The organism is Virgibacillus sp. MSJ-26 (assembly GCF_018918075.1).
Taxonomy (GTDB): Bacteria; Bacillota; Bacilli; order Bacillales; family Amphibacillaceae; genus MSJ-26.
Map to the genome: position 1 here is coordinate 1 of NZ_JAHLPW010000018.1, position 57,671 is coordinate 57,671.

The window sequence follows — 57,671 nt, forward strand, 5'->3', positions numbered from 1 at the left end:
GACTTCATTCGGTATTAGCTCACGTTTCCGCGAGTTATCCCAATCTTACAGGCAGGTTGCCCACGTGATACTCACCCATCCGCCGCTCGTTCCACGGACTAGACACCCCGAAGGGTGACGAGTCCGCTTCCCGCGCTCGACTTGCATGTATTAGGCACGCCGCCAGCGTTCGTCCTGAGCCAAGATCAAACTCTCCAAAAAAGTTTGTTGTCAAATCTTAGCTTGTTCAAAAGGTTACCCTTTTGAGTTTTATAGAAGAAACTTAATTTCTCCTGACATACTGGTTGTTCTGTTCAGTTTTCAAAGAGCAAATCTTCCGTCGCTTGTTTTGGCGACTTTCTTAATATAACATGTTAACAATTCGTTGTCAACATCTTCTTTTAAACTTTTTCAATATTGCGACTGCCTTTTATCAGCTTATATAATATAGCATGATTTAAATTAAATAACAAGTTGTTTCGAAAAAGTTTTTTGTCATCTGTCGTTAAACATTTAATTTAGCGACGATTAATAATCTACCACGGTTTTAAATATATGTCAATTATCTTTTAAAAAACATCCTTACTGCATTTCATTTTGCTCATTATTAGCATTCATTGCTATTCACCTCCCTTAAATATAGTGGCGTTGTTTCAACAAGAATCTCCTATTCATAATGCGTGACTACATTATTAGGAAATATACCTTCATATTTAAAAAGTAAACCGCCTGTTTAATAGAAAGTATTCTAATTCATTTTGGAGTCTTATTTATGCTATACTTACAATGGATATTTTGAGGAGGAAGAGTATGTCTCAATTAGTTTACAAAAGTAAGATCAATAAAATTCGTACCTTTGCACTCGTCCTTATTTTTGCAGGGATTGGATTTATGTATATAGGTCTGTTAGTCAAAAAAATAGAGTGGCTTATGCTGTTATTTTTCTTAATTGGAGTTCTTTCCGTTCTCCTAAGCACCGTCGTCTACTTATGGATTGGAATGTTATCAACTAAAGCCATTCCTATCGTGTGCCCCAATTGTGAAAAACCGACAAAAATGCTTGGACGAGTTGATGCGTGTATGCATTGCAAGCAACCTTTGACACTTGATAAGGATTTAGAAGGAAAAGAATTCGACGAGAAATATAACCAAAGTCGATATCGAAAAAAAGCTTTAGCTGAAGCTAAAAAGAAAAGCAAATAGAATTTGGGCTCTGTTATAAAATTTAACAGAGCCTTTTTAATACCAATGGTCAAATATATATTTCGATCGTTATTTGGGAGGTTAACATGAAACATCAAACATTGAACCCGTCATTACAGTTTAACTTTGCATTTGAAAATAAAATAAAACCAATGGTGTTCCGGGATCCCGTTAAAATTATTACTACTCATACTTTAGATGAAGTGGATAATTGTTTTACTGAAATACAACAATTATCTAATGAAGGCTATTATGTAGCAGGATTTGTTTCTTATGAAGCGGCACCTGCATTTAACCCTCGTTTAAGAGTGAAGGAGAATTCAAATATGCCTTTACTTTGGTTTGGCGTTTTTGAAGAAGCATTTAGACCAGAATCTATTAAGACTACCAATTATCAAACAGGTCAATGGGAATCTAATATTACCATTGATAGTTACATTAACCAGATTTCTAAAATTCACGAGTACCTAGAAGACGGAAAAACAGAACAAGTTAATTATACGTTAAAAATGAAATCTGCTTTTAAAGGTGATTCACTAGCTTTTGCCGAGAATTTAATCAATGCTCAAGCTGCAGATTATACAGCATATATAGATACTGGACGTTACCAAATCGCGTCCGCTTCTCCAGAATTATTTTTTCAATTACAAGGTCGAGTTTTAACCACAAAACCAATGGCCGGAACTGCCCCTCGAGGGAAAACATATAAAGAAGACCTTGCCCAAGCAAAGTGGCTTAAAAATTCAAAAAAGAACCAACAGGAAAATAATATTATTGCAAAAGCAATGAAAGAAGAGATGGAAACGATAGCAAACAAAGGACAAGTCCACATTACTAATCAGCATTCTATTGAAAAATATCCAACGGTTTACCAAATGACAACAACATTAACTTCTGAACTCGCGTCAAACTTAGGATTGTTCGATATCTTTAAAGCTATTTTTCCATGTAGTTCGATTACCGGTCTGCCTAAGAAAGAGACAATGGATGTCATTTTTGAAATAGAACAAGAAGCGCGTGATGTCTATTGCGGAGCTATCGGTTATATCACGCCAAATCAAGAAGCCATTTTCAACGTGCCCATCCGGACAGCTGTTATAGATTCTGAGAAAAACGAAGCTATTTACGGTGTTGGTGGCGGAATTACGAGGGAATCTACTGCTGAAGATGAGTATAAAGAAGTCCTCACAAAAACAGCTATTATACATACAAATAAGACTGATTACAACTTGTTAGAATCCATTCGGTTAGAGGATGGTCAGTACTTTCTTTTAAAGAATCATTTAGAAAGAGTAAAACAATCAGCTAGCTACTTCGACGTGAGTATCAATATCGAAAAAATAAAACAATCACTATATAATTTTGCAACAGAACACCCTCAAGGTACATACAAAGTTCGCTTATTAATTAATCAAAAGGGCGAGTATACTATAGATGAGAAGAAAATTTCAGTGATGGAAAATTCACAGATTGTAAAAGTTGCCATTCAACCAATTGATAAGGAAAATGTATTTCATTACCATAAAACAACATCCCGGGAGATTTATAATAAACATAAACAGGCTAACATATTTGACGTCTTGTTGTGGAATGATAGAAAGGAAATTACTGAATTTACAAACGGAAATATCGTCGTTGACATAGACGGTAATTTGTACACCCCGCCAATATCTTGCGGACTGCTACCTGGGACGTTTCGAAAACATTTATTAAATGAAAATCTTATTTCAGAAAGGGTTATCCCTTTAGAAAAGTTATCATCCTGCAATGCCATATGGTTTATTAACAGTGTACGGAAATGGGTTCCTGTTTATATAAAAAAATAACAACTTCATATAAGGGTGTTTCTTTTGAGATTAATTCGAGGAAACTCCCTTTTAAAACTATAACTTCTTATAGCCAATTAATACATCAAAATCCACAGAGATCGAACGAATGCCTGATGCCTTAAAGTTATTTGTTTTCTCGTCAGACCAATTCCAAGTGAGCGGGGTCATATGTAAAAGCAAGTCAAGATGTTCTTCATCAAGTAACACGTCGTATTGTAGGTCAATTTTCTCTACGTCTTTAAAGTGTTGATAAAATAATTCAACAGTAGGTTCATTGGAGTAGAGAGTATCATGTTTAGGCCGATCATCATTAAACTCTCTAAGCTGTATTAAATAGTCTTTCTGAGGAACGACTTTAATGGCCAGACCATCTTTTTCTAATACTCGTGTGAATTCATCATAGTTGGCAGGCGATAATATGTTTAAAATAATATTGACTGTCTGTTTTTGAAAAGGAATATTAGCTAGATCCGCTACAAACCAGTTTTGACCTCCATAATATTTAGCCGCCTTAAGAATACCTTCTTTGGCTATGTCAATTCCTGCTGCTGTAATCTTTTCGGGTGTATAATCCAGTAATCCATGATGTATTTTGTATAAATGTGAACCTTCCCCTGAACCCGCATCTAAGATAAATAAGCGGGATGATCCTTGCACTTCTATGATCAGTTCAGTTAACTTTTGATGTAATGGAGCAAAAAAGACACTCTCTGTGATTAGTTTCCTTCGCGAGTCAAACAATTCTTTATTATAATTAGTCTTCACAGCTCGGGTTAGTAAATTCACATAGCCCTGTTTTGCGATATCAAACGAATGACCCTTTTCACAAGTTAATTGAGCGACATCAACACGCATGGATGATTTACAATTTGGACACGATATATTCGATTCAATTTGAGACATGAGCTGGGCGCTACTTTCTCTTTTACTCAACCTTGACATTTTTGTAACTCCTCATGTACTTTAATTCTTTTGAAAAAAAGCCATGCTATTTAAGCATGACCGGTAAATTTATTGAACATTTTTTTCAGGTGTATCAGTTAACTCTTTGCAATCTGGGCATGTGCCATAAAGTTCCATTCGATGATGACTAACTTCAAACCCGGTCACTTGCTCAGCTAAGGATTCAACTTCATCCAAGGTTGGATAATAAAAGTCAACAATCTTGCCACAGTCTTCACAGATAATATGGTAATGTTCTGTCGTGTCGCAATCAAAGCGACTTGAGGAATCTCCATATGTCAATTCGCGCACAAGTCCAATCTCTTTTAAGACGCGGAGATTGTTATAGACTGTTGCCACACTCATATTGGGAAACTTCCCCTCAAGTGCTTTATAAATCTCATCAGCTGTCGGATGCCCCTTAGAGTTTAAGAGAAAATCAAGCACCGCATGACGCTGAGGTGTAATACGTACACCTGATTCCTTCAATGTATCAATTGCTTCTTCTAATTGTTGTTCGGACACCGTCATGCACCTCTCTTTCATTTTAATATGAATTATTAACATTATTATATGATAATCTTTATAATTAGTTTACCGTCTTATATAGGGTCTTGTCAATATAAGTACATTATTATCTAATAATTATTATAACAAGTCACATTTAATTTAGGTAGCTAATTCGTTTTAATATCCGAGTGATGTATCAATTTGATTAACATAATCATCTTCACCTTTGACAAAGACGTCAAGGTTTCTCTCTAATATATCCAATGCACGTGGTAAGTAATTAGGTGAAATACCTGATAAATGCGGGGTAATTGTGACCTTTTCTTCAGCCCATAACGGATGGTCTTCTGGTAATGGCTCCGTTTCAAAAACATCCAGAACGGCATGAGCGATTTCTTTTTCCTTGATTGCTTTGATAATGACGTCACTCTCCACAGCATCTCCACGCCCCATGTTAAGGAATATAGCACTCTCTTTCATTGCTTTGAACAGGTCAAACGTATAGAGATACTGCGTTTCTTTAGTGCTTGGTAAAACAGATATAACGAAATCTGCTTCAGGTAGATACGCTTTCATTTTATCAGTTGTTACATTTTCATCAAAGTGATTGACTGCCCGTCCACTGCGCGATACGCCTATTGTCTTCATACGAAATGCTTTAGCTAATCGAGCAACTTCTTGTCCAATAGCTCCAGTACCAGCGATTAACATCGTTTTCTCAGTAATTTCTAAAGGCTTTTGTTTTTTATCACGCGCCCATACATGCTCTTTTTCTTTTTCCATTAGCGTCTTTTCATCACGATAGACTTGAAGCAGCATTGAAATAGCATATTCTGCCATTGGAACCTTGTGAATTCCCCTAACATTTGTCACTAAAACACCTTTCTTTTCCAAGGCATCAAAAGGTAATTGATCAAGACCCGCTGACAAAACATTCACCCATTTTAATTTTTTAGCATGTTCTACTAAGGTATCAGTTAAATCTGACCCATATGTGACGATCACTTCTGCTTCTTCAATATGTTTTTGGGCTTCATCCATATTGTCGCAAAAAGTAAACTTCAATGTTGGATAATTTGCTTTCAGTTTTTCTTGGTCTTTTTCTGATATTTTTAATGAAAATAATACGGACATTACAATCCCCCTACTGGTTTTTCTTTTGCATATATATTACTATATTAAACGTTTTAATAGTAATAAAACAGTAGAAAGATTTTTACCCCTCTTAATCTAGTCATTTTTATAGCAGACGCTGATACAAAATTTTAAGATCAAAGAATAAAGATTGTTGGCTAATATAATGTAAATCAGCTTTTATGATGTCATCATAATCTGCTGTGTTCGGTAAATTAAGTTGGGCATACCCCGTCAAACCTGGCCTTACTTTAAAGCGATTGGCCTGATGCCGATTAAAATAATCAGCAATTTCTGGATGTTCTGGTTTCGGACCGACGAGACTCATATCACCTTTCAATACATTAAAGAGACACGGTAATCTATGAAGTTTATATTTTTTCAATGTTAAACCTGTCTCTGTATAAAATGATTCATCTCTTAAAAACTTAAAAGAATCAGGAACACCGTATCGCCAATTGTCGGGTGCAGGATAAGGCGGTAAGGCTTGAATCAATTGTCTAGGCGGAGTCTTTATTCTGAATGTGTACATGATAAACAAGCGCTTATCTTTACCTGTCCGTGGCTCTTTAAAAATAATAGGACGACCTTCTTGTTTATATAAACGATAAGCTATTATTAAAAACAGTGGTGATAAAGTGAGTAGTAAGATAGAACTAACAAGAACATCTAATAATCTTTTTACTATAAAGTTAAGATAGATATTCACAAAATAACTTGTTCTTAGTCTCACGCGCTCTATTAACTCCATTTTTATCCTCCATTTAAAATGGTAATTTATTTAACCATATTCCAGAACGGTTGGATATATTACTAAAAGAAGAAAAGCTCAGGGTGTCTGGTCAGCTCCGACAAGCTTAAGCAGAAATCCGCAGTGGGTTCTTTGCTAGGTTTACTGTTTAAGACCTCGAGGAGCTAGGCGCCCTGAGCTGGACGAACAAAAGTGTAAACGCCCGATTAGCAACGTACAAGTTGGAGAAGGCCTGACGAGATAAAGGAGACTTGAAGAGCAAAGCGATTCAATGTCGACTTATCGTAGGAAGGCATTCGAAACTTGATAGTTGATGGACGATTGTACTGGACGTGGCCAATTTTAGTATAAAGTTATACACAGAAGTTTTGATGTTATAGTTTCCTGGTGTATGAAAAAAGCTTGGAGTAAGTCTTCACTCCAAGCTAAAAGTTTTTTTCGTCGTTTATTTTGCTTCTAAATCTTCTATAGAATCAAGGTCCATATATTCTGGTACGACTATACCAATTTTTGCACCTTTTAAGTTTGGTCCTAAATCATCTAAATTGTCTTCATGCTTATCAAAGAATTCTTGGTGAGTTATCGGTAACCATGCTGCAATGGTTGCATCGGCATCCCCGTTTGCTACTGTCTCAAACACAACCGCAACATCTACAGGTGTAACTTCTACCTTAAAGCCTTTTTGTTCCATGGCTTCTTTTAAAACACCAGATGATGCTCTTTCAGAGTCCCATGGCGTGGATACAAGTTCAACTTCAACACCGTCCACGTCATCGACTCCTTCTCCCCACTTGGCTACTTTATCTTCATTGTCTTCTACCCAGCGTTTCGCGACATCTTCAACTTCTTCCCCCGAGTCTTGAGCTTCATACATAATCTCTTCCATGTCTTCTACGTCCCATTCAAACTGGCTAATCATCTTGTATGCCTCAGGTTTTTCCTCTTCAAGTCCAAGTTTTGCTATAGAATTAATATTTTCTTCGCCACCATAAACTTCTTTTGGATCATCCAGATATTTCATATCCGGATACTTCGCAAACATCCAATGTGGATTCCAGCCTGTAATAATAATAGGTTCTTCTTTGTTCATAGCTTGATCAAGTTCTGACATCATTGCTGCGGTTGACGACAGTTCTACATCCCAACCTTGTAAACTATCATATTCCTCAATCGCTTCTTCTGTTGCAACAGAAATTCCTGCACCCGGCTCGATACCGGTAATTGTATAATCAACTTCCTCACTATAGTTAACTGCGTCATCAGTTGTTTCATCATCGTTATCCCCTTCAGCAGAATCATTGTCTGAACAAGCCGCAAGGAATAACATACATGCTAATATTGAAATAAACACGATTGATCTTTTAAACTCTAACTTCTTTAAACTAGCAAACATTAAATAAACTCCTCCTCTAATAATGCATGAAACTATTCACCTAATCGAATCCTCTGATTTATAAGACATTTAACAATATATCTATATTTTTATCTAATCGCAAACACGATAATATAGGAAATAGACTCATTTACTAATAAAAATGAAACTCATGAACAAATCTCTAAAGTTTTCTTAGATTTATTATGTTTTGCAATCAAACCTTAGAATTTAATAAATTTTATAAATTAAAAAAGAACGTAAAAAACCCACCTGGATAGCTCCACATGGGTTTTAATTTTTCACACGTTCTAATCCTACTAATTTAAATACTCTCTCACATATTCTAGCGCTTCTTCTACATGGCCTTTAACCCGTACTTTACGGTATTCTTTTTGAATTTGGCCTTCCTTATCGATAATGAATGTCGAGCGTTCAATCCCGTAATATTCGCGGCCGAAGTTTTTCTTTAACTTCCAAACGCCATAATCTTTAGCTGCTTGTTTATCTTCATCAGCCAGTAGTAAAAACGGTAAATCATGCTTATCTATAAACTTTTCATGGCGCGTTACCGGATCAGGGCTCACACCAATAATCACTGCATCAAGTTCTCCAAAACTTTCATGATGATCACGAAAATCACAAGCCTGCGTTGTACAACCTGGTGTCATATCTTTAGGGTAAAAATACAACACTATATTCTTGCCTTTAAAATCACTTAAGCTTACCTTTTCACCATTTTGATCCGGTAGCGTAAAGTCTGGTGCTTGTTTACCTATTTCCACTGTCATTGAAATACCCCCAATATTCATTCTTTCTTAATCATAACACTAGGACCATTTCATTTCTAATCTTCAACCTTTTCTTTAGTCGTTACGACAAGACGCAGAACAAAAGCTGTCGGTAAAACGTAGCCGATTAAGGCTTGTATCAGCGCAACTAGCCGGCCAATGCCTATTGGCACAATGTCACCATACCCTATCGTTAACATAGTCACGCCACTGAAATAGAAAGAATGAACTAGAGATCCAATAATACCAACTTTCCTTAGTTCGTCCCCTTCCACTAGAATGATCCCCTGGAGCGATAAAATAAAATAGATCAGACCAAAACCAAGGATGACAATTGTGTACGTAACGAGTAGTGTGTAAAAGATTTCCACAGAAAAACGCCCCTCACTCAAACGTTCATCCGTCTCTTTTGAACCACCTTTAATAAAACCAGTTAAGCTTTTTATTAAAATAAATACAATTAACCCTATAAAAATCCAAGATAATACCGCCATATTTTCCCCTTTTTCACTGTATTTGTTCCATTATATGCAACACAATAGAAAAGCTTGTCTAAATATAATAATTCAACTTTCTACAGAAGAGTCCTGTTCCACCGTTTCGGAAAAACATTTCTTTTTCCGCACGGATGAAGAATTGCAGTTCATTCTTCTTTGCTGCTGAGTCTCCGAAAGTTAACGCATTTCAAGGCTTCTCACTTAGACTTTTTCTCCTGCTGGACAAAGAATGCTTCGACGGCGATACATCGCACACAAAAAAACGGATACGGTGTAAATTTAATCCAAAGAAGTTGCTAAAAGTCAATTCTTAGAACTCCAAACGAAAGCTATCTGTAGCGAAGGAAAAAATGCGAGCCCCTTATGGCAATGAAACGAGGTCACTGAAAAAGTCCTCCAAATTGTTCTCGCACCATATTTCTGCTAATACATCTGCTTTATCCTCCCCGGATTTACTCCTGAACCTTATTCCAGGTAGTGTATCTGTAAAATCCAAAAAGTCTGTTGGAGATTATGTCATAACTTTGAAGCACTTTTTTCAGTGGTCGCAAAAGGAACAGTTTGAAGCCCCCCGCAACAAGTGATTTTTGCGAGTGAGGAGGCTGAAGCGTTCCCTATGGAGGGAGAGTTTCTTTTTCGTAGCGATGGAATGAGTACATATCTTTTGAAAGTGGAACAATTTTGCTGACGGTACTGCGTATCATTTATTAAATGTGTAAATGTAAAGATTTTACGGACTTAATAAGCAAAATTTCTTAACCTGACACCGTGGGCCCAAGGTATATTTATTATCACATCCTACGAAAATGAAAAACCAGTGGTTCAAATCTCCACTGGTTTTATATCTGTCTTCTATAATAATGTTTGTGATTCGTCGTTTAGATTTTGAACTTGATATAAATCGTAATAGCTTCCTTTTTTCGACATCAATTCATCGTGAGAACCGATTTCCGAAATTTCCCCGTTTTCAATTACGACAATTCGATCGGCATGAGTGATTGTTGCCAAGCGATGAGCAACAATAAATGTTGTTCGATCAGCCGCGAGCTTCCCAAGTGCTTCCTGAATCGTATGCTCACTCTCTAGGTCAAGGGCAGATGTGGCTTCATCAAAAATCAAGATTGGTGGATTTTTCAAAAACACACGTGCAATGGCAATTCTTTGTTTTTGACCACCAGATAATTTAACCCCGCGTTCACCAACGGTTGTTTCATATGCATAAGGAAGGTCCATTATAAATTCATGAGCATTGGCAGCTTTAGCGGCAGCCACAACCTCATCATCGCTTGCATCAGGGTTTCCCATCCGAATGTTCATTGCTATTGATTCACTGAATAAAATATTATCCTGTAGCACCATTCCGATATTATCTCGTAAAGAGCGAGCCTGTACATCACGTATATCTTGACCATCGACTTTGATAGCACCACTTGTAACATCATAAAAACGTGGTATCAAACTAATTAATGTTGATTTTCCTCCTCCACTCATACCAACAAGAGCGATTGTCTCTCCCTTTTCAACATTGAGTGAGACATTTTTCAATACTTCAGGTTCTGTTTTTTCATAGCGGAATGAAATATTTTCGATATTAATTTTACCATTAACATTTTTTAATGGCTCTGCATCAGATTTATCGACAATATCATATGATTCATTCATAAGTTCAAACACACGATCAATTGATGCTATCGACTGTGTTAGTTGGGTTGACGAATTAATTAATCGTCGCAATGGACTATATACCCTTTCCATGTATCCCACAAAAGCAACCATCGTTCCCATCGTCAAATTACCATTAATCACTTGATATCCTGCAAATGCAATGACTAGGAGTGGTGCTAAATCCGTAATGGTATTTGTGACCGCAAACGTTTTAGCATTCCATCCTGTATGGGTAATCGCTTTTTCTAAAAAATTACTGTTTCTTTTATCAAATTGTTCTTGTTCATAATTCTCAAGTGCAAAGCTCCTCGTCACCGGAATACCTTGTACCCGTTCATGCAAATGACCTTGGACTTCTGCAAGAGCTTGAGATCTTTCGCGAGTTAATCGGCGTAATTTCCCGTAAAAATACTTAACAGAGAAACCGAATATAGGAAATAATATAATTGATACAATCGTTAAAGGTACATCCATTGTTAACATAATAACAATAGCAATTAATATCGTGACTAAGTCTAACCATATATTCATAAGTCCAGTTATGACAAAAATTTTCGTTTGTTCGACATCATGTATTACCCGGGAAATAATTTCGCCAGTTTTCGTCTGCGAATAAAATCTCAAACTTAACCTCTGAAGGTGGTCAAATAGCTTATCTCTGATGTCATAGAGGATTTTACTTCCTACCCACTGCGCTAAATATTGTCGAAGATATTCGATTGGCGGACGTAAAACTAAGAAAACAATGAACGATCCACCCATTACCCAAAAAAGTTTGGAAGTTTTTTCGACGTCTGTTAGTGCACCAGTCGTAATAATATTATCAATAACATATTTTAAAATGAGCGGGATTAATAAAGGTATAGCGAATTTAAATACCCCAATGATGACCGTCCATAAAATTTTCCATTTATATGGTGCAACGAATTTCAAATACTGTTTTATACTCGACATTTGATAATCTTCCTTTTTAAAATATCTAGGTGTTATAAAAATCTATTTCTCTTCCTAATTTATTCATAGTAATAGAAAAGCCTTGCTACTTATTTATTGTAACAAGGGTTTACCATCGAAACGCTAAAAAATGTTCATACCATTGATCAATGAACCCTGGGGAAAATGGACCTTTGCGTTGATGAACCCATTCTTTGAGATGATCAATATTGGCGTATAAAATTTGGTCTAGAACTTTTGGATAATTCATCTCCACTTTATGTTCTTCATACTCATCTTCATCAAGAATGTTGTAGGTCATATCAGGGAACACTTTTAAATCCAAATCATAGTCAATATATTTTAACGCACTATTTTCATATAAAAAAGGAGAACTAATATTGCAGTAATAATATATTCCATCTGCACGAAGCATCCCAATGATATTAAACCAATACTCTGAATGGAAATAGCAAATGGCTGGCTCTCTCGTTACCCATGATCGACCATCACTTTCTGTTACATGAGTTTTATCATTTGCTCCGATGACTATTTTTTCCGTTCCTTTCAAGACGACACTGCTGTCCCATACCCTATGCAAAGTACCGTTATGCTTATAACTTTGAATTTGAATGTCCGCGCCAACTTTCGGAGCAACCATTTTATCTTCCTTTCTCCTTTTATAACCGGTTATTTTCTATTTTTTAGTCAATACCAAGTATAAGGCTAACAATTCAAAAATTAAAGCATTATGCAGAGGTTTACTTCACTCCTCAATCCATTTTAATTTGTATATGACACAAAAAGAGTTTCCTTGAAGAAAGGAAACTCTTTTTTGGAAACGTATTCGAGGATAAATACGTTATTTCTTGTTTTGTTCAGATTTTTGATTCTGCTTTTTTACCTCTTGAGCATTTGTTTCAGATGCAAACTCAGTGCCATATTGACCTTGCTGGCCTTGTGCCGCCTGTTGGTTTTGCTGTTTAACATGTTTAACGTTTGTACCAGCAGCTTTTTTCGGATTGTTCTTAGCCATCAATATCACCTCCGCAATTATAATTTCTCCAATAAATTAATTGTTATCCATCTTTTTAATAAATCGTTAAAAGAAATTAATTATGGAGTGAACTTGAAGGCTATTTCACTATATGTATTGCATCATTTTTTGATGAGAAACTGGAAATGGAAATTTATCGATTTCTTCACGTGAAACCATCCGTAATCGTTGATCTTTTATTTCTTTTACACTTTGATAAGTCATCGCTTCGTACACGTCAATTTCCCAAATAATATGGGAGAAGACATGTCTAACATCCCCGACCTTTTTATCGACAGTAATGTCAAGACCATATTCTTTATTTAACCATTGTTCAGCTTCCTCATTCGTTTTAATTTGTCCTGGAATCATGGGGAATTGCCATAAATTAGCTAAAAGTCCTGTCTCAGGGCGCTTTTCAATAATAACTTCGCCTTTTTCATTTTTAATTATAACTGATTTGTAAGGCTTTTTCTTTTGCTTGGCTTTTTTTGCTTTCACTGGCAATTGTTCTTGAATCCCTTCTTCATAAGCCTCACAATGTTCCATCACAGGGCAAAACATGCACATTGGTGATTTAGGCGTACAGATTAATGCTCCGAGTTCCATTAAAGCTTGATTGAATGAAGATGGATCTTCTTCTGATATAATTGCTCTGACGATTTCTTCAAAACTTTTTCGTGTTCGCCCTACAGAGATATCATCATGGATATTAAAAATTCGAGATAACACACGCATAACATTTCCATCAACAGCCGGCTCAGGTTGATTAAAAGCAATCGATAAAATAGCCCCTCTTGTGTATGGACCAATCCCTTTTAATTCACCTAATTGTTTAGGCTGATCAGGTACTTTACCATTATATTCGCTAACAACTTCCCTAACAGCGTTTTGTAAATTACGTGCTCGGGAATAGTATCCCAGACCTTCCCAAGCTTTTAGAACCTCTTGTTCATCCGCAGAAGCTAAATCATAAACCGTTGGGAACTGTTCCATAAAACGATAAAAATAAGGAATGACCGTATCAACTTGAGTTTGTTGAAGCATAATTTCAGAAACCCATACTTTATAAGGGTTCTGATCTTGACGCCAAGGTAAATCACGTTTATTTTGACCGTACCATTCTAATAAGTCTGTTTGAAACTGAAAAATGTTAAATTTTCGTAACACCCTTGAAAGCATACAATCACTTCCTTTATGGTATAATATGATTAGAATATAGATACATTTTATAATTGATTTTAAAGCTATTGTGCGTTTTTATATAAATTAAATAGAGCCTTTTATATTTGAAATTACTAAGGGAGGACCTCAACTAATGGATACAGGAACCCATATTGCAATGGGCATTGCACTTGGTGGTATCGCAACGCTTGATCCTGCTGTGCAAAGTGATCCAACACTTTTTCACGCTGTCCTTGTGGGTACTATTGCTGGCTCACACGCTCCTGACTTTGACACTGTGTTGAAGTTGAAAAATAATGCAACTTATTTAAGACACCACCGGGGCGTCACCCATTCATTACCCGCTATAGTCATTTGGGGAATATTAATTTCCTCAATTATATATTTGTTTGTACCAGGTGTAAGTTTTTTACATTTGTGGGCTTGGATTTTTCTAGCCGTTGGTCTGCATGTTTTTGTTGATATATTTAATGCTTACGGTACGCAGGCAGGTAGACCATTTACCAATAAGTGGATTGCTTTTGGATTCATTAACACCTTTGATCCATTTATTTTTATATTGCATATCGTAGGGATTATTGCGTGGGTACTCGGCGCAAATCCTGGATACACGTGGCTAATTATCTATACCGTTATCGCCATGTATTATATTAAACGCTATCTCGATAAGCGAGAGATTGTAAAGAAAATTTACGATTATTTCCCTACAACTGAAAAAATAGCCACATCGCCAACAATCAAGCAGAATTATTGGCGTGTTGCCATTACGACATCGGAAAATTTCTATGTCGGTAGTGTAGATAATGGTCATATTTTGATTATAGATGAATTTGATAAGGTACCATTACCTAATTCAGATATAATGAATGTAGCAAAACAGGACAAAAATATTTCTGCATTTTTATCATTTTCACCTGTCTATCGTTGGGAAACCTATGAATATGATAATTATACAGAAGTGCGTCTTATCGATTTGAGATATCGTTCACGCGATTATTATCCTTTCGTCGCTGTCGTTCAAATTGATGATAATTTAAATATCCTCAGTTCATACACCGGTTGGATTTATTCTGAGAAAAAATTAAAAAGAAAACTTCACGTAGGCGAAAATCTTATTTGACTTAGGAAAAGCTCAAGAACAAAAGCGCTGGGCATGGCCAATTTCAGTATAAAGTTATCCACAGAAGTTTTAATGTTATAGTTTCCTAAGCAACAAGATGAAGCAGGAATTGAATTCCTGCTTTTTTTATTCTTTCACTGTATTCCCTAACAATGAAATCGGAATGGCTTCTTCTTTTTCATACACCTCGTCAAGTAGGTTGATTCGATGTCCCCAAGCAAAGACACCATTGATATAATTCACTTTAAATCTATGTCCAGGATCTGAAGGAAGCTCATAAACTTTATCTGCTTGGAACTCATCAGGATTTAACATATATGCCATAGCAACCTGCATCTTACGCTCATTGACAGCCACTTCACTAATATTTCCAAGTTGTTCCGCTTTTTGAGCTTTTTCTTTTAATTTACCAACTTCTGCTCTAAGCTGTTCAACTGTATAATCACTATATCGATAATTATTCATTTTTGAAACTCCTTTCCTTGCTATTTACATTTTACCAATTGTTTAAGACAATGGGAATAAGAAACAATACGAAACATACATTGAAAAATGACACTATGTGAAAATAGGGAGATGAAAATAATGTCTACAATCGCTATCACTGGTGCTGGCAGTGGCCTTGGACGAGCTTTAGCACTGGAGTATGCAAAGCACCATTATAAGGTATTTTTAATGGGACGTACAGATGAAAAGTTACAAATCGTTCGTCAAGAAATTGAAGATATGGACGGACAAGCCGAAGTTATCTTATGTGACGTTAGTGAATTTGCTTCTGTTAGCATCGCCTTTCAACAAATAGGTGAACTTGATGTCTTCATCAATAATGCCGGGATTGGGATCTTTGGTTCTGTTGAAAAGTATACAAACGAAGAGATTGAACATACATTAAATACAAATGTTAAAGGAACTATTACTACAGTCCAATATGCATTACCTTTAATACGAGAGAGCAAGGGAAGGATTTTAACGATTATTTCTACCGCTGGCTTGCGCGGGAAAGTCAATGAGTCGATTTATTGTGCAAGTAAATTTGCGGTTAGAGGGTTCACCGAAAGCTTACAGGAGGAATGGAAAGATGAGGATTTCTCCATTACAGCAGTTTATATGGGTGGTATGAATACACCATTTTGGGATCAGTCCACACACGTTAAAGATGCTTCTCATTTAAAAGGACCTGAAGTTGTAGCCAAGCAAATTTATCAGCAAGATGACGGCAGAAAAGAAATTATGATTGATAAGTAATAAATTCTTGAAAGAGTGGGGTGTAAATTTCTCACTCTTTCACCTGTTCATCGATAAATTTATTAATTTGTTCAAAAGGAAAGCCTTGCCGATAGAGGCCTTCTTTTATTTTTTGTTGTAATTCAAAGCCAGTGAATTTTCTTCCATGTCTTCGAAGTAATTTTCCACCATGATACATTAATGCATCCCATTCTTTGTCTGTATCCTGATTATTTTTAACTTCTTCCATGACATCACTAATCACGTCGTAGGTAAAGCCTTTTTGCATCAAGGTTGCTTGCATCTTTTGATACTGTTTTTGTAGTGAATCCTTCTTTGTAGTTCTCAATCTTTTCTCTGCCCATTTCATAGCCTTTTCATATTGGATCTCATAAGTATATTTTTTTATTGTTTCTTCAGCAATTCGGGTAGATACTCCTTTTTCAATGAGTTCCCTTTTAACGAGTTGTGGACCTTTACTTGACGTGCTTATTCTTGTATTGACAAACAGCTCTGCAAACTGTTCATCATTTAACAAGCTTTCTTCAACCAATTTATCCATAATATCTGGAATATAATTCTCATCTACTTCTTTTTCGAGTAAATAATCATACATTTCTTTTTTTGTCCGCATCCGGTAGCTTAAATAATTTATAGCAAGGGAATATGACTTATAAAAGTTATCATTTTCCTTTAAATTTTCGATTAAATCCTTAGAGAGTTCCATACCTTTATGTAATCTATATTCAATTAAAATAGCTTCATCAACGCTAAAACTGTATTGATCTCCTTTCTCATGAGTTAAAAAAATATTATAACGTTGCTTATTTTTCTTTTGTGTCGTAATTCGAGATATTTTTTCCATCAACTCACATCCTTACGAATATTATAACATGAATAACTTTCACCTTAAGTTCATTTTAGTATAATGAAGTCAATATCTTTTCTAATAAAGGGTGATATCGGGAATGAATTACTTAATTACTGGTGGAACAGGGTTCGTTGGAAAAAAGCTCATTAAGAAGCTTCATGAAGAACAACATCACACATACATTTTGACACGCTCCCCTGAATCATATGAGGATACTGAAAAAGCTACTTATATCGGATATGATGTCAATGCTTCGGAACTGCCTGCTGTAGATGGCGTTGTAAACCTCGCAGGTGAATCATTATTTGGGTATTGGACCAAGCAACGAAAGAAAAACATATTAAACAGCAGGATTGAAACGACTAGAAAGTTGCTTGGTATTATATCACAGTTAAAGAATAAGCCTAATGTTTTGGTGAGTGGCTCTGCGGTCGGTTATTATGGTATGTCTGACGAACTTATTTTCACAGAAAAAACTCATAAATCGAGTGAGGATTTTCTTGGAACAGTAACGAATAAATGGGAAAATACAGCAAAAGAAGCAGAACACATGGGCATTCGCACAGTGTTAACACGTTTTGGGGTTATCCTTGGAAAAGGAGGAGGTGCTCTTCCTTTAATGGGTTTACCAGTCAAACTTTTTGTCGGCGGCGAAATTGGTGACGGTGAACAATGGGTCTCTTGGGTTCATATTGACGACGTCGTGAATCTTATCATCTTTTGCCTAGAAAATGAAGAAGTATCTGGTCCCGTGAACGTGACCGCTCCCGAACCCAAACGAAACAAGGACTTTATGAAAACATTAGCACAAGTGTTGCATCGTCCTTACTGGTTCACAACACCTACATTTTTAATCCAAACTGCTCTAGGGGAAATGAGCCAATTAATCACCAAAGGCCAATACGTCTGGCCCGCCAAAGCAATCAATGCAAATTACCAATTTATTTATCCTAAATTAAGAGAGACGTTGAAAAGCTTAAACTAGATTAAAAGTTGTTTCTAAGCGAATATGATATTAAGAAATTAAATATGATTTCGGATCTCTTTATAATTCCATTTCACGAAGGCGAGTATATGGTGTCTATGCGGCTTCATCTCGTTCTATGCGCTCGGCCCGCGCTATGCACTGCTCCCAGACCCATGCGTCACCCATAAATGTGTCTGGTGCCGATAAAAACTCCTTTATTAAAAAGACAGAAGGATTTTTCAAAAAAATGATTCCCTTTTTAATTAAAACATTGTAGAATATAACTACCAAAGAACAAATAATAGTTTCAGGGAAGGCAAATGGTGCGCCACCAGTTCGACTGGTTCTAGTGGGTTCGATTCCCACCCCGAATTTTGGTTTGTACGTTAACTAAAAATTCGTGGGTGGGTCGAACTCTTTTTTCCTTTATAGCTCTATAGGACCCTCCTACGCAAAAATAAGGAGGGCCTTTTCATGTTAAAAAGACATGATTTAAACGAAACACCAACTTTATTTGAGCTATTATCTCACCCTGAAGTTTATCCCTTTGTTCGTAACAACGCGGATACTTTGGACTCATTTTATTTTATGATGAAGCAAACAATTGAAGCAGAAAATAATGATGAACTTTTTTCAAGAACAATATTGAACGAGTACAGTCAACCGATAGGGATGATTAGTTTATATGACGTTCAAGATAATTATGGTTTTTTGGCAACATGGATTGGCAAGCCTTATTTTGGAATGGGATATAACAGATTGGCTAAAGAGGAGTTTTTTGATGAGCTATTTTACACTCACAATATTGAAACAATCTTTATGAAAGTACGCACAACAAATCACCGTTCTTATAAAGCTGTCAGGAAATTGCCTTATGCAATCTTAGGAAATAGCATTTACCAAGATATTTATAACAAAGTGAATTTTCTTGCACCAACTTATAATATATTTGCTATTACTAAGAAGCTATATAGTTCTTATAAGCAACTAGCGGTTCAGCCGGAAACTAATGAGGAAGTCATCTAATCATTTATTTAATATGCCAATCAGCAGGGGGTTTCTTGTTGATTGGTTTTCTTTATGCACATTTTCATGCTAATATCCACAACACCCTGTTAACAACCTTCAAATATCCCTGTTAATTTTGTGGATATTTTAATTATATGTGACTAAATTAGCACACCACTTGTGTATAACCATGTGTATAACGTTCATTACAGCCTCTAAACTTCATCTCTCTTAATATTACCTGAAACTGTGGTAAACTAAGACTGTGTGCTTCCAATAATGCCTTAATTTTAAGCTGAAGTACTGCATAATTGAGAGGAGATATTAAATGCCGTGGATTTATGTTTTGTTCGCAGCAATCGTTGAAGTATTCTGGGTGATCGGTCTGAGATATTCCAGTACACTTTTAGAATGGCTCGGCACAACTGTTGCCATTGTTTTTAGTTTTTACTTTATTATTAAAGCGTGTGAAAGATTGCCATCTGGGACAGTCTATGCAGTTTTTACAGGCTCTGGAGCGGCAGCAATTGTATTGATAGATTTCTTCGTTTTTAACGCAAATTTTTCGACACCACAATTTTTCTTAATAGGCTTGATTATTATCGGAGTCGTTGGAATTAAATTGACGACGGATGAAGAAGTTCCAGAAAGAGAGGCTGGTTAATTTTGTATTGGCTTTTTTTAATCATTGCAAGCTTCGGTGAAATTTTTGGTGTGATGAGCATCAACTTATATATTCAAAAAAAGACGATAGGTCGCCTGACGTTAGTTGTCGTAACATTTGGTTTCGGCTTTTTATTTCTATCTATGGCTATGCGTGGCATTCCACTAGGAACCGCTTATGCTATTTGGACTGGTTTAGGCGCTGCGGGAGCTGTCTTAATGGGGATCTTCTTTTTCAACGAATCTGCAAGTTGGAAACGAATTGCCTTTTTATTTTGCATTATCGCTGGTGCCGTCGGTTTAAAATTATTAGAATAACATCCAAAGTGAAACCTTTTCCTAAAATCTAACGTATGTAATTTATAGAAAAAGATGAGGTGAACATATGGAAGAAGTTGTAAGCAACATTAACTGGGCAGTCATAGCTCCTCTACTCGTCATTCAGTTTATTTTGCTTGTCGTTGCCCTAATTGATTGGATTCGGATAAGAGAAACAAATGGTCCAAAATGGCTATGGCTAATTATTATTTTATTTGTAGGCACTCTCGGACCTGTGCTCTATTTTATAATAGGAAGGAAAAATGAGTAATGACCATACTTAAAGTCAATGAAGTTTCCAAAATATATGATAAAAAAGCAGCCATTAAAGATGTTAGCTTTTCATTTGAAAGTGGAAAGTGTATTGCTTTAATTGGTCCGAATGGTGCTGGCAAAACGACCATTTTACGAACATTAGCCGGTTTATTAAAACCTACGTCAGGAACTATCACATTTCAAGGGCAAAAAGCAAATGACGACATTCGCAAGGTGATTGGTTATCTTCCGCAACACCCTCACTTTCCCGGTTGGATGACTGGAGAGGAATTTCTCATTTTCAGCGGGCAACTCGCATATCTAACTAAAGAGACGGCGAGCGAACGTGCTATCGAATTATTAAATAAAATGGGACTTTTAGATGTTAAAAATAAAACGATTAAAACATATTCTGGAGGTATGAAGCAACGGCTTGGCATCGCTCAAGCGATTATCCACAATCCAAAACTCCTTATGTTGGATGAACCTGTTTCCTCACTGGATCCACTTGGAAGAAGGGAAGTTCTAACCTTAATGGAAGATCTGAAAGAGCAAATGACCATATTATTTTCAACACATATTTTATCAGACGCGGATGAAATAAGTGATGAGCTCCTTCTCTTAAATGAGGGGGAACTTATTGAGGCAGGCACAATAAGTGAATTGAGACAAAAATATCAGACTACAATTATTGAGCTTCAATTCCAAGATAATTTAAAAAAATATCAAGAAAAGGTGAATGTCCTCGCTTCTGTTGTAAACAGTACGATCAAACGTAATACTTTATATGTGAGCGTCACAAACAGCGCCCAGGCGAGAAGAGACATTCTACATGCCGCTTCTGCTAATCAGTGGACTTTAACGAGCTTTTCTATTAATCAAGCTTCACTTGAAGATATGTTTATGAAGGTGGTTAAAACATGACACAATGGTTGACCCTTTTTAGAAAAGAAATGAGTGAATATTGGCGTAATTTAAAATGGATTTGGGTACCTCTAGTCATTATCTTACTGGCCATTATGGACCCAATCACATCGTATTACTTACCGCAAATTATAGAGTTATCTGGAGATTTACCTGAAGGATCAACCTTTGATTTACCAACTCCTTCACCGCCTGAAGCGATTATGATGAGTCTCTCTCAACTGAGTAGTCTAGGCGCCCTAATTCTTATTCTTATTTCGATGGGGTCTATTTCCGGTGAACAACAAACAGGTATTACTGAAATGATCCTTGTTAAACCTGTGTCATTTGCAAATTATGTATTAGCCAAATGGGCAGCTCTTGTATTGCTTATTTGGGTCTCGTTAATTTTAGGTATACTCGCCAGTTGGTACTATACCAATATCTTGTTCGGCTCTTTATCTTTTATCTCATTCATACAAATTGTTTGTTTCTACGGTCTGTGGCTAACACTAGTTGCCACTATATCTATTTTTTATAACACTTTAGTAAAATCGCCTGGTTTTGTAGCATTTCTAACGATTAGTACATTAATGGTAATGAGTATTATTACACAATTATTCGGTAGTCATCTAAAGTGGAGCCCGAATAACTTATCAAACCATATCAACGAGATGCTGATCTTTAATGAAGTGTCTATATCACTTATTGCTACAGCTCTTGTCACGTTATGCTTAATTGTTATTTTACTAATCGGCTCATTCTCTATATTTAAAACAAAGGAACTAGGCAAATAAATATAAAAAAGCGATTTAACAATCCTTTCGTTGCTAAATCGCTTTTTTATTATAGTTTGTTTATATTGAAAGTCATCCGGAACCCCTCTCACTAGAATCTAGCCTGCTTTTTCGAGAATTCCTTCATTTGGACTTTTTTCTGTTTCAATAAAATAATTTTTACCATTAGTTAAAATGATAATATCTCCAAAGACAGCGGTTGAATATATAAGAGTATCTAATTTATTTAAATTCGTAACTACGCGATCGACAGGATGGCCAAATCGATTTCTTTTTTTATAAGTTAGTAAAGCCACTTTCGGATCCACTTTTTTTAAAAATTTCATTGAACTACTCGTTTTTGATCCATGATGAGCGATTTTGATAATATCAGCTTTTAAATTATATTTTTCAACTAATCGTTTTTCTTGCCCTTTTCCTACGTCACCCATAAATAGAAACGCCATATCCTTATAGGTCATTTTTAAAACAATAGATGATTGGTTACTATTTTTCCCTTTTTTATGAGTGTTTAAAACGTTAATAGTCAATTCAGAATCAAGACGTACCTCATCCTTTTCAGTTGCCAAGTTAAATAAAATATCTTGTTTTCTAATTTCATTTAAATAACGTGCATAGGTTCTAGTGTGATGGAGTTTCCCCGAATCAAGGACTTGCTTTACTTCAACTTCTCTCATCACATCGACAAGTCCACCAATATGATCGTAATCCGGATGTGTAGCAATGACTAAATCCAATTTTTTAACTTTTTGCTCCTCTAAATAACTTAAAACTTTCGTACCGTACTCAGGTCTGCCTCCATCAATTAAAATATACTTTTCATTAGGCGTCTCAATCAATATACTATCTCCTTGGCCGACATCAATAATGTGGACTTTCATTTCTTTCGGTAGTTTATCAGCATTAACGGATGATAGTGGCAAAGAGGTAAAGAATAACATTACAAAAATTAGTGCATATCGTAAATATCCCATCGCATCATTAACTTCCTTTATCAATAATCATATTTTATCTTTTCACAAACAGAAGTTTTATATCCCAAATTTCCCGAAGAAAAATACACCAATCTATGTACGCCTCTTAAGCAGGATATAAAAAAGATCAATCCCGAATTATCAGGATTGATCTTTTAATTTATTTATGCTTTTTGGACGGCAATATCATTATCTTCTACTACAATATTGACCTCATCTACATGATCTTGTTCTAAGATTAAATCTGTAAGTTGATCTTCAATTTTATCTTGGATAACACGACGTAATGGTCTTGCACCAAAACGTGGGTCATAGCCTAAATCGACGAGTTGCTCTTTAGCTTCATCGGTAATGTGGAAGGTAATGTCATTTTCTTCAATAGTATCGTGGAGTTCAGTAAGCATAAGATCCACAATTTCTAATAAATGTTCTTTGTTTAGTTCATTGAAGTTAACGATAGAGTCAAATCTGTTAAGAAATTCTGGTTTAAAGTAATTACTTAACATTTCAAGTGTTGTTACTGAATCGTGTGCATCTGGGTTGAAGCCTACATTAATTTCTTTGACACCTGTACCAGCATTACTTGTCATAATGATAACAGCATCTTTAAAGCTAACGGACCGACCATGTGAATCTGTCAAATGACCATCTTCCATGATTTGTAGGAATGTGTTTTGTACATCTGGATGTGCTTTTTCAATTTCATCAACTAAGATGATTGAATAAGGATTGTGACGAACACGCTCAGTTAATTGACCTGCTTCTTCGTGGCCAATATATCCTGGAGGTGAACCAATGATTTTAGACACAGAGTGTTTTTCCATATACTCACTCATATCAAGGCGAATTAATGAATCGCGAGAACCAAATAGTTCTTCTGCTAACACTTTGGTCAATTCTGTTTTACCAACACCTGTCGGTCCGACGAATAAGAATGAACCAATCGGTCTTTCTTTCGCTTTAAGTCCTGCACGGCTACGGCGAATAGCTTTAGCTACTTTATCAATCGCTTCTTGTTGACCAATAACTTTTTGACTTAAGTTTTGACCAAGATTTCTCATTTGCTCTTGTTCATCAGCTTGAAGTTTTGTAACAGGGATACCTGTTTTTTCTTCAACAAGTAATTGAATATCAGATACATCTACGTTCAACACTTTTTCCGTATCTTCGCTTTTCTCTAATTGTTTTTGAAGTTGGATTTCTTGATAACGTAAATGTGCTGCGCGTTCATAATCTTCTTGTTCTGCTGCCGCTTCTTTTTCTTTGATTACTTCCTGCAAACGATGATCAATGGAATCAACATCTCTGTCTGAGTTTTTCAAATTGAGGCGTGAACCGACTTCATCCATCAAGTCAATGGCTTTATCTGGTAAGAAACGATCTTGTATATAGCGATTTGAAAGATTGACGAAGGCACGAATGGTTTCATCAGAATAGTTAACATCATGGAATTCTTCGTATCGTTCTTTAATACCTTCTAGGATCAAAATCGCTTCTTCCGGTGTTGGTTCTTTAACTATGATTGGCTGTAAGCGTCGTTCGAGTGCAGCGTCTTTTTCAATTTGACGGTATTCTTTTAATGTTGTGGCACCGATTAATTGTAATTCACCGCGTGCTAAGGCAGGTTTTAAAATATTTCCTGCATCCATTTGTGAACTTTCAGCAGTACCTGCACCTACTAACAAGTGAATTTCATCTACAAATAAGATAACGTCTTCTCTTGTTTTTAGTTCTTCGATTAATTGTTTCATGCGTTCTTCAAATTGTCCGCGAATGCCTGTATTGGCTACTAATGAAGCGACATCAAGTAAATAAACTTCTTTGTTCATTAGTTTCGTTGGTACACTACCTTCGACAATTTTTACTGCAAGACCTTCTGCGATAGCTGTTTTACCGACACCTGGTTCACCGATTAAAACTGGATTATTTTTATTTCGACGATTTAATGTTTCAATTACACGTTTAATTTCATTGTCACGGCCAATAACTGAATCAACTAAACCAGATCTAGCATCATCTGTTATATTTTTACCAAGTTGGTCTAATAGACCATTACCTTTATTTGTCTTTTGTTTTGTTCTTGTTCCGGTTTGACCTTGACCACCTGCTTGGAAAAAGCCATTGGAAAATGCGTCATTGGCGTTTTCACCTGAGAAAAAGTTTTCTGGATTTGCCACTTTTCCTTGAAGTTCTTGAAAGCAATCATTACATAAATGCATCTGCATGCGACGATTATTAATTTGCATTGTCATATTCACAGTTGCATCATTCATTTGGCAATACTGACATTTCATTTTCCATTCCTCCTATATAATAATTCTTTTCATATATTAAAATCACTTGCCAGTCTTACTTTGACTTTGACTATCTTTGACCTTATGACTACATTATACTCTGACCTTCTTTGACTTTCAAGTCTTTTTGCTTATTTTTTTTAAAAAGTTTCTTTTGATGAGAGCTTTGCTTATTGAAGCTGTTTGCCACCCTGCCACGATAAACAATATCCCCTTTGAAAGAATTCATTAAACATAACTTTTGAATTAAAATACTCTTTGACCTTTTATAAAAAACAAAAAATCCTATTAAAGAGGATTTAATTCTTTAATAGGATTCTTTACTAAATTTCTTCTTATATATATAGTCAACTTTCGCATTATGTAATCAACGAATAACCCTTGTGATCATAGCGGTAGGATAAGATACATTGCACCAGTTCACTATTGGATGAACCGCCCCATAATAATATATATTACATTAATCAAAGAGAAACCATAATTATAGCGGAGGAAATACGCTGAGACTCCTGTGGGAGCTGAGGCCTAGATGAGACCCCGCAGAGCGTTAAGCTCGAGGAGGCTCATCAGCCACCCACGGAAAGCGAAGCGTATTTCCATAGCGATGGTTCAACGGTTAACTAAAGTTCTATTTTGAGAAACAGCTCCATTTAAACAAATTGTCAAGAAGATGACTAGAAAAACTATTAGTTTAGTCCCATTCACTATTTAAGCTTATTCTATTGATGCGAAAGTGGAATAAATTGTTATTGTTTTAGATTTTCTTTGTTTCTCAGTTCGATTCGTCTAATTTTTCCTGATGTTGTTTTCGGTAATTCATCGAGGAATTCTATAGCTCTTGGATATTTATATGGTGCTGTGTGTTCTTTGACATGATTTTGTAATTCCTTGATCAACTCATCTTGATCAAGGTTCACATTACTTTTTAGAACAATATACGCTTTGACGATATTCCCACGTACTTCATCGGGGCTTGCTACAACTGCACACTCTTGGACGCTAGGATGCTTAACTAAGGCATCTTCCACTTCAAATGGCCCAATCGTATAACCAGAACTAATAATGATATCATCACTTCTGCCTTCAAACCAGAAATACCCGTCTTCATCCATTGAGGCTTGGTCTCCTGTGACATAGAAATCGCCTCGCTCAGTCATCGTAGTTCTTTCAGGGTCTTTATAATATTCACGGAACAGTGCTGGTGAATTTCTTCTTAATGCAATATCACCAATTTCGCCTGATTCTACTGGATCACCATTTTCGTCAATGATCACAACATCATTTCCAGGAGTAGGTTTACCCATTGATCCCGGTTTAACTTCCATGTCTTTTGTTATGCCGAGTAATAATGTGTTTTCCGTTTGACCATATCCATCTCGGACAGTTAAATTAAAATACTTTCTAAATGTGTCAATTACTTCAACATTTAACGGTTCTCCTGCAGAAACGGCACTATGTAATGCAGGTAATTGATACTCTTCTAAATTATCTTCCTTTGCCATTAAACGATACTCTGTTGGCGTACAACATAACACATTGATTTCTTCGTCTTGAAGGAGTTGCAAATAAGTATCCGCTTTAAATTTACCATTATAAACAAACCCTGTAGCGCCAGATCCTAATACTGATAAGAATGGACTCCATATCCACTTTTGCCAGCCTGGCCCTGCTGTCGCCCAGACCTTATCTCTTTCGCTAATACCGAGCCAATTTTCAGGTGCTGTCTTGAGATGGGCGAATCCCCAGCCATGAGTATGGACAACGCCTTTAGGATTACCTGTCGTCCCAGAGGTGTATGGTAAAAATGCAATATCATCACGCGTTGTATCTACCATTCCTAATTCAGCTGAACTTATCTTTTTTTCCTCATCTAAGAAAATCCAGTCCTCGACCGCTTGACCAACAGAAAATTTTATTAAATCATCATACTGCTGAATACCGTCATATTGATCAACAAAGGGATAATAACTTACAATACCGCTAACTTCTGCATGAGTGATTCGATATTGTAAGTCTTTCGTTTTTAACATTTCAGACGTTGGAACAATAATGATTCCTGTTTTTAAAGCGGCTAAGTATACTTCATACGCTTCGATTAATCGCGGAATCATAACAAGAATTTTATCACCACGTTTTAATCCAGAATCAAGGAAAGCGTTACCAATTCGATTTACGTCTTCTATTAAGTTTGTATAGGTAATTTCCTTTCTCTTTCCTTTGTCATCAAGCCATACAATCGCTTTTCTCTCAGGATCTTTTACATACTTTTCTACTTCCATGGCGATATTGTAGTTTTCTGGAGCAATGAGTTCCTCTCTTTTCACAATTCCACACCCCTCGTATTATTTATTATTCAATTATAACAAAAGTTTAGAAAATTTTAAATGATAATATAAAAACGATTTTATGGTTATTTTTTTTCCATAAAATCGTTTTTATTTCAATATTATTTATAAACCAAAAAAGCCGTCAGATATATTTTTTTTCATAACGAGGTCATCTAAACTTTTAAAATTATAACCTTGTTTCTTTAATTCAATAATGACTTTCTCAAGAGCTTCCGCGTTGTCCGAAGAAACTGCGTGCAAAAGAACAATGGCTCCAGGATGAATTTGATCCATTATTTGATCATAAGCATATTCCCAACCTTTTTGATCCCCTGTATTCCAATCCTTAAAAGCTAGCGACCAAAAGATATGTGTATACCCTAATTCATTGGTCCATTTTAATGTATTTTCACTAAAAATACCACGAGGTGGCCGTAAATATTGAAGTTCTTTTTGGTCGGAAACTTCGGCTACCGCCTCTTCCAAATCTTCGAGCTCCTTCTTAATTTCTGCCTTTTTCATAATCGTAAAATCAGGATGATGGTAAGAATGATTCCCGATAATATGCCCATCATCAACCATTCTCTTTACCAAAGCAGGTTCTTCTTTCACATAATGTCCAGTAACAAAAAAAGTAGCCGGAACCTTTTCTTCTTTTAATACATCTAATACGTCTTCTGTATATCCTTCTTCATACCCATTATCAAATGTCAGATAAATATTTTTATCACCGGAATCATCAGCATAGTAAGCATTGTATTTTTCAAGCATCTCATTATACTTTCCTATATCTGGTATGTCATGATTGTCATTTTTTTTATAGCCCCAACCATATCCACTGGCTGCATGAACTGTGCTAAAGCTCGTTAAACAAAACAACATGGCTAAGACTAAAATAAGTCGTTTCCGCATATATTATCACCCTCTTTATATTACTTTTTCCACAGAAATCTTAATTATACGGAGAGACATTTAGTTATTATACAACTGAATTGTCTGTTAAAAGTTAAGCCTTCTGATATAATAGACATGGATTCAACTAATTAAATAGTATGGACTTATTGGTGACCTTAGAAATAAGGTTTAAAAGAGAAGTTGGTGAAAATCCAACGCGGTCCCGCCACTGTATTGCAGAGTTTTCTCATATAAACCACTGTGTGATTGTTGCATGGGAAGGTGAGTATAACAATGAAGCTAAGCCAGGAGACCTGCCAATAAGAAAGCATTTATCCTACGGGAGAATAGGAGGGTGTTATTCAGACATATTTTTAACTGTTTTAATTTTGTCTTAATATACTCTAACAGCCTTCTATATTAATGAAGGCTGTTTTTTTTAGGAGGAAAGCATGGATAAGATTTTAATAAAAGATACAAAAACGACACAGACACGATTAGTTCTTCCACCCGATACCAATCATTTGGATACCATCTTTGGCGGGAAAATACTTGCCTATATAGATGAAATCGCAGCCCTGACAGCTATGAAACATGCTAAAAGTGCTGTAGTGACAGCATCGATTGATTCAGTTGATTTTCTTTCATCAGCTAAAGTGGGTGATTCACTAACGCTTGAAGCCTACGTTACATACACAGGTACAAGCTCAATGGAAGTATATGTTAAAGTTATTGCTCACGATTTAATTAATCATGAAATCACATTAACAACTGAATCATTCTTAACTATGGTAGCCCTAGATCAAGATGGTAAACCAACGCCAGTTCCAAAAGTATACCCAGAATCTAAGCAAGAAAAAGAGTTTTATTCCACAGCTCCAGAGCGAAAAAGGTTAAGAAAAGAACGGGCAGCAAAGAGACCTAAAAGTTCGCCAATTCTATAAGTGACATGACCAAACAAAGGCTGAAACTAGACGTAGCCAGTTTCAGTAAACATTTATCAATAGAAGCTTTAATGTGATAGTTACTAAACATAAAAATACTGAGGAAATACCTTTTAGGATTTCCTCAGCTAGTTAAGTTCATATATTATATATTTTTAACGCCGTCTAATTCCAATTGTTCGACCTGCTTGTTTAGGTGTTGGCATATCTTTTTGTTTTTCGGCAATGGTTTCTATTTGCTTATAAATACTTTCAGGAAATTCACCTGGCCGGCCTTCTTTCATATCCATTCCCATAAGCATTTGTTCACTTGTAGCGACTAAGTCTCCCTCTCTGTTTCTCATTAAAAAGAATACATGCATCCGTTTTGAATCATGATCTAGTAACTGAAGATCAATATCTAATTTTTCACCTTGATCGGCTTCCGCTAAATAGGATAAATGCGTTTCAAGTGTAAAAATAGAATAAGAATGTTCTTTTCTAAATAACTCATCAATCCCTATCTTAATCATCAACTCTTCAACAGCCAGACTGAATATACGTGCGTATTCTGCATCATTAAGATGGCCGTTATAATCAATCCACTCCTCTTTTACGGTACAATTCATTATTTTCTCTACCATAAATATCACCTTTCATAGTACATACATTTTTCAATTGAAAAATAAATAATATAAAATGAAACTTTTTAATTATAAAGAACCGTTTAAATTAGCTGTTGGCCAATATTTTTGAAGTAGTTCGTCCAATTCAATTAAGAAATCGTCACGACGTTGCTCTAAGTCTGCGATATTATGGCCTTTTGTTTGCTGTTCACAGCCTTCAATTACCTTATTTGATAGCTCTTCTGTTAGCTCCGGTGCTACTAATTTTGTCCATGGTAGTTTTAGTGCAGGGCCAAATTGGCGAAGCATATGGCGCATTCCTTCTTCTCCACCCGCTAAATGAAGAGTCATAAATGGTCCCATAAGCGCCCATCTTAAACCTGGTCCGTAGACAATGGAAGCATCAACTTCTTCGGTCGTTGCAATCCCGTCATTAACAATATGGAGGGCTTCACGCCAAATGGCTTCCATTAGACGATCAGCGACATGTCCTTCAATTTCGTTTCTAATCACTAATGGTTTCATTTTTACAGATTCAAATAGTTCTTTAGTACGTTCTATTGTAGTTGGGGCTGTCTTTTCTCCACCGACTAATTCAACAAGTGGAATAAGATAAACAGGATTAAAAGGATGTGCAACTAAGACACGTTCTGGATTTTTACAATCTGCTTGTAAAGTTGTTGGTTTGATGCCAGACGTACTTGATGAAATAATCGCTTCTGGTTTAGCTACAAGATCAATATCACTCAGTATTTTACGCTTTATGTCTTCGCGCTCGGGTACGTTTTCTTGGATAAAATCAGCACTTTCTACAGCTTTATTAAAATCGGACTCAAATTTGAAATTATCCATGGAAGCTGATTCAGCAAGACCATATTTCTCAAGTTTTGGCCACGCGATTTTAAGGCCTTCTTTAATTTTCTCTTCCGCTCCAGGGGCTGGATCAAATGCAGTTACATGGTACCCCTGAGAAAGAAAACGAGCAACCCACCCTTTTCCAATCACTCCTGTACCAATGACAGTTATATTTTTAATAGTATGTGTAGAGTTTCTCTCCATGTTGTTCACCTATCCTTTTTCTGTTTAAATATATGAAAAGGAAAGAGGGTGGGACATAATTACCTCAACGGTGTACCTTTTCATTAGCGCCGGTGAATTATCTCTTTAGTATCGATTCTTTACCGAGTTTGAGGTTTTTGTCCTAGCCACATCTTTGTTTTCATTTAATTTTTTTCTACTCAATTAAAAGTTACGATTTAAATTTCTTCAATCCAAGAATTTGACGTGCTTCTTCAGGAGTCGCCAGTTCTGGACCAAGTTCTTGTACCATAGAAACAGCTTTATCTACTAATTGCTCATTTGAAGCAAGAACGCCTTTTTTCAAGTAGAGATTATCTTCAAGCCCGACACGAACATGTCCACCTAGCAACACGGACTGCGCTGCCATTGGAAACTGCATACGACCAATTCCAAAAGCTGACCAGTTTGAATTTTGAGGTAAACGATCACGCATATAAATCATCGTTTCAGCATCAGCTTCAGCTCCCCATGGAAGGCCTAAACATAGTTGGAATAATGGGTCACCTTCTAGGAGACCTTCACTCATGAGCTGATGAGCCATACGGATATAACCTGTATCGAAACATTCAAGTTCTGGCTTTACGCCACTTTCTTTAATTAACTTGGCATGTTCTCTCATCCATTCAGCTGGATTAATATAAACCATGTCACCGAAATTAATGCTTCCGATATCAAGAGTACAGATCTCAGGAAGTAATTCTCCAATAGGTTGGTGCCTTTCTTCAGGAGTTTGTATCCACGTTCCTTCCCCACCTACTGCCGGGTTCTCAGGGCTCGGAATCCAATCTCCACCCCCACCAGCCGTAATATTTAGTACGACATCGGTATCAGATTCACGAATACGTTCAACCACTTCACGGTATAAAGCAGCATCATGGCTAACTCCACCGGTTTTCGGATCTCTGACATGAATATGAGCAATGGCGGCACCAGCTTTTGCTGAATTAATAGCGGCCTCTGCTATTTCTTTTGGAGTAACGGGGACGTGTGAACTCTTCTGTGTCGTTGCTCCTGCTCCAGTAACAGCACTTGTAATAATCACTTTATTTTGCATAATTATTCCTCCTCTAACTTCTTGGGAACATGGTTAAATATTTCCCCTGATTCAAAGAAATCAATTAGACGACTAATCCAATCGTAATAATCAAGCCATACTTTTGTTTCCCCAAGCAATTCATTAATTTCCTCTTCTAATTCCTTATTTGGTAAATCCTTTTCTTGAAGGGAAATTAACTTTCGGCTTAATTTTTGTTCAAAGACTCGACTTTTGTTTATTGCTCTGCGCCAATTCGATGTAAACAGAGAAATAAATGTTTGATAATAATCATCTTCTACGTTTATCAAATCTTTCCGAACACCTTTTTTAAATACCTTTTCAGCAATATTAAGCTCAATCATTTCACGAACAACTTGACTCATTCGCATCTTAGTCATTCCTGTAGCTTCTGAAAGTTCATCTAAAGTCATCGGTTCACGATTCATATAAATAATGCCTAACACTCTTCCGACCGTTTCAGTGACACCAAAAGTATGCATATTATCTGCAATTTTATCTACAAACTGGACTCTTGCATCCTCGATTTCTTGAGATAAATTATTCATGCGCATATCTCCTTACTAACCGCCTTTTGATTTGCGTAGCCAACTATATCACAAATAATAATAAAACGAAAAATTGCTTTCACCCATTATACAAGAGAAAAACAGCGAAATTGTAAGAAAAACCTTTGCTAAAATACATAAAATATTTATTTTACACATTTTATAATAAATGAGCGTTAATTTGCCGGTTTATATTTTGCTCTAACTCTTTTACAATATTTTCTGTGTCACTTCAAGTAGTTATTCGAAATTAGATGCCTATCAGTCTGGTCATATTCAATTGATTATCTCCGTTTAGGTTTTAAGGATTTTTTACATTCCTTTGATTTATGAATTAGCAAAGAGTACTCTTACGCTTTTTCGGTTTGCTTCTAGACATTATTCAGTCATCGGGCAGAGTGCTCTTTTTTTTATGGGATTAATTGTTAGCTAGAGATGAATATGGAATTGATAATAAAGAGGAGGTGCTTTGTTTTGCTAAAATTTAATCACGTTACAAAAATATATGAAGGCGGAACAAAAGCAGTAAATGATTTAGATTTGCATATTAAAAAAGGGGAATTCGTTGTATTTATCGGTCCGAGCGGATGTGGTAAAACAACAACGATGAAAATGGTTAATCGTCTACATGACGTTACTGAAGGAAAAATTTATGTTGAGGGAGAAGATATCTATGATAAAGATGTCGTAGAGTTACGTCGTTCAATTGGCTACGTTATTCAACAAATTGGATTGTTTCCTCATATGACTATAGCCGAAAACATTGCTCTTGTCCCTAAATTATTAGGCTGGCCGACAGATAAACGATTCGAACGGGCGGAAGAATTATTGCAGTTAGTACAAATGGGACCTGAGTACTTAAATCGATATCCCGATGAACTAAGTGGCGGACAGCAACAGCGTATCGGTGTACTGCGTGCCTTGGCCGCAGATCCACCACTGATTTTAATGGACGAGCCATTTGGTGCCCTCGATCCGATTACAAAAGATAGTTTACAAGACGAGTTTAAGCAACTTCAACAAGATTTAGGTAAGACAATTGTGTTTGTCACGCACGATATGGATGAAGCGATTAAATTAGCCGACCGGATTGTTATCATGCGTGCAGGCGAAATTGTCCAAGTGGATACACCTGATGAAATATTACGTAACCCTGCGAACGAATTTGTTCAAGAATTTATTGGAAAGCATCGTTTAATTACATCAAGACCTACATTACGGACGGTTAGTCAAATTATGAACAAAGAACCTAAAGTCATTACAGAAGATAAAACTTTGTCTGAAGCAATTAAAACAATGAAAGATCATAAAGTCGACTCTTTACTAGTTGTCGATCAGGATCAGGTTTTAAAAGGCATGATTGATATCGAGATTATTGATCAGTATCACAAAAAATCTTTATATATCTATCAGATCATGGATACAGACATTTATAAAGTTGAACAGCATGCTTTATTACGTGATACAATCCGGAGAATCTTGCGTAATGGTACGCGTTATGTGCCCGTTGTTGACGAAGAAAATCACCTCACAGGCATCGTAACTAGAGCAAGTCTAGCTAATATTGTGTACGATTCAATCTGGGGTGAAGAAGAATCTTTAGTATAAAGCGAAACTTATTCAGTGGAGGTTTTCTTATTTTCCCACTGAATATTAGTTGAACGTATCTGTGATACATGGACAGTTTTACGAAAAGGAAGTGAGACAATGGAAACATTTCAAACATTTTTAATGGATTATGGAGATCAGCTCTTGTTTAAAACATGGGAACATCTATATATATCAGTTATTTCTGTAGTCCTTGGCATTATTGTTGCCGTTCCTCTTGGGGTTGTCTTGACACGAGTGCCAAAAGTTGCGGATAAAATAATGGCATTGGTAGGTATTATTCAAACATTCCCTACTTTAGCCATACTCGCCTTTTTTATTCCACTGATTGGAATTGGAAAAATACCAGCTATTGTCGCGTTGTTTTTCTATTCTCTTCTACCTATTTTAAGAAACACTTACACGGGTGTCAGTAGTTTGGATGAAGGGTTAATTGACGCAGGTCGCGGTATGGGAATGACAAATTTTGAACGTGTTAAAATGGTGGAATTACCATTAGCAATGCCTGTAATTATGGCTGGCATCCGCTTATCCACTGTTTACTTAATCGGTTGGGCAACGCTCGCTGCTTATATCGGAGCAGGTGGACTCGGTGATTTTATATTTGACGGTCTAAATTTATTTAAAACAGAATTTATCTTAGCTGGGGCGATACCGACAACTCTACTAGCCATTATCATTGATTATCTACTTGGCAAACTAGAGGAAAAACTAACGCCTAAAGGATTAAAAGATACCACGGAGACAGCGTAGAAAGGAGTAGATAATATGGGGAAATTAAAACCCAATAAATCATTAAGCATTCTATTAATTTCTTTAGTTATGCTTCTGAGTGGTTGTTCGTTGCCGGGGCTCGGTTCTTCCTCCAAAAACACAGTTACCATCGGAGCATTAAATACATCTGAATCGTCAACTATAGCCAATATTATTAAGCAATTGATTGAACATGATACAGACTATTCAGCAGATATTATCGGAAATATGGGGTCTTCAATTGTTCAACACCAAGCCTTAGAACAAGGTGAAGTTGATATCACAGGCACACGCTACACCGGAACAGACTTGCCAGGAACACTCGATATGGATCCTGTCACAGATACAGATAAAGCATTAGATATTGTTCAAGAAGAATTCGAAAAAAGATTTGACCAAAAATGGTTTGATCCGTATGGTTTTGCGAATTCCTATGCTTTTACTGTTACAGAAGAGCTAGCTGAGAAAGAAAATTTAAAGAAAGTCTCTGATATTAAAGAGCTGGCACCTGATTTACGTCTTGGTGTGGATAATGCTTGGTTGAACCGAGAAGGTGATGGTTACCCAGCATTTATTGAAACATATGGGTTTGAATTCGGAAAAGCTTACCCAATGCAAATTGGTTTAGTTTATAAGGCTGTCGGCAGCGGGGAAATGGATGTTGTCTTAGCTTATACCACTGATGGACGTCTGGAAGATTATAATCTCGTTACACTTGAAGACGACAAGCAATTCTTCCCTCCATATGATGCTTCATTGGTAGCCCGTAATGACGTCTTAGAAGACTACCCAGAACTAGAAGACACACTTAATAAACTTGTTGGAAAAATCGATCAGGATATGATGTTGAAAATGAACTTTGAAGCTGATGTCAAAATGAAAGAACCAGCTGTCGTAGCTAAAGAATTCTTAGAAGACAATAATTACTTTGCTAACGAATAATGAATAGAGGTGAAACAAATGGAAACATTAACTGAACTATGGAATTATTATGCACAAAACTATTCGTATGTGTGGGAAGAATTTTACAGACATTTCCTAATGTCGGCTTATGGAGTTTTGTTTGCAGCTATTATCGCGATACCTGTTGGAATTTTCATAGCCCGTCACGCAAAGTTAAGCAAATGGGTGTTTTCCGTAACGAATGTTATTCAAACGATACCTGCTTTAGCTATGTTAGCCGTTTTAATGCTTATTGTCGGATTAGGCCCAAATACGGTTGTCGCAGCTTTGTTTTTATATTCCCTCCTTCCAATTGTTCGGAACACCTATACAGGTATTCGAAATGTTGATCAGGCTTTGATTGATTCTGGCCGTGGTATGGGAATGACAAAATTCCAACTTCTTTATATGGTTGAATTCCCCCTTGCACTATCTGTTATTATGGCGGGAATCAGAACAGCCTTAGTTATTGGAATAAGTATTGCAACTATTGGTGCTTTCATCGGTGGGGGCGGCTTAGGAGATATCATTATTCGTGGGACGAACGTCTCCAACGGTACGGCGATTATTCTTGCTGGTGCGATTCCAACAGCACTCATGGCTGTCATGGCGGATCTTGGCATGGCTTGGATTGAGAGAAGCCTCATGCCTGGAGGGTCTAAAACAGTGAAGCAATCTACTGAAGCTGTCTAATCCAGATTAGGGACATCGTTAGGGTGAATAGTATGACAAATTCAAACATTATTTTAGAAACAAATATATCATGTGAAATGCGCGACGGAACGATTTTATATGCAGATGTTTATCGACCTGACGAACCAGGTCGTTTTCCTGTTTTATTAACAAGACTTCCATATAATAAAAGTGATCCTTTTTATTCTCACCGGTACTTGGATACAAACCGCTTAGTTCAACATGGTTATGTCATTGTGATTCAGGATGTTCGTGGACGCTATGCATCAGAAGGAGAATTTTTCCCCTTTGAAAATGAAGTGGAAGATGGCTATGATACCGTTGAATGGGCTGCCTCTCTTCCCTATTCCTCAGGAAAAGTCGGGATGTTTGGTCTCTCTTATTACGGTTTTACCCAACTTATTGCAGCAGCTGAACAACCACCAAGTTTAACAGCAATCTTTCCAACCATGTCACCAAATGACTTTCAGAATGACATGCTTTTCCACGATGGAGCTCAAAAAATAGCTTCTCTAAAAACATGGACGCTTGAATCAATCGTTCCAGATTTATTAAAAAGAAAATACACGAGTCGTCAGCATTATCAAGATAAACTAGAACATTGGGCTGAGGCTCTAAATAACTTGGAATCCTCATTTCAAGAAGTGGATCCAAACTGGGACTTACTTAGAGATTTAAATGTAGCTGATTTTTACGCAGACTTATTAAATCGTTCTACTAATAACCCCACTTGGAACAAGAGTAAAATCAATCATTTAGATATAAAGGTGCCTGCCTTCCATCTCGCTGGATGGTACGATAATTTTCTCAAACCTACCATTGAGAATTTTATACGGTTGAAAAAAACATCAAATTCCCCTCATAAATTGATGATTGGGCCATGGACTCATGGGAATTTTTCAGATACCATTGGAGATTTAAATTTCGGCATGCAAGCATCAGAAGGCTTTTTAAAAGGTAAAGAAGATTTAACGAGCCTCCACTTACGTTGGTTTGATACCTGGCTTAAAGGTAAACTAACGGGAATAGAAGTTGAGCCACCGATAAGCATTTTTGTGATGGGGATTAATGAGTGGCGTGATGAATATGAATGGCCGCTTAAGCGAACTAAATATACACATTATTATTTTCACAGTAATGGTTATGCCAATTCACGCTACGGAGACGGAACTCTGAGCATGACTGAACCTGAGAGTGAGCCTCCAGATACTTACAAGCATAATCCAAATAATCCGGTACCTACTCAAGGTGGGCAAACCCTTTACCGTGGAATACAAACGTCTGGTCCAAAAAATCAAAGTTTGATTGAGGAAAGGCAAGATATGCTCATTTTCACTTCAATGCAGCTTGAAGAGCCAGTTGAGGTTACCGGACCTATTAAAGTTGTTTTATGGGCAACAACGGATGCTGAAGATATTGATTTTACAGCAAAGCTCGTTGATGTCCACCCAAATGGTGACGCATATAATTTAACGGATGGCATCATTCGGGCGAAACATTGGCATGACTCTATGTGTGAAAATAAATTCATTAGTGAGATAACGCGTTATGAGATTGATTTATGGTCAACCAGCAATGTGTTTTTACCTGGCCATAAAATTCGGGTTGAAATTGCCTCAAGTAACTATCCACATTTTGATGTGAATCAGCGGACAGGCAGCACATCTCAAGCTACACAGATCATATTTCATGACAAGTCTTACCCTTCACATATCTTGCTGCCGATAATTCCAAAACTATAGTTTACGAAGATAAGTTAATACTATGTATAGGATTTTCTCATATCTCTAAATGATGGGTAAGTGCTAGACCAACGCTACGGAAATAAACACTACGCTAAAAAAGGATTACAAGATGTTATGACGGACTCATCCCGCATATTAAGCATGATTATAAATGGAACTTTGTCTACTAGAGTCACTATGTTGTTTTTCTATACCTATTCGTCAGCTTTCTATTTTGAATCAGGAATCATTTTCTAGCGGAGATACATTGAGACTCCTAGGGGAGCTATGGTTTTCGGTGGGGCGAGCATTCACGCGCAGTCCCAGAGGCTTCGGTGAGACCCCGAAATGCTTTAGCATTCGGAGGCTCACCAGCAGAGAAGAATGAACTACAATTCTTCATAAGCGCCCCTGGAAAGCGAAATGTATTTCCGTAGCGATAGTTTAATACTATTTTCCATAAGGTTGGGGAGAAATGAAATCTACTGTCTTCCGCATTATATATCTTTTGTGGAACAGCTGTCTTGATCGTTCACCGGAAAATATAGTTCGCTTTTAGAAATAGTCCCATTTAATCGGATTAGCAAGAAGATGATTAGACGAACTATAAGCTCAGGTCCTATTCACTATTTGAACTTATTCTATTGAGGGGAAAGTTGAATAATTATAAAATCACCCTCATAAAAAGAGAGGGTGATTTTTTTATAGAATCATCGCTCCAACTAAACCAAAAATAAATAATGGAATATTGAAGTGTAGAAAGGTTGGGACACAGGTATCCCAAATGTGATTGTGTTTTCCATCAGCATTCAGGCCAGCGGTTGGTCCAAGGGTTGAGTCACTTGCTGGAGATCCTGCGTCTCCTAGTGCCCCTGCTGTCCCTAGTAATGTTGCAATAGCAAGCGGTGAAAAACCTGCTGCTAAACAAATTGGAACGTATAAAGCTGCTAATATCGGGATGGTACCAAATGAGGACCCAATACCTAAAGTCACTACCAATCCAACAATTAATAATATAAGAGCCGTAATAAATTTGCTGCCACTCAACATGCCAGAAGTCATTTCCACTAACGAATCTACAGAACCGGTTTCTGTTAATATATTTCCGTATCCAGAAGCAACAAGCATAACAAATGCAATTGTCCCCATCATACCGATTCCTTCAGCGACAATTTTATCACCTTGTTTAAATGGCACAACAATGAAAGCAAACATTAATATTAACCCGGTCAATGCACCAATAATTAAGTTATCTGTAATAATCTGTGCCACTAACGCAGCTACAATGGCTACAATAGTTAAAGCGTGATTTTTATTGAAGGTAACTTTTTTGGTGTCAGGTGGGTCTGCAATGCCTTCAAATCCTCCTGCTCCAGGTGTTGCATCACGATCTTTTCGGTAAGTAATAAAGACAGCGATAAGTAAACCAACAATCATGCCTGAGCCAGGGATTAACATGGATTTAGCAGCTTCTGCCATCGTTAGGCTCGCTCCATTTTGGGTCATGCCGTCAACTATAACACCATGGAATATAAGCCCGAAGCCTGCTGGGATCATAATGTATGGTGCTTTTAATCCAAATGTTAAGGCCGTCGCTACAGCTCGGCGATCTAACCGCATCTCATCAAAAAGCTTTAATAAAGGTGGTATTAAAATAGGAATAAATGCAATATGAACAGGAACTAAATTCTGAGATAACGATGCTACACCGGCGATTGCCAATACCATCATTGTTTTCTTACCCGTTAAAACGCGAATTAAATAATTGACCAAAAGAGTAGTAATGCCCGTGTAGCTGATAGCAATGGCAAAAGCTCCAAGCAATATATAACTTAGTGCTGTATTAGCCTGCCCGCCCATGCCATCAACAAGCATCTTAACAGAATCAACAAGCGATAAACCAGACATTAACCCTGCAGTTAATGCTGCTATAATAATCGATAGAACAACGTTAACACGGAATAAACTTAAGATAACCATAACTAGAACTGAAACAATAACAACCCATTCCAAAATTATCTCCTCCTCCAATTACTTTACCATGATAAAGCATTAAAGTAATAAAGTCAATGATATAAAACAAAAAAATAACAGCTTTGATTTATCATATTCAAAGCTGTTATAAATTATTGTTAATCTTTAAGTTTAAAATGAAAGGATAAATGATCTTGAACAGGAATCCAGGCTCCTATCCCTTGTTTCGTTACATTTTTTACAACAAGCGATTTCTTGGATCCTTTTAACTCAATATACACTTCACCAAATGTAACATGCCCTTTTTCATTAACAGCTGGTGCGTAGGTATCCAAGTATCCGAATTTCTTTACGGGAACGTTATACGCATTATCTTTCTTTGTACCTTTTCCGATTACTGCTTCGTAAGAAAGTGGTAATTCAGTATTGGATTTGGCGGTTAACAACATCATTTTTTTCACGTTACCTGGAGAAGAGATTTTATTCGTTAATGCACCTTTCACTTCTTTTTCTTCTTCTTGGTTATACTTTATTGTTTGAGGTGCATCTCCACCAATATTATTCAGTTCATTAACATTTACCTTCTGATATTCCCAATTTACTGTTGTTTCTTCAGACTCATAATGGAGCGGCCAACGTCCCAAGAATACCATACCTCTATAACCAATAGCGACTGGTGACGGCTTTATAGTACTTTCATTTAACTGCTTGATTAAATCTGGATTTTCAATTGGTATTTTTAAATCATCAAGCAATTCTTTCGTCATGTCGCTCGGTTCGACGACCTCCTGATCTTCACTTGAGTTAGGAAATGTATTCTCCTTTGAAATAGGCATGACATGATTTGGTATTAACTTTTCCTCTGTTTTCTCCTCTTTCTTCTTTTCTTTTTCTTTAGCAAAAACTTGTGTTGGTGCGAGTATAGTCATCACTAATATAATTAGAACAACGAATGTCCATTTGTGCTTTTCCATATGCCCAGCCCTTTCTTTTTATGTTTAGTTTTATCGGGCACAGGGATTTTATACGTGAACATTTTAATATTTTACATACTTAATTCGATTGTTTCAATAGTTTCTTCAATGTCTATCGAATTTTCAACCGTCTGGACCATTGCGCAATTTTTTCTAGCAATGTTTAAACTTTTGTATAATTTATCTTGATCAAGATGTCTTCCTTTAATAATGTAATTAATTGTCATCTTTTCAATTCGATTTGCTTCATCTTGATTACGTTCTACTTTTACTTGGACTTGCAAATCTTCAATCGTCACTCGCTGTTTCTCTAATATTTTTCGAAACACGCCACTACTACAGCCTACGATTGAGGACACCATTAACTGGAATGGACGAAAGCCATGCTCCTCATCTCCTGAAACATTAAGTTCTCCATAACCCAGTTCTGTTCGCATACCAATATTCTTTGAGTAAAAAGTTAGTTCATTCATTTTTTACACTCCCCTATTATAGTCTCACATTTAGTTATGTAACCATTTTAAAGCATAATTAATCCACTGTTAAGAAAAATGGAAAATAAGTTTTGCTAATTGACGTTTATTCTAAAACATTTAGTATTAAGATTATATGATTTTTAAATGAATTAGGGGGAAACATCGATGGTGTCTGCAAAAAATCGTTTTTGGATTTTAATCGGTTTAGTAACTATTTCAGGATTTTCACAAGGGATGTTATTGCCCTTACTTGCGATTATTCTGGAACAAAATGGTGTTTCATCTTCAGTAAATGGTTTGCATTCAACAGGTTTATATATTGGCGTCCTTATAGCTTCTCCTTTTATGGAAAAACCATTACAACGATTTGGTTTTAAACCGATGATTCTAGTGGGTGGGGGCTTGGTTATTCTTTCTCTCGCATTCTTCCCTTTATGGAATGCTCTTTGGTTTTGGTTTATTTTAAGGATGACTGTCGGTATTGGCGATCATATGTTACATTTCGGATCACAAACTTGGATTACAACAACAGTGAAAAAAGAAACTCGTGGAAGAAACATCGCTTTATATGGACTTGCGTTTGGTCTCGGCTTCGCGCTAGGTCCTTTGATGACACGTCTTTTAAGTGTTAATGAAGCATTACCGTTTATTGTTTCAGCTTTCTTGAGCTTACTAGTCTGGTCCATGATGTTTTTTGTAAGAAACAGTTGGCCCGAAGAAGATGAAAGCTCTCTACAAACATCAAATTCATTCAGTCGATTTAAAGATGCGGCGAAGATTTCTTGGATTGCCTTACTTGCTCCACTAGGGTATGGCTTTCTTGAAGCCACATTACACGGCATTTTTCCGATTTATGGCATGAGAATTGGTCATGATGTCGATATGTTAGCATTAATTATTCCATGTTTTGCAGCAGGAAGTTTAATATCCCAACTTCCTTTAGGCATGTTAAGTGACAAAATCGGCAGGAGAAAAACACTGATGATTGTTATTAGTGCTGGAGCGTTCTGTTTTTTCATCACAACATTTCTTGAAACATCTGTCATGGCATTATTTATTCTTTTCATTTTGGCGGGTATGTTTGTCGGCTCGCTATTTTCACTCGGTGTTTCGTACATGACAGACTTATTACCATCAAGACTTCTCCCTGCAGGTAATATTTTATGTGGTATTGCTTTTAGTATCGGTAGTATCGGCGGACCATATTTAGGTGGAGTGTTTGTTCAATACTTTCCCAATCTATCTTTCTTCTACGTTATCACGTTTATGCTCGTGATCCTTTTTGGACTTATTGCATTTAAACAAGACAGCTCTAGTAAAGAATTGGTTGATGCCTGAAAAATTCCAACAAGCTTTCCACATTACCTTTGCTTCTTACATATACAAGGATACCTTCTACTTTATAGTTATCAGAAGGTGTCCTTTTTTGTTTGGGAAACTATAACATATGAAAACAACATAACTATCATGGCAACATTGATTTATCCTGATTTCTTGAACGTCATTCTGTGTTTAATTCTCACTATTTGCTAATTTCACTTTGTCATCGATATCTAGCGATGTTTTAAGCTTCTTACCTTCTTTGAAAAATACGTGAATTTTATATAAAACATCTTGACTTCGACCCATGTAACTATATAATTAAAATGTATACTATATAATAATTATTATAATCTGTTGATCCGGATAATATTTTTGTATGTATTGAATATAAACATAATAATCGCTAATGACAATGATAATTATTATCAATTAAATAGGAGGAATTGATAATGGTAATGAATATCCCTGATTCACCTTCAAAAAACAAACCCGTAAGAAATCAATTTACACAGAAGCTTTTACGTAATGTCTCTCCTCATCTCGAACTATTTGCTGCTCTTTTAAGTGGGTTCATCGTGTTAATGGCATGGATTTTTGTAGATTTTGTTTCTACACCTGTCTGGATTAGCTTAAATTTGCTCGCTTATATAATTGGTGGATTTTATAAGGCAAAAGAAGGTATTGAAGAAACAATTGCCAATAAAGAATTGAATGTTGAAATGTTGATGATTTTTGCCGCGATAGGTGCAGCAATTATTGGTTATTGGACTGAAGGAGCTATTCTTATCTTTATATTCGCTTTATCTGGCGCTCTTGAAACCTATACATTAAATAGAAGTAATAAAGAAATTTCATCTTTAATGGAGTTACAACCAGAAAAGGCGCTATTAATTACCAAAGAAGGAGAAGAAACTATACCAGTATCTGAACTTGTAGTTAATGATATTATTTTAGTTCGAGCAAGTGAAAGAATCCCGGCAGATGGGATTGTTATCAAAGGGACAACAACTGTTGATGAAAGTACCATTACTGGTGAATCGATTCCCGTTAATAAGGATCAAAATCAAGAAGTGTTTGCGGGCACAGTTGCACTTAATGGGACTATTTCTGTAAAAATTACTAAACCAGCATCAGAAACTCTTTTCCAAAAAATTATTGAACTTGTTCAAACAGCTCAAGATGAAAAATCACCTTCTCAACTTTTTATTGAAAAGTTTGAGGGAAAATACGTTAATATAGTCCTCATTTCCGTTGTAATTATGATGTTCTTACCATATTTCATTTTTGGTTGGTCTTTAGCTGACAGCATTTATCGGGCATTAATTTTGTTGGTAGTGGCTTCTCCATGTGCTCTAGTTGCTTCCATTATGCCCGCTACTTTATCAGCTATATCTAATAATGCGAAACATGGTGTTCTTTTTAAGGGCGGCGTACATCTCGAGAGCTTAAGTCAAACAAAAGCGATTGCTTTTGATAAAACTGGTACACTCACTCAAGGAAAACCCGTTGTAACTGACGCCTATTTTCGTGAAGATTTAAATAAAGACCAGGTTCTTGCCAGTATCGGGGCTATTGAAAAAGAATCAACTCACCCCCTTGCGAAAGCTATAACTACCTTTAGTGCTCCTCAGCTTGAAGAACATAACGTCTCAATTAAAAACATGAAAACGCATAGTGGTGAAGGTGTTTCCGCATTAATTAATGGTGAACTATGGAAAATAGGGAAACCTGATTTTATAGGCGAGAAACTAATTGACGACTTTCAGCAAGGAATCACCTCAAAACTTGCAAATGAAGGAAAAACAGTAGTTTGTGTGATAGCGGGGGAAAAAGTAATTGCCGCATTTGGTTTAAAAGATGTTGTTAGAGAGAGCGCCAAGCAGGCAATAACAACACTTAAAGGAAAAGGAATATATACTGTTATGTTAACAGGTGATAATGAATTGACAGCGAGAGCCATCGCTCAAGACGTCGGTGTAGATCGCTATATAGCCAATTGCTTGCCAGAAGAGAAAGTTGAGCATATCCAAAGTTTAAATGCAGAATACGGAAATGTAGCTATGGTTGGCGATGGAATTAATGATGCACCAGCCTTAGCCACCGCTAATATCGGGATCGCTATTGGTGAGGGAACTGACGTAGCATTAGAAACAGCAGATGTTGTTTTAATGAAGAATGAATTGAATAAAATGACAAATGCCATTGATCTTTCTAAAAGAATGAGCCGTGTTGTTAAACAAAATATCATCTTTTCACTCAGCATCATTGCTGTTTTAATTTTAAGCAACTTCCTCCAAATCATCGATATGCCCCTAGGTGTTATCGGACATGAAGGGAGTACCATATTAGTTATACTAAACGGATTGAGATTATTGAAATAAGACTGAATGTATGGATAGTACAAAAATGCGGGCCACTCGTTTAGTAACGTACGAACTGCGGTCCGCCAAGCGGGGGGGATCAATGTTACTGCTCGGGAGCAGTGGTTTTAATGTTAATAGTTCCTGGTAAACAGTAAAAATCCGAACAACTTTTTTGCCTTTTCTACAAAGCGAACTCAAAATTGTTCGGATTTATTATTTTATCGTCCTGTCCAAACGAATATAACTTTCTCGACTTATTATTCTTTCTTCACATGCGTGAAATCTTCTCGTATCGCGTTAATAACGCCACCTAGAATAATAATGAATCCAGATATATAAAACCAAATCATTAAAATAATAATAGCTCCTAGGCTTCCATAAGTGGCAGAATAATTCCCTAACGTATCAACGTAAAATGAAAATCCATAAGAGACGAGTTGCCAACATAACGTGGAAAAAACAGCCCCGAATGCTGCTTCTTTGAAATAAATTTTATGATTTGGTATGAACTTATAGACGAATAAAAAGACAGTAAAAAACACAAGTGAAGATATACTCCATCTCAGTGCGTCCCAGATTTGAATAAAATCTTCAGTCAATCCAAATAAAGAAAATAAGTATATGCCAATACTCCTACCTAATACTTGAAGTAAAATAGCGATGACAATGACACCAATCATCGAAACGGTCATCAAAATAGCTACGAGGCGAGCAATGAAAAAGGAACGATCTTCTTCCACATTATAAGCGCGATTTAATGCCCTTCTAATCGCATTCACACCATTGGATGCCGACCACAATGTTCCAATTATACTAAAAGACAATAAACCCGTATTTTGGTTATTGACGATATCTGCAAGGTTTGAACTAATGAAATCCATGGTTTCTGTCGGAACTACTGATCCGAGTAAATTCAAAAGAATCTCTTCATCTAAAGGCAAATAACCTAGCAACGTGATACTAAATAATAAAAGTGGGAAAAGTGATAGCAGGAAAAAATAAGCAAGTTGAGCCGATAGACCGAAATAGTCACCATCTATCACTCGCTTATACAGTTCTTTACTAAAATAAACAATGGTTTTCACGATATTCTCCCACTTTCAATCGACCACGTCTTAATATTCAATATGGTCGGTGTTACCCGTGATCGTCTCTAATGATTCTTCAACATCATTTAGAGTGTTGATTGCTTTTTCAAGACTACCCGTTACCGTATTGTTGATTCGGTCAACTGTGGAACGAATATCTCCTACTGTTTGTGATGGATTTTTAACCAAGTTTCCAGTTGTCGCTTTAGCTTGGTTTAATTTACTCTTTGTATAAGCTCGTGCTTCAGAATCGAATAATGTTGTTAATCCTCCAGCAATTGCTCCTACGATGACTCCAATAATTAGTTTACGCTTACCCATTGAGTACCTCTCCTTTTGTTATATGTTGTGCAATCTCATTATATACGTAAATAGTGATATATTCACGTAAGGATGTGTTTTGCTTTTTAATTGAGCGGTGCAATGCAGGCTTCATCATTATTTTTAGCCGCATTTACATAAGTATCCACATCATAAGCCTTCATCTCGTCCATATTAATTTGCTGAATAAATTGCTTTGCTCTGGCTGGTTGGATTTGTCGAGGGGTAATCCACTCATCTTCCATATCCTTTGGCAAAATAATCGGCATGCGATGATGGATATCTCGCATAAAATCATTCGCATCTTTAGTTAGCATGGTACAAGTAAACAATTGTTCATCACCTTGTTGCCATTTATCCCAAAGGCCTGCAAAGGCAAACAGACGACGATCTTGTAATTGAATCCGTTTAGGTTGATTGCTGTCGTCGGTCTTTTTCCATTCATAAAAACTATCAGCCACAATCAAGCATCTCTTCCTTGCCATAAGATCTTTAAAGCTGGGTTTTTGATCTGCTGTTTCGCTTCTCGCGTTGATCATTTTATAGCCTATTCTCGGATCTTTAGCCCACGAGGGAACGAGACCCCATTTTAAATACCCAGCTCTTTTTTCTTCACCATCATGGATAATGGCTAGTACATTTTGTCCTGGAGCGATATTGTAGCTTGCCTCATAGTTTTTAATAGGACTTGAAAGCCCAAATTCTCTTAAAATCTCAACTTCTTCAGCAAGTAAAGTATACCTACCGCACATATTTATAGCCTCCCTCTAGTTCCGAAATATCGGTCAGTATCAACTAAAAAATACTTAAATCCCACTGAGAAGCGATATGTCGTAAAAGCCTTATGCCTGCCACGCTGTTGCCTTGCTTATCAAGAGCGGGCCCATACACACCGATACCACATCCATCGATAAAAGGTAAATTCTCTTCTCTCACTCTAGCTGGAGATAAAGCAATAATTCCACCAGACACGCCACTTTTAGCAGGGATTCCTACGTAGGTTGCAAACTTTCCTGACGCGTCATACATCCCACAAGTGAGCATCAACGCTTTCGTAATCCGTGCGATTTGTCTTGGAATGATTTCTTCATAAGAATCAAGGTCCATACCATCATTAGCAAGAATCAGGCCGATACGAGCTAAATCATCAACCGTTATTTCGATGGAACATTGTTTAAAATATGTTTCTAAAGTCATATTCATATCGGATTCCAAAGAACCTGTTTCAAGTAAATAATAGCCGATAGCACGATTACGCATGGATGAATCCCGCTCGGATTCGTACACTTCTGTGTTAATAGATGGACGATAGCCGAGCATTTTTTCTAATATATCTATTATCGTTTTAAATTTTTCGTCTGGTGTTTTTCCTTTTAACATGGAGGTCACTGTAATAGCCCCTGCATTGATAAATGGATTTAATGGTTTATCTAGCTTTTTCATTTCTAAATGCATAATTGAATTAAATGCTTCACCAGTTGGTTCTACATCAACCCGGTCAAGTACATACGATACTCCTCGATCCATACATGCGACGATGAAACTTATCACCTTTGAGACACTCTGAATAGTAAACGGAATATCCACATCTCCCGATCTAATTTCCATTCCATTTTTACCTAATATCGCAATACCTAGATGCTCTGGATTAGCTTCTTTTAATAAAGGTATGTATGAAGCAACTTCCCCTTCACTCGTATGCTTACGGTAAAAAGAAACCCAGTCATCGACATATTCCTGAAGCCATTCTTTATTTTGTTCCGTATTAAAATTCGCCGTACCTTGTACCATCACGTAACCCCCAGTCACTTATATATATTAAAAATATCCTTATATTTATAAGTCAATGATGTGAATTTAATTTCTTTATTTACTCAAAATATATACGAAAGAAAAGCAAGTAGCAACAAAAAGAAAACACAGTACTCATTTATTAGATAAAAAAACGTTTGATTGGGTCTCAAACGTCTTTTATGGTTTTACTTTATTGTTGTTCAAGTGAGTCTTCGTATATGATTGGTTCAGGTGTTATTACTTTTCCATGCTTAATTAACATGGTTTCAATTGATGTTTTTAAGTCGTTCGCTAGTTCACCATTCGTTTTACTTTCATATTCTTCAGGATAAACAGGTTTTCCTATTGTCACTGAAACTTCTGCTCGTTTCACCTTTCCATCATTCGCTTCGAGCATCAGACTCGTTCCATCAATTGCCAGTGGAACAATCGGTACTTTCGCACGTGTTGCTAAGCGAAAACTACCAGACTTAAACGGGCTAAGTTTACCTGTCTTACTCCGGGTCCCCTCCGGAAAAACGACTATCGAATGGCCATCTTGTAAACTCTTGATCCCTTTTTGAATGGCTTTAACTGATTGGCGCCGGTCACTTCTATCCATAAATACGCATGATAAAAGTTCCATCCATTTATTGATAATCGGCAAACGCTGAATTTCCTTTTTCGCAATGAAACCAACAGGTTTATCTAAATGGCCGAGTAATACTAAGATATCAAATAAACCTTGATGGTTCGCCACATATAGAGCAGCCCCATCCGGTAAATTTTCATTTCCTTTTACATCAACGGTTGATCCTATTTTATTCAACACTTTTTGCGAGACCATCTTTGGTGTTTTAAATATAATCTCATCTACTTGCCTCCCACTGTTATTTTTTGATAACTTTTTAGCTTTATATAATGGAAACAAACTACCTAAAACGAGTAATGTGGCATACGTATATATCATGATAGTAAAAAACATCTTGATGACCTCCTTTGCCAACAATATAATTATACCTTGTTTATTAGATTGTTCAACTGAACCATAGAAGATGATCAAGTGAGCTTGCCTGTATGATGATGACCAAATGTTAAAACGCCGGGCTAGCAATGTACTGACTTTGCCTTGCCAAGCGGGAGGGGCCAATGTTACTGATCAAAAAGAAGTGATTTAATTGATGTTAAGTTTACTATTTAATAAAAAACCGCTGAATGTGCAGCACATTCAGCGGTTAAAATCTCTTATTTTATTTTCCAATAAATTGTTGTGTCCAGTGATTACCCTGTTCTACAAACCCTACTCCAATATGGGTGTAATCCCCGTTTAGGATGTTTGCACGGTGACCTTCACTGTTCATCCACGCGTTAACAACTTCTTGCGGAGTACGTTGTCCTTTAGCGATATTTTCTCCAGCTGTACGATAAGAAATTCCGTAACTCTGCATCATGTCAAATGGCGAACCATATACAGGACTATTATGATCAAAATAACCATTTTTAGCCATGTCATTTGATTTTTCTTTTGCTACACGGCTTAGTTCCGTGTCTATTTCCAATGGACTTAAGCCATATTTAGCACGTTCATTATTAGTTAATTCAACAACCTCTTGTTCGTATTGACTAAGTTGAGATGTTGATTCTTGGTTAGGCTGTTCTTGCTCTTGTTGTGGTTCTTCTTGATTTGGCTGCTGTGCTTCTGGTTTTTCAACTGGCTTTTCAACTTCTTCTTTATCAGTATTCTCTACAGGTGTTTGGGTTTGCTCTTCTTCAGATTTCTCTTCTGGCGTATCGGTCTCAGGCTGCTGTGGTGATTCTTCTACTTTATCATTATTAGGTTTTTCAACATTTTCATTTTTATCATTGTTGAAATCCCATTTTATATCTAAACCTGGAAAACAGTTTTTGAAGAGATCACTTAAATGACTTCCCGTCTCCTCATGCCACTTACCATTTAGAAAATAGTAAGTATGTACTTTATTATATGATAGATTCGGAGATTGATCACTTACTGATGCTGCAGAGCTAGTAAATACCCCTCCAAATAATATTGCTGCTGATAGAACACTTGCTGTTCCAATTTTCTTAAGCATTTCCTTACACTCCTTCGTGTTGTTTTTTGGTACAACATAACTATATCACGGCTTTTTTGTAATATAATAGGAGCATTTTTCCAGTGTTAAATAAAATTAGATTTAAAAGATTCTCACAGGATAAAACCTTATTTTATCTATGTATCTCGTTAGCTAATTCATGGTTTAATAGGAAAATTCTTCGTATCAGTCCAACAGTTGTAAAAAAAAAGATATTGACACCCTTTCGAACTCTAATGCTATGTTACAAGCAGAGCTGTTTTGTAATGAAAACGTCACTTGATTCAGTGCCAGTATTGGTTTACGGTAATAGTATTGTTTCTTATAGTGTGAAAAAGTAATTATATCGTTTACCATATTTTTCATGTATTTTTAGTTTATCTACCCCCTTATAAAAAGGTAGATAAAAGAACATCTATAGATAGGGAAAATTGTCAACAATGGAGGATAAACATGTTTTCTACAGAAGAAATTGGAATTGACCTAGGTACTGCAAATATATTAATCTATTCAAAATCTAAAGGTATTGTCTTAAATGAACCAGGTGTCGTGGCAATTGACATTAATACTAAAAAAGTTGTCGCCGTCGGGGCTGAAGCTAAAGAAATGATTGGGAAAACCCCACGAAATATTGTGCCTATCCGACCTTTAAAAGAGGGAGTTATTGCTGACTATGATGTCACCGCTCAAATGTTAAAAGAGCTATTGAAGCGTGTGAGTAAAAAGATGGGACTGTCCGTGAGAAAGCCGACTGTTATCGTTTGTACCCCAACAGGAAGTACTGCTGTTGAACGACGGGCCATCCATAATGCGATTGCCAGTTATGGTGCTAAAAACATTCATATTATTGAAGAGCCGGTCGCTGCTGCCATCGGTAGTGATTTACCAGTTGACGAACCAATTGCTAATGTCATTGTTGATATCGGTGGAGGCACAGCAGAAGTGGGGATTATTTCATTCGGTGGTGTCGTTTCATCCAATTCTGTTCGCATTGGCGGAGACAAATTAGATGAAGAAATCGTTCAATATGTCCGTAAAACATACAATATTATGATTGGTGAACGGACAGCTGAAAGTGTAAAAATGGAAATTGGTTACGCTTATGAAGATCACGAAGAACAAGAGATGGATATACGCGGACGAGATATGGTGACCGGTTTGCCTAAAACAATCACTATTTCATCTCAAGAAATCTATAGTGCAATTAAAGAGTCACTTGAACGAATTTTAGAGGCAATCCGCGCGACCTTAGAGACTTGCCCACCCGAATTAAGTGGTGATATTGTCGACCACGGTATTGTTTTAACAGGCGGAGGCGCATTATTAAAAGGAATGAAAGACTGGCTTGCATCAGAAATCGACGTTCCCGTCCACATTGCACCCAATCCACTTGAAGCCGTAGCAATCGGCACAGGCAAAGCCATTAAAATGATTTCCAAATTACAAAAAGCAGCGAAGTAATTAAAAGAGGATGGGACACAGCGAAGTATTTTTCCGAGGCTAATAACGCTCACTTAAAAATGTTTGTCATTTAATAACCAATACCTAGTTTTGTCCCAGCCCCCTTTCTTCTTTGCTAATGACGTCTTAAATCTTTTCTCATAAAAACATTTACAAATATTTCAGAATATACTATACTGTATATTAACGAATCATGTTAAGGTGTTTCCGCACTTAAACCACATGACTTTTTTAGAAATAATATGAGTATTGTAAGACCAATAATTTAAAATACTGCCTAATCTGTTCAAAGGGCGCTTAAACGCCTTAATCAACAGATATAAGCCAGTTCAATTCAACACGCTTTTTTGCTGTGTTGTAGTTGAACTGGCTTTTTATATTTACTAGTTTCATATCTTACTGCATAGACTATAAATTGAATCTTTATTTTGCAGGAAATTGTATTTTGCCCCAACAGAATATTGGTTGAATAAACGGGTAATGACTGGCTATATGGCCTACCTTCGTGCCTAAATTTTACCGCGAATTTTGAAGAGGATTTATATAGCAGCTATCCTGTAATAAAAAGGAGTGAATGAATTGTCAGGTGCATTGAAACATATTCGTATTCTCGATTTATCTCGAGTGCTTGCCGGCCCCTTTTGTACCATGACTTTAGGGGATCTTGGAGCTGAAGTGATTAAAGTCGAAGCACCAGGTGGCAGTGATGACACACGCAAATGGGGACCACCATTTAAAAACGAAGTTAGCGCTTATTACCTCTGTGCCAATCGCAATAAAAAAAGTATCACCGTCGATTTAAAATCAACTGAAGGCGTCGAGATTATTAAAGAATTGGTCAAAAATAGTGACGTGATTATTAATAATTTCAAAACAGGGACAATGGAAAAATTCGGTTTAGAATATGAAACATTATCTAAAATTAACCCACAACTCGTCTATTGTTCTATCACCGGCTTTGGTGAAACAGGGCCAAACAAAGATATGCCTGGATATGACTTCATCATCCAAGCTATGAGTGGATTAATGAGCATCACGGGTGATGAAAAATCAGGCCCGCAGAAATACGGCGTCGCTATTACTGACATTTTAACTGGGCTTTATGCCTCGATTGGAATTCAAGGTGCACTACTTGAGAGAACCCAATCTGGTAAAGGACAAAAGTTAGATATTTCTTTATATGATTCAGCTGTAAGTGCGCTCGTCAATATTGGTAGCAATTATCTTATGTCAGGCGACATTCCTGAGCGTCTCGGTAACCATCACGCTAACATTGTTCCTTATCAAACATTTAAAACCATGGACGGGGAGATGGTTATTGCTGTAGGCAACGACAATCAGTTTAAGATGCTTTGCAAGCTTATTAATAAGCCGGAATATAGCGAGGATGAACGTTTTAAAACGAATCCAAATCGCGTTGAAAATCGAGATATGTTAATCCCTTTACTACAAGATGCTTTTCTAACTGAGCCAACAGATTATTGGCAGGAGAAATGTGACCAACACAATATACCATGCGGGCCGATTCAAACTTTAGACGAAGTCGCCCAAGATCCACAACTACAAGCGCGAGAGATGTTTATCGATTACGACCATCCTACTGCTGGATCAATAAAAATGATAGGTAGCCCATTAAAACTTTCTCGCACGCCGGTTTCAATTACAAGGCACCCGCCTAATGCCGGTGAGCATAATGATGACATTTTAGACCAATTGAAAAATAAAAGTGGAAGTACGCGCTAATAATATTTATTTAAATTTTAAAAAACATTTAGGAGATGATGAGATGAATTTTGAATTTACAGAAGAACAAACCATGCTACGTAAGACAGTGAGAGATTTTGTTGATAAAGAAATTATGCCTAATATCGGAGAATGGGATCAGGAAGGAACCTTTGATCCGTCCATTATGGATAAACTAGCCGACTTAGGATTAATGGGAGTCTGTATCCCTGAAGAATATGGCGGAAGTGGTATGGATTACAATGCGCTTGCTATTGTATGTGAAGAACTTGAACGTGGAGACACTGCCTTTCGTACTGCTGTTTCAGTCCATACTGGTTTGAACAGTATGTCCCTTCTTCAGTGGGGATCTGAAGATCAAAAACAAAAATACCTCATCCCACAAGCTAAGGGAGAAAAAGTTGGGGCATTTGGATTGACTGAACCTGGAGCAGGATCAGACGTCGTTGCCCTACAAACAACAGCTGTAAAAGATGGCGACCATTATATTTTGAATGGGCAAAAAACTTGGATTTCACTTTGTGATACGGCCGATCATTTCTTAGTTTTTGCCTATACAGACAAATCCAAGAAACACCACGGAATTTCAGCCTTTATCGTGGAAAGAGAATGGAATGGCTTTTCATCTAAAGCAACAAAAGGTAAGCTCGGCATTCGTGCGGGTAACACAGGCGAGCTATTTTTTGAAGATGTAAAAGTGCCTAAAGAAAATCTACTTGGTAAAGAAGGTGAAGGTTTTAAAATTGCAATGGCCTCACTTGACAATGGCCGTTTCACTGTTGCCGCAGGAGCTGTTGGGCAAATCATGGCCTGTATTGAAGCAAGTGTTGATTACTGTCATGAGCGTGAGACTTTTGGCAAACCAATCGGAAAACATCAACTCGTTCAGCAGATGATAGCCAATATGGAAGCTGGCTTCCAAATGAGTCGTCTTCTTGTTTACCGTGCTGGTGAATTGAAAAACCAAGGTAAACGCAATACAAGAGAAACTTCCCTCGCAAAATGGCAAGCCTGTGATTTCGCTAATAAAGCAGCCGATGATGCTGTACAAATCCATGGGGCATATGGTTATTCTAATGAATATCCTGTTGAGCGTTATCTCAGAAACTCAAAAGCTCCAGTTATTTACGAAGGAACGCGTGAAATCCACACGGTTATGCAGGCTGAATACACCCTTGGTTATCGCAAAGATAAGCCACTTAATAATATGCTCCCTGCATGGGATGATAAAGAGTTAGTGAAATAAACACCTTTATAACTATTTTCTATCGCACAGTAGTTGTTTACTAGACTACTCGTGCGATAGACTTGTTTTAGTGAATCATTTCAAGGAGGTTATAGAATGATAGAAAAACAAACAGAAAGTATCTTTATTAACGGCGAATGGCAAAAAATCGATCCGACTAAAGTCGAAACAATTTATAATCCGGCAACACTTGAACCTGTCACCGACGTTTCGTATGGTGGATCACAGGAAACGAAAGAAGCCATTGAAGCGGCTGACACTGCTTTTTTGGAGTGGAGTGAATTAACTGGTCGTGAGCGATCAAAGTTTTTATATAGAGCTTCTGAGCTAATGTTAGATGATGCCGAGCGACTCGGAAAAATTTTGACAATGGAACAGGGAAAACCATTAAAGGAAGCGGTCGGTGAAGTAAAAGGAGCAGCACATTTTTTACTTTGGTATGCAGAAGAAGCAAGTCGGGGATATGGTGAATGGATACCTTCTTCAGTAAAGTCAAAACGGATGCTTGTCTTACCGAAACCTGTTGGCGTTGTGGGTGCCATTACTCCATGGAATTTTCCAAGTTCGATGATTACTAGAAAATTAGCACCAGCCCTAGCCGCCGGATGTACCGCAGTTTTAAAACCTTCACCGGAAACACCATTATCGGCGATTGAAATCTTTAAAATTTTCGAAGCAGCTGGGTTTCCCAAAGGGGTTGTCAACCTTGTAACCGGAGATGCGGAAGCAATCGGAAAAGAATTACTAACACACGAAAAAGTGCGCATGATAACGTTTACGGGATCAACGAATGTCGGTAAATATCTCATGCGTGAAGCATCTAATCATGTTAAGAAAGTCTCTCTTGAATTAGGAGGTCATGCACCTATCATTGTTTTTGAAGATGCAGATTTAGATAAAGCAGTTAGCATGTCACTCGCAAGCAAATTCAGAAACAATGGACAAACTTGTATTTGCGCTAATCGACTATATGTTCACGAATCGATTGCCGATGAATTTACGAACCGATTAAAAGAAGAAGTTCAAAATATGAGAGTAGGTTCAGGTTTAGATGACGACATAGAGCTTGGTCCACTGATTAATGAACAAGCCGTTGTTAAAGTGAAAAATCATTTAAAAGATGCACTTAATAAAGGTGCGAAACTTGAATATAGTGGAGATAAATCCGTTGCTTCTCTTAAGCTAGAAGGCTACTTCCATCCACCAACCGTCATTTCAAATGTTACCGACGACATGATTGTGATGAACCAAGAAACTTTTGGCCCGCTATTTCCTATCCAACCATTTAACGATGAAGATAAAGTTATCGCTAAGGCAAATGATACGGACTATGGCTTAGCCGCCTATATTTTCACAGAGAACACAAGTCGTAGTTTGCGAGTTTCTGAGCGTCTAAACTATGGTATTGTTGGCGTGAATGATGTCTTCCCAGGTGCTCCCGAAGCACCGTTTGGCGGGATTAAACAATCTGGTAACGGGAAAGAAGGTGGCCATCACGGCATGGCAGAATTTCTAGAGCAGAAGTTTATCTCGATTGGAATCGATTAGGGTACAAAAAAAGAGGGGAACGGGTGCCGCACCCCAAAAGTTAGAGTGAGAATCTGACTTTTGGGGTGTTTTTATATGGCTAAATATAGTTATGAATTTAAATTGATGTTTGTAAAAGAATATCTTGAAAATTCCTTGGGATATAGATTGTCACGCCCTACTGTATTTTCTATATTCCTGAACATATCTTCAGTTATTCAGATGAGGCGCTTTTTTCTTTCACATAGTTCTCATATTGTTTATGCAGGTCTTTTAAAGCAGAGGCTATGGCGTTACCAGCTTTACCTAGATAATGCTTATTCACATCTGCAACTGGTGTAGTTATGCCATCTTGTAAACTATACCCCCTTAGTAAATTTTGAACATAATTACGTCCATGTTCGGTCGCTAACGTACAATTGGCTGCAACAATCACACCGTAATGTTTATCAATTTCTGCTGTGATGGTTAAGGTGTCATATACACTTTTTGCTGCCATTCCCGCTGGTAGTCTTGCATAGCCAGCAATAAATACCGTATTCATGCCATCTCTCCCTTTATCTTTGTTGTTCTTCTACTAATTGATACCCCAGTTTCTCTGAGACTTTAAGGGCTGTCTGTTTTGTTTGCTCTTTAATATGTGATAAATGCTCTCCTTCAAAGTAACGTGACAATCCGCTGACTGTTAAAGAGGCACTCACTTCATTTCGAAAATCATAGATAGGATAAGAAATACCAGTTGTATCTAAATCCTGCTCTCCAACACTATAAGCGTATCCCTTTGTTCTGATAATTGATAGTTCCTTCCATAGTTCGTCGGGTTTTAGTTGTTGATTGTTTTTGTATGGTTTAAGTGGTTCACTTTCAATGATTTCCTTTTGTCTTCCTGTCGGCATATGGGCAAGAAGTAGTTTCG

The 57,671-nt window shown here is 36.8% G+C and carries 55 protein-coding genes, 1 rRNA gene and 1 riboswitch (1 of these 57 running past the window's edge); of the genes, 23 read left to right on the forward strand and 33 right to left on the reverse strand.

Going from position 1 to position 57,671, the window contains the following annotated elements; translation table 11 throughout:
* A 16S ribosomal RNA gene (locus KQI49_RS14990) occupies positions 1–201 on the reverse strand; the annotation flags it as partial.
* Between the two features lie 588 nt (positions 202–789).
* Here KQI49_RS14990 and KQI49_RS14995 point away from each other — a divergent pair.
* Both KQI49_RS14995 and KQI49_RS15000 read left to right on the forward strand, forming a co-directional pair.
* Positions 790–1,182: a YgzB family protein gene (locus tag KQI49_RS14995; protein WP_216490292.1), complete on the forward strand. Its 393-nt coding sequence runs from the start codon at positions 790–792 to the stop codon at positions 1,180–1,182.
* A gap of 86 nt (positions 1,183–1,268) precedes the next feature.
* On the forward strand, positions 1,269–3,008 hold the full coding sequence (locus KQI49_RS15000) for a chorismate-binding protein (protein ID WP_216490294.1): 1,740 nt from the start codon (positions 1,269–1,271) through the stop codon (positions 3,006–3,008).
* A 57-nt stretch (positions 3,009–3,065) separates the two neighbouring features.
* On the opposite strand, the gene KQI49_RS15005 is transcribed toward KQI49_RS15000, so the two are convergent.
* The 11 genes from KQI49_RS15005 to mutY form a co-directional block, all read right to left on the reverse strand.
* On the reverse strand, positions 3,066–3,953 hold the full coding sequence (locus KQI49_RS15005) for a putative RNA methyltransferase (RefSeq protein ID WP_216490296.1): 888 nt from the start codon (positions 3,951–3,953) through the stop codon (positions 3,066–3,068).
* A 69-nt stretch (positions 3,954–4,022) separates the two neighbouring features.
* The gene (gene perR, locus KQI49_RS15010; protein ID WP_216490298.1) at positions 4,023–4,484 is read right to left on the reverse strand and encodes a peroxide-responsive transcriptional repressor PerR; all 462 of its coding nucleotides are present in this window, start codon (positions 4,482–4,484) and stop codon (positions 4,023–4,025) included.
* Between the two features lie 156 nt (positions 4,485–4,640).
* Entirely contained in the window at positions 4,641–5,597 is a 957-nt protein-coding gene (locus tag KQI49_RS15015) for a D-2-hydroxyacid dehydrogenase (protein WP_216490299.1), read from the reverse strand.
* 106 nt (positions 5,598–5,703) lie between these two features.
* Positions 5,704–6,348, reverse strand: coding sequence for a sugar transferase (locus tag KQI49_RS15020; RefSeq protein WP_216490301.1), 645 nt, complete (start codon positions 6,346–6,348; stop codon positions 5,704–5,706).
* A 445-nt stretch (positions 6,349–6,793) separates the two neighbouring features.
* Positions 6,794–7,741 carry a glycine betaine ABC transporter substrate-binding protein gene (locus KQI49_RS15025; protein ID WP_216490303.1) on the reverse strand — a complete coding sequence of 316 codons (948 nt, stop codon included), beginning with the start codon at positions 7,739–7,741 and terminating at the stop codon, positions 6,794–6,796.
* A 299-nt stretch (positions 7,742–8,040) separates the two neighbouring features.
* Positions 8,041–8,511: a thioredoxin-dependent thiol peroxidase gene (gene bcp, locus KQI49_RS15030; protein WP_216490305.1), complete on the reverse strand. Its 471-nt coding sequence runs from the start codon at positions 8,509–8,511 to the stop codon at positions 8,041–8,043.
* A gap of 56 nt (positions 8,512–8,567) precedes the next feature.
* A complete protein-coding gene (locus KQI49_RS15035; RefSeq protein ID WP_216490307.1) occupies positions 8,568–9,005 on the reverse strand; it encodes a potassium channel family protein in 438 nt (145 codons plus the stop codon).
* Positions 9,006–9,860: 855 nt separating this feature from the next.
* On the reverse strand, positions 9,861–11,627 hold the full coding sequence (locus tag KQI49_RS15040; protein ID WP_216490308.1) for an ABC transporter ATP-binding protein: 1,767 nt from the start codon (positions 11,625–11,627) through the stop codon (positions 9,861–9,863).
* Positions 11,628–11,736: 109 nt separating this feature from the next.
* Positions 11,737–12,267 carry a nucleoside tri-diphosphate phosphatase gene (gene ntdP / locus KQI49_RS15045; RefSeq protein WP_216490310.1) on the reverse strand — a complete coding sequence of 177 codons (531 nt, stop codon included), beginning with the start codon at positions 12,265–12,267 and terminating at the stop codon, positions 11,737–11,739.
* 201 nt (positions 12,268–12,468) lie between these two features.
* Complete coding sequence (locus KQI49_RS15050) at positions 12,469–12,642, reverse strand: gamma-type small acid-soluble spore protein (RefSeq protein WP_216490312.1); 174 nt, start codon at positions 12,640–12,642, stop codon at positions 12,469–12,471.
* A 108-nt stretch (positions 12,643–12,750) separates the two neighbouring features.
* On the reverse strand, positions 12,751–13,824 hold the full coding sequence (mutY, locus tag KQI49_RS15055) for an A/G-specific adenine glycosylase (protein ID WP_216490314.1): 1,074 nt from the start codon (positions 13,822–13,824) through the stop codon (positions 12,751–12,753).
* Positions 13,825–13,960: 136 nt separating this feature from the next.
* Here mutY and KQI49_RS15060 point away from each other — a divergent pair, with 136 nt between their 5' ends.
* Positions 13,961–14,947 carry a metal-dependent hydrolase gene (locus KQI49_RS15060; protein WP_216490316.1) on the forward strand — a complete coding sequence of 329 codons (987 nt, stop codon included), beginning with the start codon at positions 13,961–13,963 and terminating at the stop codon, positions 14,945–14,947.
* 126 nt (positions 14,948–15,073) lie between these two features.
* Here the strand turns inward: KQI49_RS15060 and KQI49_RS15065 are convergent, their stop codons facing one another.
* Complete coding sequence (locus KQI49_RS15065) at positions 15,074–15,412, reverse strand: YfhH family protein (RefSeq protein WP_216490318.1); 339 nt, start codon at positions 15,410–15,412, stop codon at positions 15,074–15,076.
* A gap of 120 nt (positions 15,413–15,532) precedes the next feature.
* On the opposite strand from KQI49_RS15065, the gene KQI49_RS15070 reads away from it, so the two are divergent.
* Positions 15,533–16,192, forward strand: a complete 660-nt coding sequence (locus tag KQI49_RS15070; protein ID WP_216490320.1) for an SDR family NAD(P)-dependent oxidoreductase — start codon at positions 15,533–15,535, stop codon at positions 16,190–16,192.
* 31 nt (positions 16,193–16,223) lie between these two features.
* On the opposite strand, the gene recX is transcribed toward KQI49_RS15070, so the two are convergent.
* Positions 16,224–17,036 carry a recombination regulator RecX gene (gene recX / locus KQI49_RS15075; RefSeq protein WP_216490322.1) on the reverse strand — a complete coding sequence of 271 codons (813 nt, stop codon included), beginning with the start codon at positions 17,034–17,036 and terminating at the stop codon, positions 16,224–16,226.
* Positions 17,037–17,139: 103 nt separating this feature from the next.
* Between recX and KQI49_RS15080 the strand changes: the two genes are divergently transcribed.
* From KQI49_RS15080 to KQI49_RS15110, 7 genes are all read left to right on the forward strand, one after another.
* Complete coding sequence (locus tag KQI49_RS15080; protein ID WP_216490329.1) at positions 17,140–18,027, forward strand: TIGR01777 family oxidoreductase; 888 nt, start codon at positions 17,140–17,142, stop codon at positions 18,025–18,027.
* A gap of 456 nt (positions 18,028–18,483) precedes the next feature.
* Complete coding sequence (locus KQI49_RS15085; protein ID WP_216490331.1) at positions 18,484–19,035, forward strand: GNAT family N-acetyltransferase; 552 nt, start codon at positions 18,484–18,486, stop codon at positions 19,033–19,035.
* Between the two features lie 310 nt (positions 19,036–19,345).
* Complete coding sequence (locus KQI49_RS15090; protein ID WP_216490332.1) at positions 19,346–19,681, forward strand: DMT family transporter; 336 nt, start codon at positions 19,346–19,348, stop codon at positions 19,679–19,681.
* Positions 19,682–19,683: 2 nt separating this feature from the next.
* A complete protein-coding gene (locus KQI49_RS15095; RefSeq protein ID WP_216490334.1) occupies positions 19,684–19,998 on the forward strand; it encodes a DMT family transporter in 315 nt (104 codons plus the stop codon).
* 67 nt (positions 19,999–20,065) lie between these two features.
* Positions 20,066–20,269, forward strand: a complete 204-nt coding sequence (locus KQI49_RS15100) for a PLD nuclease N-terminal domain-containing protein (RefSeq protein ID WP_216490336.1) — start codon at positions 20,066–20,068, stop codon at positions 20,267–20,269.
* On the forward strand, positions 20,269–21,177 hold the full coding sequence (locus KQI49_RS15105; protein ID WP_216490338.1) for an ABC transporter ATP-binding protein: 909 nt from the start codon (positions 20,269–20,271) through the stop codon (positions 21,175–21,177). Before KQI49_RS15100 ends, KQI49_RS15105 begins: the two co-directional genes overlap by 1 nt.
* Complete coding sequence (locus KQI49_RS15110) at positions 21,174–21,953, forward strand: ABC transporter permease (protein ID WP_216490340.1); 780 nt, start codon at positions 21,174–21,176, stop codon at positions 21,951–21,953. Before KQI49_RS15105 ends, KQI49_RS15110 begins: the two co-directional genes overlap by 4 nt.
* 98 nt (positions 21,954–22,051) lie before the next feature.
* Here the strand turns inward: KQI49_RS15110 and KQI49_RS15115 are convergent, their stop codons facing one another.
* From KQI49_RS15115 to pdaA, 4 genes are all read right to left on the reverse strand, one after another.
* A complete protein-coding gene (locus KQI49_RS15115) occupies positions 22,052–22,927 on the reverse strand; it encodes a ComEC/Rec2 family competence protein (protein ID WP_253286859.1) in 876 nt (291 codons plus the stop codon).
* 164 nt (positions 22,928–23,091) lie between these two features.
* On the reverse strand, positions 23,092–25,221 hold the full coding sequence (locus KQI49_RS15120) for an ATP-dependent Clp protease ATP-binding subunit (RefSeq protein ID WP_216490342.1): 2,130 nt from the start codon (positions 25,219–25,221) through the stop codon (positions 23,092–23,094).
* 746 nt (positions 25,222–25,967) lie between these two features.
* Positions 25,968–27,545, reverse strand: a complete 1,578-nt coding sequence (gene mbcS, locus KQI49_RS15125) for an acyl-CoA synthetase MbcS (protein ID WP_216490344.1) — start codon at positions 27,543–27,545, stop codon at positions 25,968–25,970.
* A gap of 126 nt (positions 27,546–27,671) precedes the next feature.
* Positions 27,672–28,460: a delta-lactam-biosynthetic de-N-acetylase gene (gene pdaA / locus KQI49_RS15130; protein ID WP_216490346.1), complete on the reverse strand. Its 789-nt coding sequence runs from the start codon at positions 28,458–28,460 to the stop codon at positions 27,672–27,674.
* Positions 28,461–28,593: 133 nt separating this feature from the next.
* Positions 28,594–28,778, forward strand: a riboswitch (cobalamin riboswitch).
* 116 nt (positions 28,779–28,894) lie between these two features.
* Here pdaA and KQI49_RS15135 point away from each other — a divergent pair.
* Positions 28,895–29,386 (forward strand): acyl-CoA thioesterase, encoded by a 492-nt coding sequence (locus tag KQI49_RS15135; RefSeq protein WP_216490347.1) that lies wholly within the window; start codon positions 28,895–28,897, stop codon positions 29,384–29,386.
* Between the two features lie 155 nt (positions 29,387–29,541).
* Here the strand turns inward: KQI49_RS15135 and KQI49_RS15140 are convergent, their stop codons facing one another.
* The 4 genes from KQI49_RS15140 to KQI49_RS15155 form a co-directional block, all read right to left on the reverse strand.
* Positions 29,542–30,009, reverse strand: a complete 468-nt coding sequence (locus KQI49_RS15140; protein ID WP_216490348.1) for a thioesterase family protein — start codon at positions 30,007–30,009, stop codon at positions 29,542–29,544.
* Positions 30,010–30,078: 69 nt separating this feature from the next.
* A complete protein-coding gene (locus KQI49_RS15145; protein WP_216490349.1) occupies positions 30,079–31,050 on the reverse strand; it encodes a 3-hydroxyacyl-CoA dehydrogenase NAD-binding domain-containing protein in 972 nt (323 codons plus the stop codon).
* A 190-nt stretch (positions 31,051–31,240) separates the two neighbouring features.
* Complete coding sequence (locus KQI49_RS15150; protein ID WP_216490350.1) at positions 31,241–32,125, reverse strand: beta-keto acid cleavage family enzyme; 885 nt, start codon at positions 32,123–32,125, stop codon at positions 31,241–31,243.
* Positions 32,126–32,127: 2 nt separating this feature from the next.
* Positions 32,128–32,673 (reverse strand): GbsR/MarR family transcriptional regulator, encoded by a 546-nt coding sequence (locus tag KQI49_RS15155; RefSeq protein WP_216490351.1) that lies wholly within the window; start codon positions 32,671–32,673, stop codon positions 32,128–32,130.
* Positions 32,674–33,147: 474 nt separating this feature from the next.
* Here KQI49_RS15155 and KQI49_RS15160 point away from each other — a divergent pair, with 474 nt between their 5' ends.
* From KQI49_RS15160 to KQI49_RS15180, 5 genes are all read left to right on the forward strand, one after another.
* Complete coding sequence (locus tag KQI49_RS15160) at positions 33,148–34,281, forward strand: betaine/proline/choline family ABC transporter ATP-binding protein (protein ID WP_216490352.1); 1,134 nt, start codon at positions 33,148–33,150, stop codon at positions 34,279–34,281.
* 99 nt (positions 34,282–34,380) lie between these two features.
* A complete protein-coding gene (locus KQI49_RS15165) occupies positions 34,381–35,034 on the forward strand; it encodes an ABC transporter permease (RefSeq protein ID WP_216490353.1) in 654 nt (217 codons plus the stop codon).
* 15 nt (positions 35,035–35,049) lie between these two features.
* On the forward strand, positions 35,050–35,976 hold the full coding sequence (locus KQI49_RS15170; protein ID WP_216490354.1) for an osmoprotectant ABC transporter substrate-binding protein: 927 nt from the start codon (positions 35,050–35,052) through the stop codon (positions 35,974–35,976).
* 18 nt (positions 35,977–35,994) lie between these two features.
* Positions 35,995–36,669: an ABC transporter permease gene (locus KQI49_RS15175; RefSeq protein WP_216490355.1), complete on the forward strand. Its 675-nt coding sequence runs from the start codon at positions 35,995–35,997 to the stop codon at positions 36,667–36,669.
* Positions 36,670–36,701: 32 nt separating this feature from the next.
* Positions 36,702–38,411: a CocE/NonD family hydrolase gene (locus KQI49_RS15180; RefSeq protein WP_216490356.1), complete on the forward strand. Its 1,710-nt coding sequence runs from the start codon at positions 36,702–36,704 to the stop codon at positions 38,409–38,411.
* A 684-nt stretch (positions 38,412–39,095) separates the two neighbouring features.
* On the opposite strand, the gene KQI49_RS15185 is transcribed toward KQI49_RS15180, so the two are convergent.
* The 3 genes from KQI49_RS15185 to KQI49_RS15195 form a co-directional block, all read right to left on the reverse strand.
* Positions 39,096–40,406: a Na+/H+ antiporter family protein gene (locus tag KQI49_RS15185; RefSeq protein ID WP_216490357.1), complete on the reverse strand. Its 1,311-nt coding sequence runs from the start codon at positions 40,404–40,406 to the stop codon at positions 39,096–39,098.
* A gap of 119 nt (positions 40,407–40,525) precedes the next feature.
* Complete coding sequence (locus KQI49_RS15190) at positions 40,526–41,341, reverse strand: YfkD famly protein (protein ID WP_216490358.1); 816 nt, start codon at positions 41,339–41,341, stop codon at positions 40,526–40,528.
* Positions 41,342–41,412: 71 nt separating this feature from the next.
* Positions 41,413–41,814 (reverse strand): OsmC family protein, encoded by a 402-nt coding sequence (locus KQI49_RS15195; RefSeq protein ID WP_216490359.1) that lies wholly within the window; start codon positions 41,812–41,814, stop codon positions 41,413–41,415.
* 168 nt (positions 41,815–41,982) lie between these two features.
* Between KQI49_RS15195 and KQI49_RS15200 the strand changes: the two genes are divergently transcribed.
* Complete coding sequence (locus KQI49_RS15200) at positions 41,983–43,155, forward strand: MFS transporter (RefSeq protein ID WP_216490360.1); 1,173 nt, start codon at positions 41,983–41,985, stop codon at positions 43,153–43,155.
* 440 nt (positions 43,156–43,595) lie between these two features.
* The gene (locus tag KQI49_RS15205) at positions 43,596–45,521 is read left to right on the forward strand and encodes a heavy metal translocating P-type ATPase (RefSeq protein ID WP_216490380.1); all 1,926 of its coding nucleotides are present in this window, start codon (positions 43,596–43,598) and stop codon (positions 45,519–45,521) included.
* 239 nt (positions 45,522–45,760) lie between these two features.
* Here KQI49_RS15205 and KQI49_RS15210 read toward each other — a convergent pair whose 3' ends face one another.
* From KQI49_RS15210 to KQI49_RS15235, 6 genes are all read right to left on the reverse strand, one after another.
* The gene (locus KQI49_RS15210) at positions 45,761–46,588 is read right to left on the reverse strand and encodes a YihY/virulence factor BrkB family protein (protein WP_216490361.1); all 828 of its coding nucleotides are present in this window, start codon (positions 46,586–46,588) and stop codon (positions 45,761–45,763) included.
* 30 nt (positions 46,589–46,618) lie between these two features.
* On the reverse strand, positions 46,619–46,912 hold the full coding sequence (locus KQI49_RS15215) for a YtxH domain-containing protein (protein ID WP_216490362.1): 294 nt from the start codon (positions 46,910–46,912) through the stop codon (positions 46,619–46,621).
* A gap of 86 nt (positions 46,913–46,998) precedes the next feature.
* Positions 46,999–47,664, reverse strand: coding sequence for an SOS response-associated peptidase (locus KQI49_RS15220; protein ID WP_216490363.1), 666 nt, complete (start codon positions 47,662–47,664; stop codon positions 46,999–47,001).
* A gap of 43 nt (positions 47,665–47,707) precedes the next feature.
* Positions 47,708–48,703 carry a glutaminase gene (locus KQI49_RS15225; protein ID WP_216490364.1) on the reverse strand — a complete coding sequence of 332 codons (996 nt, stop codon included), beginning with the start codon at positions 48,701–48,703 and terminating at the stop codon, positions 47,708–47,710.
* A gap of 193 nt (positions 48,704–48,896) precedes the next feature.
* Complete coding sequence (locus KQI49_RS15230) at positions 48,897–49,670, reverse strand: lysophospholipid acyltransferase family protein (RefSeq protein WP_216490365.1); 774 nt, start codon at positions 49,668–49,670, stop codon at positions 48,897–48,899.
* Positions 49,671–49,935: 265 nt separating this feature from the next.
* Positions 49,936–50,778: a CAP domain-containing protein gene (locus KQI49_RS15235; RefSeq protein WP_216490366.1), complete on the reverse strand. Its 843-nt coding sequence runs from the start codon at positions 50,776–50,778 to the stop codon at positions 49,936–49,938.
* Positions 50,779–51,231: 453 nt separating this feature from the next.
* Between KQI49_RS15235 and mreBH the strand changes: the two genes are divergently transcribed.
* From mreBH to KQI49_RS15255, 4 genes are all read left to right on the forward strand, one after another.
* Complete coding sequence (mreBH, locus tag KQI49_RS15240) at positions 51,232–52,239, forward strand: rod-share determining protein MreBH (RefSeq protein ID WP_216490367.1); 1,008 nt, start codon at positions 51,232–51,234, stop codon at positions 52,237–52,239.
* Positions 52,240–52,818: 579 nt separating this feature from the next.
* Positions 52,819–53,982: a CaiB/BaiF CoA transferase family protein gene (locus tag KQI49_RS15245; RefSeq protein ID WP_216490368.1), complete on the forward strand. Its 1,164-nt coding sequence runs from the start codon at positions 52,819–52,821 to the stop codon at positions 53,980–53,982.
* Positions 53,983–54,025: 43 nt separating this feature from the next.
* Positions 54,026–55,228, forward strand: coding sequence for an acyl-CoA dehydrogenase family protein (locus KQI49_RS15250; RefSeq protein WP_216490369.1), 1,203 nt, complete (start codon positions 54,026–54,028; stop codon positions 55,226–55,228).
* A 96-nt stretch (positions 55,229–55,324) separates the two neighbouring features.
* Entirely contained in the window at positions 55,325–56,776 is a 1,452-nt protein-coding gene (locus KQI49_RS15255) for an NAD-dependent succinate-semialdehyde dehydrogenase (RefSeq protein WP_216490370.1), read from the forward strand.
* Between the two features lie 193 nt (positions 56,777–56,969).
* Here KQI49_RS15255 and KQI49_RS15260 read toward each other — a convergent pair whose 3' ends face one another.
* Both KQI49_RS15260 and KQI49_RS15265 read right to left on the reverse strand, forming a co-directional pair.
* Positions 56,970–57,299, reverse strand: a complete 330-nt coding sequence (locus KQI49_RS15260; RefSeq protein WP_216490371.1) for a DUF3870 domain-containing protein — start codon at positions 57,297–57,299, stop codon at positions 56,970–56,972.
* A gap of 13 nt (positions 57,300–57,312) precedes the next feature.
* Positions 57,313–57,671: the end of an IclR family transcriptional regulator gene (locus KQI49_RS15265; RefSeq protein ID WP_216490372.1), read on the reverse strand. The gene runs 421 nt beyond the window's last position; 359 of the gene's 780 nt are visible here — the last part of the coding sequence; the start codon falls outside the window, past its right edge — the gene reads right to left on this strand; it ends in the stop codon at positions 57,313–57,315.

Coding starts and splice junctions, on each gene's coding strand:
- KQI49_RS15230 (WP_216490365.1), bottom strand. CDS start 49,670: ATGTTTTTTACTATCATGATATATACGTATGCCACATTACTCGTTTTA.
- KQI49_RS15085 (WP_216490331.1), top strand. CDS start 18,484: ATGTTAAAAAGACATGATTTAAACGAAACACCAACTTTATTTGAGCTA.
- KQI49_RS15120 (WP_216490342.1), bottom strand. CDS start 25,221: ATGAAATGTCAGTATTGCCAAATGAATGATGCAACTGTGAATATGACA.
- perR (WP_216490298.1), bottom strand. CDS start 4,484: ATGACGGTGTCCGAACAACAATTAGAAGAAGCAATTGATACATTGAAG.
- mreBH (WP_216490367.1), top strand. CDS start 51,232: ATGTTTTCTACAGAAGAAATTGGAATTGACCTAGGTACTGCAAATATA.
- KQI49_RS15070 (WP_216490320.1), top strand. CDS start 15,533: ATGTCTACAATCGCTATCACTGGTGCTGGCAGTGGCCTTGGACGAGCT.
- KQI49_RS15000 (WP_216490294.1), top strand. CDS start 1,269: ATGAAACATCAAACATTGAACCCGTCATTACAGTTTAACTTTGCATTT.
- KQI49_RS15225 (WP_216490364.1), bottom strand. CDS start 48,703: ATGGTACAAGGTACGGCGAATTTTAATACGGAACAAAATAAAGAATGG.
- KQI49_RS15065 (WP_216490318.1), bottom strand. CDS start 15,412: ATGAATAATTATCGATATAGTGATTATACAGTTGAACAGCTTAGAGCA.
- KQI49_RS15080 (WP_216490329.1), top strand. CDS start 17,140: ATGAATTACTTAATTACTGGTGGAACAGGGTTCGTTGGAAAAAAGCTC.
- ntdP (WP_216490310.1), bottom strand. CDS start 12,267: ATGGTTGCTCCGAAAGTTGGCGCGGACATTCAAATTCAAAGTTATAAG.
- KQI49_RS15005 (WP_216490296.1), bottom strand. CDS start 3,953: ATGTCAAGGTTGAGTAAAAGAGAAAGTAGCGCCCAGCTCATGTCTCAA.
- bcp (WP_216490305.1), bottom strand. CDS start 8,511: ATGACAGTGGAAATAGGTAAACAAGCACCAGACTTTACGCTACCGGAT.
- KQI49_RS15135 (WP_216490347.1), top strand. CDS start 28,895: ATGGATAAGATTTTAATAAAAGATACAAAAACGACACAGACACGATTA.
- KQI49_RS15255 (WP_216490370.1), top strand. CDS start 55,325: ATGATAGAAAAACAAACAGAAAGTATCTTTATTAACGGCGAATGGCAA.
- KQI49_RS15250 (WP_216490369.1), top strand. CDS start 54,026: ATGAATTTTGAATTTACAGAAGAACAAACCATGCTACGTAAGACAGTG.
- recX (WP_216490322.1), bottom strand. CDS start 17,036: ATGGAAAAAATATCTCGAATTACGACACAAAAGAAAAATAAGCAACGT.
- KQI49_RS15020 (WP_216490301.1), bottom strand. CDS start 6,348: ATGGAGTTAATAGAGCGCGTGAGACTAAGAACAAGTTATTTTGTGAAT.
- KQI49_RS15090 (WP_216490332.1), top strand. CDS start 19,346: ATGCCGTGGATTTATGTTTTGTTCGCAGCAATCGTTGAAGTATTCTGG.
- mutY (WP_216490314.1), bottom strand. CDS start 13,824: ATGCTTTCAAGGGTGTTACGAAAATTTAACATTTTTCAGTTTCAAACA.
- KQI49_RS15105 (WP_216490338.1), top strand. CDS start 20,269: ATGACCATACTTAAAGTCAATGAAGTTTCCAAAATATATGATAAAAAA.
- KQI49_RS15140 (WP_216490348.1), bottom strand. CDS start 30,009: ATGGTAGAGAAAATAATGAATTGTACCGTAAAAGAGGAGTGGATTGAT.
- KQI49_RS15015 (WP_216490299.1), bottom strand. CDS start 5,597: ATGTCCGTATTATTTTCATTAAAAATATCAGAAAAAGACCAAGAAAAA.
- KQI49_RS15175 (WP_216490355.1), top strand. CDS start 35,995: ATGGAAACATTAACTGAACTATGGAATTATTATGCACAAAACTATTCG.
- KQI49_RS15220 (WP_216490363.1), bottom strand. CDS start 47,664: ATGTGCGGTAGGTATACTTTACTTGCTGAAGAAGTTGAGATTTTAAGA.
- KQI49_RS15200 (WP_216490360.1), top strand. CDS start 41,983: ATGGTGTCTGCAAAAAATCGTTTTTGGATTTTAATCGGTTTAGTAACT.
- KQI49_RS15035 (WP_216490307.1), bottom strand. CDS start 9,005: ATGGCGGTATTATCTTGGATTTTTATAGGGTTAATTGTATTTATTTTA.
- KQI49_RS15040 (WP_216490308.1), bottom strand. CDS start 11,627: ATGTCGAGTATAAAACAGTATTTGAAATTCGTTGCACCATATAAATGG.
- KQI49_RS15150 (WP_216490350.1), bottom strand. CDS start 32,125: ATGCAAAATAAAGTGATTATTACAAGTGCTGTTACTGGAGCAGGAGCA.
- KQI49_RS14995 (WP_216490292.1), top strand. CDS start 790: ATGTCTCAATTAGTTTACAAAAGTAAGATCAATAAAATTCGTACCTTT.
- KQI49_RS15155 (WP_216490351.1), bottom strand. CDS start 32,673: ATGAATAATTTATCTCAAGAAATCGAGGATGCAAGAGTCCAGTTTGTA.
- pdaA (WP_216490346.1), bottom strand. CDS start 28,460: ATGCGGAAACGACTTATTTTAGTCTTAGCCATGTTGTTTTGTTTAACG.
- KQI49_RS15170 (WP_216490354.1), top strand. CDS start 35,050: ATGGGGAAATTAAAACCCAATAAATCATTAAGCATTCTATTAATTTCT.
- KQI49_RS15165 (WP_216490353.1), top strand. CDS start 34,381: ATGGAAACATTTCAAACATTTTTAATGGATTATGGAGATCAGCTCTTG.
- KQI49_RS15145 (WP_216490349.1), bottom strand. CDS start 31,050: ATGGAGAGAAACTCTACACATACTATTAAAAATATAACTGTCATTGGT.
- KQI49_RS15260 (WP_216490371.1), bottom strand. CDS start 57,299: ATGAATACGGTATTTATTGCTGGCTATGCAAGACTACCAGCGGGAATG.
- KQI49_RS15100 (WP_216490336.1), top strand. CDS start 20,066: ATGGAAGAAGTTGTAAGCAACATTAACTGGGCAGTCATAGCTCCTCTA.
- KQI49_RS15050 (WP_216490312.1), bottom strand. CDS start 12,642: ATGGCTAAGAACAATCCGAAAAAAGCTGCTGGTACAAACGTTAAACAT.
- KQI49_RS15215 (WP_216490362.1), bottom strand. CDS start 46,912: ATGGGTAAGCGTAAACTAATTATTGGAGTCATCGTAGGAGCAATTGCT.
- KQI49_RS15180 (WP_216490356.1), top strand. CDS start 36,702: ATGACAAATTCAAACATTATTTTAGAAACAAATATATCATGTGAAATG.
- KQI49_RS15190 (WP_216490358.1), bottom strand. CDS start 41,341: ATGGAAAAGCACAAATGGACATTCGTTGTTCTAATTATATTAGTGATG.
- KQI49_RS15025 (WP_216490303.1), bottom strand. CDS start 7,741: ATGTTTGCTAGTTTAAAGAAGTTAGAGTTTAAAAGATCAATCGTGTTT.
- KQI49_RS15115 (WP_253286859.1), bottom strand. CDS start 22,927: ATGGGATATTTACGATATGCACTAATTTTTGTAATGTTATTCTTTACC.
- KQI49_RS15205 (WP_216490380.1), top strand. CDS start 43,596: ATGAATATCCCTGATTCACCTTCAAAAAACAAACCCGTAAGAAATCAA.
- KQI49_RS15060 (WP_216490316.1), top strand. CDS start 13,961: ATGGATACAGGAACCCATATTGCAATGGGCATTGCACTTGGTGGTATC.
- KQI49_RS15110 (WP_216490340.1), top strand. CDS start 21,174: ATGACACAATGGTTGACCCTTTTTAGAAAAGAAATGAGTGAATATTGG.
- KQI49_RS15195 (WP_216490359.1), bottom strand. CDS start 41,814: ATGAATGAACTAACTTTTTACTCAAAGAATATTGGTATGCGAACAGAA.
- KQI49_RS15235 (WP_216490366.1), bottom strand. CDS start 50,778: ATGCTTAAGAAAATTGGAACAGCAAGTGTTCTATCAGCAGCAATATTA.